At 29.9% G+C, this 57671-nt stretch carries 53 protein-coding genes (1 of these 53 cut by a window edge); 16 read left to right on the forward strand and 37 right to left on the reverse strand.

Annotated elements, in window-relative coordinates; translation table 11 throughout:
- Positions 1-160 carry the 5' portion of a GNAT family N-acetyltransferase gene (locus HNV10_RS09490; RefSeq protein ID WP_173301113.1) on the reverse strand. 305 nt of this gene lie to the left of the window's left edge, so the window shows 160 of its 465 coding nt (coding positions 1-160); the start codon lies at positions 158-160; its stop codon lies off the left edge, out of view.
- Entirely contained in the window at positions 150-1169 is a 1020-nt protein-coding gene (locus HNV10_RS09495) for a formimidoylglutamase (protein WP_173301114.1), read from the reverse strand. The genes HNV10_RS09490 and HNV10_RS09495 overlap by 11 nt, the downstream gene beginning before the upstream one ends.
- A gap of 110 nt (positions 1170-1279) precedes the next feature.
- Here HNV10_RS09495 and HNV10_RS09500 point away from each other — a divergent pair, with 110 nt between their 5' ends.
- A complete protein-coding gene (locus HNV10_RS09500; RefSeq protein WP_173301115.1) occupies positions 1280-2167 on the forward strand; it encodes a chromosome partitioning protein ParA in 888 nt (295 codons plus the stop codon).
- Positions 2168-2245: 78 nt separating this feature from the next.
- Here the strand turns inward: HNV10_RS09500 and hutI are convergent, their stop codons facing one another.
- The 3 genes from hutI to fumC all read right to left on the reverse strand — a co-directional run bounded on the left by hutI (position 2246) and on the right by fumC (position 6405).
- Positions 2246-3481: an imidazolonepropionase gene (gene hutI / locus HNV10_RS09505; RefSeq protein WP_173301116.1), complete on the reverse strand. Its 1236-nt coding sequence runs from the start codon at positions 3479-3481 to the stop codon at positions 2246-2248.
- Positions 3482-3580: 99 nt separating this feature from the next.
- Positions 3581-4975, reverse strand: a complete 1395-nt coding sequence (locus tag HNV10_RS09510; protein ID WP_173301117.1) for a T9SS type A sorting domain-containing protein — start codon at positions 4973-4975, stop codon at positions 3581-3583.
- 32 nt (positions 4976-5007) lie between these two features.
- Positions 5008-6405: a class II fumarate hydratase gene (gene fumC, locus HNV10_RS09515; RefSeq protein WP_173301118.1), complete on the reverse strand. Its 1398-nt coding sequence runs from the start codon at positions 6403-6405 to the stop codon at positions 5008-5010.
- 580 nt (positions 6406-6985) lie between these two features.
- On the opposite strand from fumC, the gene HNV10_RS09520 reads away from it, so the two are divergent.
- A complete protein-coding gene (locus HNV10_RS09520) occupies positions 6986-7861 on the forward strand; it encodes a sterol desaturase family protein (RefSeq protein WP_173301119.1) in 876 nt (291 codons plus the stop codon).
- A gap of 77 nt (positions 7862-7938) precedes the next feature.
- Here HNV10_RS09520 and HNV10_RS09525 read toward each other — a convergent pair whose 3' ends face one another.
- From HNV10_RS09525 to HNV10_RS09535, 3 genes are all read right to left on the reverse strand, one after another.
- The gene (locus HNV10_RS09525; RefSeq protein WP_173301120.1) at positions 7939-8973 is read right to left on the reverse strand and encodes a hypothetical protein; all 1035 of its coding nucleotides are present in this window, start codon (positions 8971-8973) and stop codon (positions 7939-7941) included.
- A gap of 110 nt (positions 8974-9083) precedes the next feature.
- The gene (locus HNV10_RS09530; protein ID WP_173301121.1) at positions 9084-9758 is read right to left on the reverse strand and encodes an ABC transporter ATP-binding protein; all 675 of its coding nucleotides are present in this window, start codon (positions 9756-9758) and stop codon (positions 9084-9086) included.
- A gap of 39 nt (positions 9759-9797) precedes the next feature.
- Positions 9798-12341 carry a DUF5916 domain-containing protein gene (locus HNV10_RS09535; RefSeq protein WP_241695491.1) on the reverse strand — a complete coding sequence of 848 codons (2544 nt, stop codon included), beginning with the start codon at positions 12339-12341 and terminating at the stop codon, positions 9798-9800.
- Positions 12342-12511: 170 nt separating this feature from the next.
- Here HNV10_RS09535 and HNV10_RS09540 point away from each other — a divergent pair, with 170 nt between their 5' ends.
- On the forward strand, positions 12512-12775 hold the full coding sequence (locus tag HNV10_RS09540) for a hypothetical protein (RefSeq protein ID WP_173301122.1): 264 nt from the start codon (positions 12512-12514) through the stop codon (positions 12773-12775).
- A gap of 63 nt (positions 12776-12838) precedes the next feature.
- Here HNV10_RS09540 and HNV10_RS09545 read toward each other — a convergent pair whose 3' ends face one another.
- The 9 genes from HNV10_RS09545 to HNV10_RS09585 form a co-directional block, all read right to left on the reverse strand.
- Positions 12839-13405 carry a type 1 periplasmic binding fold superfamily protein gene (locus tag HNV10_RS09545; RefSeq protein ID WP_173301123.1) on the reverse strand — a complete coding sequence of 189 codons (567 nt, stop codon included), beginning with the start codon at positions 13403-13405 and terminating at the stop codon, positions 12839-12841.
- Positions 13406-13420: 15 nt separating this feature from the next.
- Positions 13421-15739, reverse strand: a complete 2319-nt coding sequence (locus HNV10_RS09550) for a TonB-dependent receptor (RefSeq protein ID WP_173301124.1) — start codon at positions 15737-15739, stop codon at positions 13421-13423.
- Between the two features lie 37 nt (positions 15740-15776).
- Entirely contained in the window at positions 15777-16118 is a 342-nt protein-coding gene (locus HNV10_RS09555) for a hypothetical protein (protein WP_173301125.1), read from the reverse strand.
- On the reverse strand, positions 16115-16609 hold the full coding sequence (locus tag HNV10_RS09560; protein ID WP_173301126.1) for a DUF6787 family protein: 495 nt from the start codon (positions 16607-16609) through the stop codon (positions 16115-16117). The genes HNV10_RS09555 and HNV10_RS09560 overlap by 4 nt, the downstream gene beginning before the upstream one ends.
- 49 nt (positions 16610-16658) lie before the next feature.
- Positions 16659-17096 carry a DUF6146 family protein gene (locus HNV10_RS09565; protein ID WP_173301127.1) on the reverse strand — a complete coding sequence of 146 codons (438 nt, stop codon included), beginning with the start codon at positions 17094-17096 and terminating at the stop codon, positions 16659-16661.
- 215 nt (positions 17097-17311) lie between these two features.
- A complete protein-coding gene (locus HNV10_RS09570; RefSeq protein WP_173301128.1) occupies positions 17312-17944 on the reverse strand; it encodes a DUF937 domain-containing protein in 633 nt (210 codons plus the stop codon).
- 107 nt (positions 17945-18051) lie between these two features.
- Entirely contained in the window at positions 18052-19002 is a 951-nt protein-coding gene (locus HNV10_RS09575) for a D-2-hydroxyacid dehydrogenase (RefSeq protein WP_173301129.1), read from the reverse strand.
- Positions 19003-19090: 88 nt separating this feature from the next.
- Positions 19091-20152 carry a 3-phosphoserine/phosphohydroxythreonine transaminase gene (gene serC, locus HNV10_RS09580; protein ID WP_173301130.1) on the reverse strand — a complete coding sequence of 354 codons (1062 nt, stop codon included), beginning with the start codon at positions 20150-20152 and terminating at the stop codon, positions 19091-19093.
- A 117-nt stretch (positions 20153-20269) separates the two neighbouring features.
- Positions 20270-21328 (reverse strand): acyl-CoA reductase, encoded by a 1059-nt coding sequence (locus tag HNV10_RS09585; protein WP_173301131.1) that lies wholly within the window; start codon positions 21326-21328, stop codon positions 20270-20272.
- A gap of 82 nt (positions 21329-21410) precedes the next feature.
- Between HNV10_RS09585 and HNV10_RS09590 the strand changes: the two genes are divergently transcribed.
- Positions 21411-21764, forward strand: a complete 354-nt coding sequence (locus HNV10_RS09590; protein WP_173301132.1) for a 4Fe-4S dicluster domain-containing protein — start codon at positions 21411-21413, stop codon at positions 21762-21764.
- 83 nt (positions 21765-21847) lie between these two features.
- Here HNV10_RS09590 and HNV10_RS09595 read toward each other — a convergent pair whose 3' ends face one another.
- Positions 21848-22984, reverse strand: a complete 1137-nt coding sequence (locus tag HNV10_RS09595; RefSeq protein WP_173301133.1) for a carboxypeptidase-like regulatory domain-containing protein — start codon at positions 22982-22984, stop codon at positions 21848-21850.
- 300 nt (positions 22985-23284) lie between these two features.
- On the opposite strand from HNV10_RS09595, the gene HNV10_RS09600 reads away from it, so the two are divergent.
- The 8 genes from HNV10_RS09600 (at position 23285) to HNV10_RS09635 (ending at position 31371) form a co-directional block, all read left to right on the forward strand.
- Positions 23285-23614 (forward strand): hypothetical protein, encoded by a 330-nt coding sequence (locus HNV10_RS09600; RefSeq protein WP_173301134.1) that lies wholly within the window; start codon positions 23285-23287, stop codon positions 23612-23614.
- Positions 23615-23681: 67 nt separating this feature from the next.
- Entirely contained in the window at positions 23682-24053 is a 372-nt protein-coding gene (locus HNV10_RS09605; protein ID WP_173301135.1) for a hypothetical protein, read from the forward strand.
- 29 nt (positions 24054-24082) lie between these two features.
- Entirely contained in the window at positions 24083-24274 is a 192-nt protein-coding gene (locus tag HNV10_RS09610) for a hypothetical protein (RefSeq protein WP_173301136.1), read from the forward strand.
- Between the two features lie 187 nt (positions 24275-24461).
- Positions 24462-25556, forward strand: coding sequence for a redox-regulated ATPase YchF (gene ychF, locus HNV10_RS09615; protein ID WP_173301137.1), 1095 nt, complete (start codon positions 24462-24464; stop codon positions 25554-25556).
- Positions 25557-25642: 86 nt separating this feature from the next.
- Entirely contained in the window at positions 25643-26104 is a 462-nt protein-coding gene (locus HNV10_RS09620; protein WP_173301138.1) for an SRPBCC family protein, read from the forward strand.
- 250 nt (positions 26105-26354) lie between these two features.
- Positions 26355-28214, forward strand: coding sequence for a DNA topoisomerase IV subunit B (locus HNV10_RS09625; RefSeq protein ID WP_173301139.1), 1860 nt, complete (start codon positions 26355-26357; stop codon positions 28212-28214).
- Positions 28211-28684 (forward strand): hypothetical protein, encoded by a 474-nt coding sequence (locus tag HNV10_RS09630; RefSeq protein ID WP_173301140.1) that lies wholly within the window; start codon positions 28211-28213, stop codon positions 28682-28684. The genes HNV10_RS09625 and HNV10_RS09630 overlap by 4 nt, the downstream gene beginning before the upstream one ends.
- Complete coding sequence (locus tag HNV10_RS09635; RefSeq protein WP_173301141.1) at positions 28684-31371, forward strand: DNA gyrase/topoisomerase IV subunit A; 2688 nt, start codon at positions 28684-28686, stop codon at positions 31369-31371. The genes HNV10_RS09630 and HNV10_RS09635 overlap by 1 nt, the downstream gene beginning before the upstream one ends.
- Before the next feature lie 2 nt (positions 31372-31373).
- On the opposite strand, the gene HNV10_RS09640 is transcribed toward HNV10_RS09635, so the two are convergent.
- From HNV10_RS09640 to HNV10_RS09675, 8 genes are all read right to left on the reverse strand, one after another.
- Positions 31374-32321 carry a hypothetical protein gene (locus HNV10_RS09640; RefSeq protein ID WP_173301142.1) on the reverse strand — a complete coding sequence of 316 codons (948 nt, stop codon included), beginning with the start codon at positions 32319-32321 and terminating at the stop codon, positions 31374-31376.
- 3 nt (positions 32322-32324) lie between these two features.
- A complete protein-coding gene (locus HNV10_RS09645) occupies positions 32325-33731 on the reverse strand; it encodes an MBOAT family O-acyltransferase (protein ID WP_173301143.1) in 1407 nt (468 codons plus the stop codon).
- A 16-nt stretch (positions 33732-33747) separates the two neighbouring features.
- Entirely contained in the window at positions 33748-34665 is a 918-nt protein-coding gene (locus HNV10_RS09650; RefSeq protein ID WP_173301144.1) for a hypothetical protein, read from the reverse strand.
- A gap of 33 nt (positions 34666-34698) precedes the next feature.
- Positions 34699-36147, reverse strand: a complete 1449-nt coding sequence (locus HNV10_RS09655; RefSeq protein ID WP_173301145.1) for an MBOAT family O-acyltransferase — start codon at positions 36145-36147, stop codon at positions 34699-34701.
- A 162-nt stretch (positions 36148-36309) separates the two neighbouring features.
- Positions 36310-37146 (reverse strand): sialate O-acetylesterase, encoded by an 837-nt coding sequence (locus HNV10_RS09660; RefSeq protein WP_173301146.1) that lies wholly within the window; start codon positions 37144-37146, stop codon positions 36310-36312.
- Positions 37147-37926 carry a TerC family protein gene (locus HNV10_RS09665; RefSeq protein WP_173301147.1) on the reverse strand — a complete coding sequence of 260 codons (780 nt, stop codon included), beginning with the start codon at positions 37924-37926 and terminating at the stop codon, positions 37147-37149.
- A 4-nt stretch (positions 37927-37930) separates the two neighbouring features.
- A complete protein-coding gene (locus HNV10_RS09670; RefSeq protein WP_173301148.1) occupies positions 37931-38317 on the reverse strand; it encodes a hypothetical protein in 387 nt (128 codons plus the stop codon).
- Between the two features lie 41 nt (positions 38318-38358).
- Positions 38359-38742, reverse strand: a complete 384-nt coding sequence (locus tag HNV10_RS09675) for a helix-turn-helix domain-containing protein (protein ID WP_173301149.1) — start codon at positions 38740-38742, stop codon at positions 38359-38361.
- Positions 38743-39046: 304 nt separating this feature from the next.
- Here HNV10_RS09675 and HNV10_RS09680 point away from each other — a divergent pair, with 304 nt between their 5' ends.
- The 3 genes from HNV10_RS09680 to HNV10_RS09690 all read left to right on the forward strand — a co-directional run bounded on the left by HNV10_RS09680 (position 39047) and on the right by HNV10_RS09690 (position 41331).
- Positions 39047-40192, forward strand: a complete 1146-nt coding sequence (locus HNV10_RS09680; protein WP_173301150.1) for a M14 family metallopeptidase — start codon at positions 39047-39049, stop codon at positions 40190-40192.
- Positions 40193-40266: 74 nt separating this feature from the next.
- Positions 40267-40746 (forward strand): Lrp/AsnC family transcriptional regulator, encoded by a 480-nt coding sequence (locus HNV10_RS09685; protein ID WP_173301151.1) that lies wholly within the window; start codon positions 40267-40269, stop codon positions 40744-40746.
- 78 nt (positions 40747-40824) lie between these two features.
- Positions 40825-41331, forward strand: a complete 507-nt coding sequence (locus HNV10_RS09690) for a DinB family protein (RefSeq protein ID WP_173301152.1) — start codon at positions 40825-40827, stop codon at positions 41329-41331.
- On the opposite strand, the gene aroB is transcribed toward HNV10_RS09690, so the two are convergent.
- Positions 41328-42398 (reverse strand): 3-dehydroquinate synthase, encoded by a 1071-nt coding sequence (gene aroB / locus HNV10_RS09695; protein ID WP_173301153.1) that lies wholly within the window; start codon positions 42396-42398, stop codon positions 41328-41330. The two genes, HNV10_RS09690 and aroB, sit on opposite strands and share 4 nt — an antisense overlap.
- Positions 42399-42493: 95 nt before the next feature.
- Between aroB and HNV10_RS09700 the strand changes: the two genes are divergently transcribed.
- Complete coding sequence (locus tag HNV10_RS09700) at positions 42494-43666, forward strand: proline dehydrogenase family protein (RefSeq protein WP_173301154.1); 1173 nt, start codon at positions 42494-42496, stop codon at positions 43664-43666.
- An 85-nt stretch (positions 43667-43751) separates the two neighbouring features.
- Here HNV10_RS09700 and HNV10_RS09705 read toward each other — a convergent pair whose 3' ends face one another.
- The 10 genes from HNV10_RS09705 to HNV10_RS09750 all read right to left on the reverse strand — a co-directional run bounded on the left by HNV10_RS09705 (position 43752) and on the right by HNV10_RS09750 (position 57228).
- On the reverse strand, positions 43752-46112 hold the full coding sequence (locus HNV10_RS09705; protein ID WP_173301155.1) for a GumC family protein: 2361 nt from the start codon (positions 46110-46112) through the stop codon (positions 43752-43754).
- A 13-nt stretch (positions 46113-46125) separates the two neighbouring features.
- On the reverse strand, positions 46126-46908 hold the full coding sequence (locus HNV10_RS09710; RefSeq protein ID WP_173301156.1) for a polysaccharide biosynthesis/export family protein: 783 nt from the start codon (positions 46906-46908) through the stop codon (positions 46126-46128).
- Positions 46909-46943: 35 nt separating this feature from the next.
- Positions 46944-48839, reverse strand: a complete 1896-nt coding sequence (locus HNV10_RS09715) for a polysaccharide biosynthesis protein (protein ID WP_173301157.1) — start codon at positions 48837-48839, stop codon at positions 46944-46946.
- Positions 48833-49960 carry a DegT/DnrJ/EryC1/StrS family aminotransferase gene (locus HNV10_RS09720; protein ID WP_173301158.1) on the reverse strand — a complete coding sequence of 376 codons (1128 nt, stop codon included), beginning with the start codon at positions 49958-49960 and terminating at the stop codon, positions 48833-48835. The genes HNV10_RS09715 and HNV10_RS09720 overlap by 7 nt, the downstream gene beginning before the upstream one ends.
- A gap of 305 nt (positions 49961-50265) precedes the next feature.
- Complete coding sequence (locus tag HNV10_RS09725) at positions 50266-50886, reverse strand: sugar transferase (protein ID WP_173301159.1); 621 nt, start codon at positions 50884-50886, stop codon at positions 50266-50268.
- On the reverse strand, positions 50886-52031 hold the full coding sequence (locus HNV10_RS09730) for a glycosyltransferase family 4 protein (protein WP_173301160.1): 1146 nt from the start codon (positions 52029-52031) through the stop codon (positions 50886-50888). The genes HNV10_RS09725 and HNV10_RS09730 overlap by 1 nt, the downstream gene beginning before the upstream one ends.
- A 197-nt stretch (positions 52032-52228) precedes the next feature.
- The gene (locus HNV10_RS09735; protein WP_173301161.1) at positions 52229-53329 is read right to left on the reverse strand and encodes a glycosyltransferase; all 1101 of its coding nucleotides are present in this window, start codon (positions 53327-53329) and stop codon (positions 52229-52231) included.
- A gap of 2 nt (positions 53330-53331) precedes the next feature.
- Positions 53332-54420, reverse strand: a complete 1089-nt coding sequence (locus HNV10_RS09740; protein ID WP_173301162.1) for a glycosyltransferase — start codon at positions 54418-54420, stop codon at positions 53332-53334.
- The gene (locus HNV10_RS09745) at positions 54413-55498 is read right to left on the reverse strand and encodes an O-antigen ligase family protein (RefSeq protein ID WP_173301163.1); all 1086 of its coding nucleotides are present in this window, start codon (positions 55496-55498) and stop codon (positions 54413-54415) included. Before HNV10_RS09745 ends, HNV10_RS09740 begins: the two co-directional genes overlap by 8 nt.
- Positions 55499-55719: 221 nt before the next feature.
- Positions 55720-57228, reverse strand: a complete 1509-nt coding sequence (locus HNV10_RS09750) for a lipopolysaccharide biosynthesis protein (RefSeq protein ID WP_173301164.1) — start codon at positions 57226-57228, stop codon at positions 55720-55722.
- Positions 57229-57671: the final 443 nt, after the last annotated feature.

The following is a 57671-nucleotide window of genomic DNA, read 5'->3' on the forward strand; positions in this document are numbered from 1 at the left end:
AGAAAATAAAACCACCTTTTTTAATAATGTATTTATCTGGATGGCTTAAAACATCTTCATCATAAGATTCAACATAAAAAAAAGTTTTTAACCACTCAATATTTAAATTGTAAAAGTCTTTGGCGTACTGAGGTTGGTAGTTAATTATTTTAATTGTCATTGGCTCTAATAAAATCTGTAATGAGGTAAGTAATTAGTTTTCCTACTTTGGTCATTGTTTTTTTTGTTGGTGCAGCTTCGCAGATATGTAAATAAGAAGCATTTTTATGCTTACCAAAATAACTTACAAACTGTCTGGCTTGTGTTACATTAAAACCGCTTGGTGTCATTGCACTACTCGGAATATCTGCTATGGCATCGCAATCTATTTCAATCCCAAATAATTTTTCAGATACATGATCTAATGCAGCTTTCATTTCTGGTTTAAAATCTACTTCATTTCTAACCTCAATAGATTCATAAGTATTGTATTTAAGATTTTTAATCTTTTTAATTGTATTTAATAATTTAATTGAAGTATAATTTTCATGCAAGCCAAAAATGAAATAATTTCTCAAAAAACCTTCAGCAAAAGCATAGCTAAATCCGTTACCACTATGTCTGCCTTCGTCTTCCCTAAAATCTGAATGTGCGTCAAAATTAACCACATTCATTCTTTTATTATTGGCTAAAGAGCAACCTTTTATATTTCCGTAGGCATTATTATGTCCACCTCCAACAATGATTGGTGTTTTTCCTGCTCTAACAATAGAAGATACTACGTTGGTTACATCTTTATCTATAGTTTCAACAAATTGTCGGACCTTAGAGAGTTCCTTCTTTTTAGAAATATCTAAAGAAAGTAGCGATTTACGTTCTTCTAGATAATCTAATTGACCTAAAATAAGCACACGTTTTGCAGATGTAAAAGAGTTACTTTGTATATTTAACAAAACTTTTAGAGTTGCTTCCCAAGCCTTGTAAGTGCCTGTTTGTCCGAAGTTTCCGAATACACCAATATCTTCATTTATTCCAAATAAAACATAGTCAACATCTAAATTAACAATATCATCGTATATGTTAGTGAGGTTAGGTATTAACTGAATATGTTCTCCAAATTTTGATTCGCCTTTACGTTTCTTTAAAAGCTTTTGTTTTTCTTTTTCAGTAAATAAGACAAGATGATTCATTTTGGATAAATAATTAAAATAATAGAATAAAAGTACAGTTTTATTTAATTACTTTGATCTCAAATAAAAATTAAAAACAACAATTAACAATACTTAAAACCAAACAATTTATGGAAGGTTCACAAAAATCAAACACAGGATTAAAAGTAGGCTTAGCGATATTAGCTGTATTGTTCTTAGGAACAGCATTTTTTACTTCTAAGTTATACAATGAAAAGCAAGAAAATGAAAAATTATTAGTTAGCGAGAAGCAACAAGTAATGACTGACCTTAGTAATTTAGCAAAGGATTATGATGAAGCTATTGCTGAAAGTGAAGTAAAAAATCAAGATTTAATTGCTGCAAGAGAACGTATTCAAGGTTTAATGGATTCTTTAAAAATATCTCAAAATAGTGTAAATAGTTTATGGAGATATAAAAAGAAATACCAAGCTTTAGAAGAAGAAATGGAGATTTTATTAACTGAGAACGATCGTTTAAAAGTTGAGAATGAATATTTAGCAACGTCGTTAGATAGTACGCAAGTACAATTAGCAGAACGTACTATGTTTACAGATTCTCTTTTAGTACAAAACACTCAGCTTTCTACGGTTGTTAAAGATGCAGCAGCACTACAAACTGTGGGCTTAGTAGGAATGGGAGTAATTGAAAGAAGTAGTGGTAAACAAATTCCAACAGAACGTGCAGGAAGAAGTGATAAACTTAAAGTTTGTTTTACAGTAGCTAAAAACATGTTAACTGAAGCTGGTGATAAAGAATTATATGTGCAGGTAATAGACCCTTTAAACAATGTATTAGGTTCTAACGATCAAATAAACTTTGATGATCAAGTATTAAACTACAGCTTAATCAGTAGATTTAATTACGAAAATAGAAATTTAAATATTTGCGAATATATAGACGAGTTGGAAGATTCTAAATTTGAAAAAGGTCGTTATAAAGTAAATGTATTTAATGATAAGGCATTAATATCTTCTTCAGAGTTTACTTTGAAGTAAGGGTTGATTAATTGATTAATAGCAAAAAATCCAGAAGTTTACTTCTGGATTTTTTTTGTTTTAATGTCTTTATAGAAATTATAGTAATTGACCATTTATTATAACTTGCTCAATAGGATTATGAGCAAATGCATAAGGAATTTCACTATAATGATTCATAGGCTTTGTAATTAATAGGTTAGCCTTTTTGCCTCTTGTTATGCTACCATACATATTACTTATTCCCATAGCATATGCTCCATTAACAGTAGCTGCATTAATGGCTTCTTCTGGTGTCATTTTTAATTTTACGCAAGCGGAACTTACAACAAAATTCATATTACCACTTGGTGAAGAACCAGGATTGTAATCTGAAGCAATTGCTAACGGTAAACCTGCATCAATAAGTTTTCTAGCAGGTGTATAAGGAATACTTAAAAAATAAGAGCAACCAGGAAGCGCAACTGGCATAGTGTCACTGCCTTTTAAGGCTTCAATATCTTTTTCGTTTAATTCTTCTAAATGGTCAACTGATAGCGCATTGTGTTTTACACCAAGCGCAATACCTCCTAAAATATTAAACTGATTTACATGAATTTTTGGTCTTAAATCATAAGATTTAGCAGCTTCTAAGATGGTATTGGTTTCTTTTATATCAAAATAGCCTTCCTCACAAAACACGTCTATAAAGTGTGCAATGTTTAATTCAGATGCTTTTGGTATTAGTTCTTCTGTTATTAATTTAATGTAGTCCTTCTTTTTAGATTTGAATTCGGAAGGAATTGCATGAGCAGCTAAAAGAGTAGGTATAATAACAGCTAAGCTTTCTTGTTTTATTCGTTTAATAACACTTAGCATTTTCATTTCTGCATCAACGGTAAGTCCATAACCTGTTTTAATTTCAATAGCACCTGTTCCCATTGCTATTAATTCATTTACACGCTTTATGGATTGATTGTATAAATCATCTTCTGAAGTGTCTTGTAAAACTTTAGCCGAATTTAATATGCCACCACCTTTGTTAGCAATTTCTTCATAAGATAATCCATTAATTCTGTCTACAAATTCAGAGGTTCTGTCACCAGCATAAACGACATGCGTATGAGAATCGCACCATGAAGGTAAAACTATTTTGCCTGTAGCATCAATAATTGTATCTGCTTCAATTGTTCTATAATCTTCCATTTTTCCATATTCAATAATGGTATCGTGGTCAATATAGATGTAAGCATTTTCTAGCATACTAAGTTCTTTCATCTCTTTACCCTTTATAATAGTAACATTAGACTCATGAACCTGAAGCAATTGTTTTATGTTTAAAATGAGGACAGACATAATAAATGATGTTTTTGTAAAGATTGTTAAAATTTTGAACAAAAAAAAACGCTAATGATAATTTAATAGCGTTTTTTTTATAACATTTTATGATATTCTTTATTCCTTAATAAATTTTGTAGAAAACTTATCATTCAATTTAACAGTATATATACCAGAAACTAATGACGAAACATCTAATTTTTCACCAACAGATAAATCTTTAGTTAAAACTTGTTTTCCTAAAACATCAAAAACCGTCACGTTAATTTCGGTATTTTGCCCTTCAAAATTTAAAAAATCTTTAGTGGGATTAGGAAATATAGAAACTGTTTGCAAATCTAAATTAGGTATGCTAAGTACAATTTTTTGATTTTCAAAATAATTTAGATTATCTAGATTATATTCACAGCTAGCAATATCTAAATCGCCATCTGCGTCAAAATCTTCAATAGAATATACAAAAGCTTGACTTTGGGTTGCATCTATAATTTCTTCGGTAGCAAAAGTACCAGAGCCATTATTTTTAAACCATACTAAATCATTTCCAGCATTTGCTTTTCCACTACTTAATATAATATCATTTAAACCATCATTATCTAGGTCTTTAAAAAGTGCCAGAGCAGGATTGCTAATAGTAGTAGAGAAAATAGTTTCTGTATATCCAGAACCGTTATCTTCATACCAATATAAGTTTCCTGTTGGTCCTCCACCATAAGATACTTCAGTTGCCAATATATCTAAATTGGTATCACCATCAATATCCTCAAAAGTAGCATTAAACATACCAACTTTACCTGTGGCAACAGAAATAGCATCTTTTGTAAATGAAACTGTACCAGAAGGCACCAAATTATTTCTAAATATTTCAACAACATCATTAGAATAAACTGCGGTTGCAATTAATGCATCTAAATCGCCATCTCCATCTATATCTTTTAGGTTTACAACACCTGGAGCACTTAATGTATCATCAATTTTAGCGCTTTCTAATGTAAAAGTACCAGTACCATTATTAGAAAACCATATAACTTCATTACTGTCGTAAGCGGTTACAGCAACATCTATAAATGTATCGTTGTTAATATCACCTACAGCGATTCCAGAAGCACCCATTATAGTATTAGAAATTACATTTTGAACCACAAAATTTCCTAATCCATCATTTGGAAACCATACAAGACGGTCATTATTATAAGCTGTTGCTAAAATATCTAAATAACCATCACTATTTAAATCAATAAGTTTTAAACCTCCTATACCATCTAGAACATTAGAAACTAAGGTTTGTAATGTAAAGGTATTGTCGCCATTGTTTTTATACCATTCTATAGTATTACCTAAATTGGTGCCTACTAAAATATCTATAAAAGAATCACCGTCAATTAAGCCTGTGTCAATAGAATAAGGTGCATCACCTGTTGCTGAATTTATGACTACTTTTGGTAAAAATGTAGTTTGGCCAAAAGAAAAAGCACTTATAAAAGCAATAGCGAAAAGAAGTTTGTGTTTCATATTAAATAATTTTTATGGTTAATTAAGAGATTCTATTTTAAGCTTCCAACCATATCTTCTGGTTTTACCCATTCGTCATAATCTTCTGCAGAAACATATCCTAAGTTAATAGCTTCTTCTTTTAAGGTTGTTCCGTTTTTATGAGCAGTATTTGCAATTTCAGCAGCTTTATAGTATCCTATTTTTGTGTTTAAAGCAGTAACCAACATTAATGAATTATTTAATAACTCTTTTATAACCTGATGGTTTGGTTCTATACCACTTGCACAATGCTCTTCGAAACTCACACAAGCATCACCTATTAATTGAGCAGATTGCAAAATGTTTGCAGCCATCATTGGTTTAAATACATTTAACTCGTAATGTCCTTGTGTACCACCAACAGAAATAGCAACATCATTACCAATTACTTGTGCACAAACCATCGTTAAGGCTTCACATTGCGTAGGATTTACTTTTCCTGGCATAATTGAACTTCCTGGTTCATTTGCTGGTATTATAATTTCACCAATACCAGAACGTGGACCAGAAGCCATCATTCTTATATCATTGGCAATTTTGTTTAATGAAACCGCTAATTGTTTTAAAGCGCCATGTGTTTCTACAATAGCATCATGTGCTGCTAATGCTTCAAATTTATTTTCTGCCGTTATAAATGGTAATCCGGTAAATTCAGCTATGTATTTAGCCACTAATACGTCATATCCTTTAGGCGTGTTCATACCAGTTCCTACTGCTGTACCACCTAAGGCTAATTCACTTAAATGGTGTAATGTGTTTTCTAGTGCTTTTAGACCATGGTCTAATTGAGAAACATATCCAGAAAATTCTTGACCCAAAGTTAATGGTGTTGCATCCATTAAGTGCGTACGACCAATTTTTACAACCGTTTTAAATTCTATAGATTTTTTATGTAATGTATTTCTCAATTGTATAACACCAGGAATCGTAGTTTCAACTACTTTTTTATAAGCAGCAATGTGCATTCCGGTAGGGAAAGTATCATTAGAAGATTGTGATTTGTTTACATCATCATTTGGTTGTATTGTTTTTTCACCTTCTCCAATAACTTTTCCTGCAATTTGATGTGCTCTATTAGCTACAACCTCATTAACATTCATGTTACTTTGTGTACCAGAACCTGTCTGCCAAATTACCAACGGAAATTGATCATTATGTTTACCTTCTAAAATTTCATCACAAACATTTGAAATTAAATCGCGTTTTTCTTTAGATAAAACTTCTAATTCGCAGTTTGCATGTGCAGCAGCTTTTTTTAGATAAGCAAAACCATTTACAATCTCTAATGGCATTGATGCAGAAGGTCCAATTTTAAAATTATTACGAGAACGCTCTGTTTGTGCTCCCCAAAGTTTGTCGGCAGGTACTTTTACCTCGCCCATTGTGTCTTTTTCTATTCGGAAATTCATATGTATTATATTTTATAATCTTACACAAAATTAAGTTTTTTTGTGAGTTTTATATGATAAATATTAAGGTTTATTTGAATATTTTTTGATGTAAATAGTTAATAAGTTTCTAGGTTATAATAATCAGATTTTTAACCATTTAACTTTTGTTGAATTGCTAAAATTTAGTCTTTAATTTTATATGATTTTAGAAATGGTTTTTACTCAGCAATTTTAGCTCTAGAATAATCTATAGAATAGTATTTTTGGGATGTGTATTATCATTTGGAATAAATACTAAAATCTTAAATCTAAAGTTAAGATGAACTATAATTTTAAGTTGAATACTGTTGAAATATTAAAGATTTTAATTTGAATGAGGAAAAAACTATTTCAAAAATCTCTACAGTTTAGATATCTAAACACCTATTAACAAATAGTTATATAAAATAAAGGCTTTGATTGATTAAATTTGTCAAAGACCAAAATGGTTGTGCGTATTTATTATATTTTTTTAAAGGAAAAATATATAATGATATTTGTACATGTTAGAGTTTTTTTACTGATATAAAAATGGTAAAGTTAATAGAAGAAGTAAATAATGGATAAGTATATAGATGCGTTTGTAAATGCCTTTTTAGGAACGGTTGATTGGACATGGAAATCAATTATATTTGAAGTGCCTTGGTATACCAATTACTTTTGGGGACTTACGGTTATTTCTTTAATTGTTTGGTGCTTAGAGATAATATTTCCTTGGCGAAAAGAACAATCAATTTTTAGAAAAGATTTCTGGTTAGATGGATTTTATATGTATTTCAACTTTTTCATATTTGCCATTGTAATAAGTGGTGTATACGAGATGTTGGGCGTGCTATTTGGAGATTTAAATATAACAGCAAAAAGTTTAGCTATAGTAGATGTCTCTAATTGGCCAATGTGGTTGCAATTATTGGTTTTCTTCATTGTTTTAGATTTTGTACAATGGTTTACGCATGTGTTATTGCACAGATATCATTTTTTATGGAATTTCCATAAAGTACATCATAGTGTAAAAGAAATGGGGTTTGCAGCACATTTAAGATACCATTGGATGGAGAATATATTATATAAACCTTTAAAAACATTTGGAGTAATGCTTTTAGGTGGTTTTGAGCCAGAACAAGCTTATATTGTCCACTTTATTGCAATTTCAATAGGTCATCTTAACCATTCTAACATTAAAATTACTTGGGGATTTTTAAAGTATATTTTTAATAATCCTGTAATGCATTTATACCATCATGCCTATGTTTTACCAAAAGGGAGTAATGGTGTTAATTATGGTATTAGTTTAAGTCTGTGGGATTATATTTTTAAAACAGACTACATCCCAGAAGATAGTGGTACAGTAGAAATTGGTTTTAAAGGAGATGAAAAATTTCCAAAAGATTTTATTCACCAAAACTTATATGGGTTTAAAAAAGGAGAGGATTAAGCTAAATTTATTTTAAAGGGGAAGAACTGTGTTATGATATTCTCACGCAATATTTTGACCAAATATGCCTCAATTGGCTATAGTTTTATCCCAAATTTAAAGCCTAGAGAAAAATTGAATAATTTTTGGTTATCAACACCTTCTAAATATCTTTTTCTTCCAAAGAAAAGATGACTATCACTTTCTAAAATATAATCAGTTTCAGGATTATAAAAGCTATTTGGATTTTTAAATGTTTTATTTCTAAAGCCAAATCCCGAATAAACATCGAGATACATGCGTTTGCCTACTGGAAAATTTAGCCCATATTTTATATTAAAGATATCTAAAAATTTGTGTACCGTAATTGGCTCTCTTATGTAATAATTAATATCGTTATTAATTCTTCTTATACTAATCACTTTATTAAATTGATGTCTTAAAAAACGCGCTTCTAACGCAATATATTCGTTAACTTTAGGATTGTTAGTTATGCTAATTAGGTTATAGTATTTTAATTCATATCTCGAAGTAAAGCCTTTGTTTTCAGAATAATTAGGTTTAGAATTGTCTTTGCTACTTTTTATATACATTGTACCATATTCTGCACTAATACTAAAATTGTCTAATGGGAAATATTCAACTCCAAGTGTTACCATTGGTTGCGAAAAAAAATCCATAAAATGTAATGGTGATGTATAAATAAACGTTGTATGTTGTTTAAAAGGCTGTTTTTTGCCCTCAAATTGTTTAAAAGTGTTTGTGGTAGAATCTATTTCTAAATAAATATTTCGTTTATAAGTAAATCGTCTTTGATTGGTGAAATCTATTATAAACCCAGCACCAAAAATTTGTGGCGTAAAGAGATTTGCATATAAAAGTCCTGATGTTTTTCTTTTAAAGGCAAAATCGGTAGAAATGCTATCTTTAGTAATAGTAAATTTTAAAGAATCTCTTGAGCGTTTTGGGTATAAACTTGTTTCACCTTCGTATACAATTGAAGTTTGTTTGTTGTAATGTACCGTAGCGTTTTCTGGAGCATATATATTTACTCGTGTTGTTTTTCCATTAAAAATTGTGGCACAAGAGTTTAGTACCAAAGCTAGGCAGATAAGGAATATTGTTTTTCTCAAGTTAATATAACAATTGGTACTTGTAGATGTATAAAGTGTAAAAAGGTTGCGTTTAAAAATCACTTATTTATGGGATAAAATAAATCTCATAATTGGTTGTATTTTTATTTCTATCCTACAATTTTACCATCTACCATAGTTAGCTTTCTATCTGCCATAGCAGCTAATTCTTGGTTATGAGTTACAATAACAAAGGTTTGATTAAACTCATCTCTTAATTTAAAAAATAAGTTGTGTAATTGATCAGCAGATTCACTGTCTAAGTTTCCAGATGGTTCGTCTGCAAAAATTATGTTTGGACTATTAATTAAAGCTCTAGCCACAGCGACACGTTGTTGTTCTCCACCAGACATACTGTTTGGTTTGTGATGAATTCTATCTTTAAGTCCTAAATAATCTAAAAGCTCTTTGGCACGTTTTTCTGCATCTGCTTTAGGCGTATTATTTATAAAAGCAGGTATACAAACGTTCTCTAATGCTGTAAATTCTGGTAATAATTGGTGAAACTGAAATATAAAGCCAATATTTTTATTTCTAAATTTAGCTAATGCTTTATCGTTTAATGATTTTATAGATTGATTATTTATAACTAATTCTGTATCAGAGTTATAATCTGGTTTATCTAATGTTCCTAAAATTTGAAGCAACGTTGTTTTACCAGCGCCAGAAGCGCCAACAATAGATATTACTTCACCCTCTAAAATGGTTAAATCTACACCTTTTAAGACTTGAAGATTTTTATAGGCTTTCTTAATTTGTTTAGCGGAAATAACTGTTTTACTCATATGCTGTGAAAGTAATACTTAATCAATTAATTCACAATATTAGGATGTAGATTTGTTTTTTGAAAATACAGATTTTAGATTATTGTAATCTAAAAAGTATTGTAATCTAAGAGAAAATGTGTGCTGAATAGGTTCTTTAAATAAAGTATTAATACTTTCAAAGTAGTCATCTTCTGCATTATTGTCTCTATTAAATAATTGGTTTCTATATAAACCTGTAACAAAACTACCAGGTGCAATTTGCCATGTGTAGCTTAAGTCTAAATTCCACGTATTAAAATTTACATTTGGATTATCTACGTCTGCAACGGTATAGCCATCTTCGGTAGACAAAGTTCCGTTATCATTTAATACAAATAATTTATTATCGTAATTTACTGTTGTCCAAAAATTCCTAAAAGTTAAAGCCAATGAATGCATAGGATTAAAGGTGTAATTGCCAGAAATACTGTTTTCTGCCGAAAAAATATTACGCTCTCCAAAAATTATTTGGTTATCAATTTTGTTTACATAACCACGACTTCCGTTGTTATTTCTTAACGTAAAATCGTAATTTAATCTAAACTTATCATTAAAACGTACCGAAGGTTCTATACCAAAACCATAACCTGCTAAATCTCTTTCACTATCAAAAGCATGAAAGGCGTATGCAAAAAACTCAAGAGATAGTGTTTTGTTCTCATTGGTTTCAAACCAGCCTTCTATATTTCCTATGTTTTTGTATATAAAGTAGCGTTTGTTTTCAAAATCTCTAGGTTCAAAATAATCGTATTGCTTTCCTGGTTCTACATTTATACTTGCTCCAAACCACATTAATTTTTTAGTTTGGGCATTCATATTAAATCCAAAATTTGTTCCTGTAAAGGTGTCTGGTTTGTATAAGCGTCTATAATTAACCCATGTATTAATGCTAAAGTTGTTTAATTTCTTTGTAGGTTCAAAAATCTGATAAGATGCATCTACACCAAAGTTACTGTAGTTATTTCTATATATTAATCCAAGATCATTAATATCGTATCTGGTGTTTGCTAAACTATGGTCAAAACTATATCTAAATTTTCCATGAATTTTTCTAACCATAAAGAAGGTGCTTAAACCAGTTTCTAAATTATCTTTTTCTGGTTTATTAACATTACTCATCTTAACCTCACCAAGAATATTGTATGTGTTTTTTTTATTAGAAATATCGGCAAGCAAGCCAGAAACATTTGCGTCTCTAAATTGGCCATTTCGTGTAACATTTGTATTTATAACACTTACCGAAGAATTACCATTAAACTGTTGGTCTACCACCAAAATATTGTAATTACTGAGTGGCTCTATAGTTTCCTTTCTGCTTGTAACAATAGTTTCTATTACTTGTGTATCTGGGTTTAATACGTCTTCTGTTGATTTTATGGTAACGTCTGTTTTCTCGGTTATTGCATTAAAGAAACCAATGCCTAATCCTTTTTTTGTTCTACCTGAAAACTTTACAGCATTTAATACTTTAATTTCTTCAGGATAATTTATAATTTCTTCATTATCTTCAAGATTAATACTGCCAGAAGGACCACCACCAACTCTTCTAGAAAAGAATAAGTCGCCTTTGCTGAATAAGTCTACACCTTCTTTAAAAAATTGTCGTTGTTCTCCAAAGGTTTGTTCAAAAGGTCCAAGATTTAAACTTAAATCATCAAAAGCAGCTTGACTAAAATCTGGAATAAGAGTAGCATCTAGCGTAAAGTTTTCTGTAACACCATATTTAACATCTAAGCCAATTTTTAAGTCGGTATCGGTTTCACCATCGTAAGTATTTGAAATTCCTGTTACAAAAGGGTAGAGGCTTAAGCGAGTAGGAGGTTCTATATTTTTAATTCCTGTAAGTTCACCGTGGTACAAACTTGAATTTCCTTTAGTTCGGTCTATAGGATTCCATGAGTATTGTGAGTTGTCTAATCTAAAACGTCTATGAAATTGAATTCCCCATGTTTGAATGTTATCATTAGAAAAACGTAATGCTCGGTATGGAATTTCCATCTCCACAATCCAGCCATCATCAACTATTTTTACAGCACTATCCCAAACTGCGCTCCAACCAAAGTCTTCACCATTACTTGGAGTTGCTGTAGCATCTGCTTGTGTACCAGAACTGAAAACGAAAAATTCTGTATCGTTTTGAGCATCATTATTTGGGTTAAGTATAATGCCGAAAAAATCTGATTGTCCAAAATTATCTCTACTTGTAAGTTGTTTTTGTATGTCTTCTGGTTTATCTTTTAAATAGGCCGAAACGTAAATTGCTTTATCATCATAAGCCATTTTTACAATGGTTTTTTGATGGTCCTTGGATACCACTCCCATTTCTGGTTTAAATTGAGTGAAATCTGATGCAATTTCTGCATTTTTCCATACGTCATCATCTAAAACACCATCAATTTTAGGTGAATTTTCAGTACGATGAATGTTTAAAGATTTTTTTTCTTGTGACTGTATTGTATTAGAAAAACACAATAAAGCAACAATAGAAATGATGAGATTAAAGCGCATATTTGATTGATTGATGATTGCTAATAATGTATTAAAGATGTAATGAAGAAGCATTTGTTACACTTTAATACGCACAAATTTAATATCTCATAAAGAGCAATGGTCTTAATTAAACGTTAAAAAGAAGATATACACCTTTAAAACATTTTTAGGAGTTAATGGTTAAATGCATTAAAATGGAACACTTATTGCTTTGTAAGAAGTAATAAATATTAATACTTTAAATGAATAAATACAAAATACTTGGATTAGGTATTCTTTTTGATGCCTTGGGCTTAATCTCTTTTATAATACCTGGCATTGGAGAATTCTCGGATATTATTTGGGCACCAGTTTCGGCTTGGTTAATGACAAAGTTATATAAGGGCAAAGCAGGACAAATAGCAGGAATCATTACTTTTATAGAAGAAGCCTTACCTGGCTTTGATGTAATACCGACATTTACCTTAATGTGGGTTTACACTTTTGTAATAAAAAAGGAACGTTAATAGCATTAAAATAAAAAAAGCACTCAAATGAGTGCTTTTTTTTACTGTATTGCAAACAATAAATTACTGTACGGCTATGTTAAAAGTAACTTCAACATCTGTACTACCACCAGCATCAGCAGATGTACCATCGTTTGGTTTTGTAGGTTCGTGCTTTAAGATTATAGTTAAAGTGCCAGAACCTGGGTCTCCTGTTACCAATGTAGACTCTATGCCAATTGGGTTTCCATCTTCATCAGAATCTGTTTTTGTAACTATAATATCACTAATTGAAGATGTAATAAAAAATTCATGTTCGTCTCCTTCATCTTCAACCTCTTCTGTGATATCCTCAGCAGGACTTTCCGTTTCGTTTAATAACTCAATACTACCAGTATATATAGTATTAGCAGTTAATGGACCAGAAACTGTATACGTAGGAGCTGCGCTTCCATCACCATCTATATCTTGAAACTCTAGAGTAACAATGTCCATACCACTGGAGAGTTGGTAAGTAACAGTAGTGATTAATTCTTCTTCATGATCGTGATCATGGTCGTCATCATCATTAGAACAGCTTGCTATTGTTAAACCTAAGACAAATAATAAGGCTAATAATTTGATAGTTTTTATTGATTTATAGTTTTCCATGTTTTTATTTTTGTATTAATAATTGATTTTTATTTTTAAATTAAAGTTTCTACCCAATTCATCTGCGAAATAACGAAGCCTGTTTAAATGCTCTCTATAGGATGTATTGAATAGATTTTCTATGTTAAATTCTAATTTTATATTCCCTTTTTTAAAAGCTTTAAATTGCATAGAGCTATTAAAGCTAAATAAAGAATACGAAGATGGTGTAGAGCTAATATCTACATAAACATCTTCTTGTAAAGTGGCATTATAGGTGTAAAAATTGTAATCTGGATATCTTTTTTGTTGCAATACAGTTTTGTGATTTAAGCTAATTGTTAATTGGTTTAAATCATCGTTTTTATAAGATATACTATTAGAAAAATTAGTTGCAGGCATGTGAATTAGGGCAATATTCTCTGTTTTATTATCTCCTTTAAGAAGACTAATACTACCATTATAATCAAAGCATTCATTAATTTTTTTATTTACATCAATATCTACACCAAATATTTGCGCATTTACTTGGTTGTATTCCCAAACCGGAAAAGCACCACGTACGGTAGTGGTTATTCCTGTGGGAATAAGTTGTATATAATCATTTATATAATTATAATATGGACTTATTGAAAATCCGAAATTCTCGTTATTTTTTTCTAATGAAACTATTAATTTATTAGCAATTTCTTTATTGAGTGTTAAAGATCCAATTTCAATTCTAGCTGCACCATGATGTAATCCGCTACTAAATAATTCCGATGGATTTGGAACTCTAGATGCTAACCCATAGTTAAGATATAAAGATAATTCATCATTAAATTGTTTTGAATAACTTAAATTAGAAGAAACATAATTATAAGCTTCTTCCCAATTTGTATTATCCTCTCTGCCATCTGCTTTAAAACTCGTAAAATCGTATCGTAGACCTGCACTAATTTCGGAAGTTTCATTTAAATTGTAACTTCCAATAACATATATACCAGCATCATACTTATCAAAATCTGGAATTAATGGACTTACGCCTGTGCCAGAAATTGCGTCATTTTGTTGATAGCGTAATAATAAACCAGTATCAATCTTGAGGTTATTAAAATAATCTATTCTTAAATTAGATTGCAAAGAATTGGTAAATAAACGCAAATCAATAACAGGTGTATCGGATAAATCTCCACGTCTTAAGTCAAACTCTTTACGTCGGTTTATTTGTAAATCGTACTGAAGGGTTAATTTTCCAAAACCTTTAAAACGTTTATGGGCTTCAACCTTACCTAAGTGATGCAATATTTCTTGCCTTGGGTAATCTATATTATATGAAAAATCTTCAACAATTCTAGGCTCTTCATTATTTATAGCAGCTACTAAATCGTTAACGTTACCGATATGCGATGATTGTAAGATTGCTAATTCGTTACTAACAACACTATAGTATGCGTCAAAACCTTTTTCAAACCTGTTTAATCCAAAATTTAAAGACATATTTATATTCTTCAAACCAGAATTGGTTAAGTAGTAATTAGGTGCTTTAAAATCACCAAACTGCTTGTAACTAGTCTGAAATTTTCCATAATAACCAGACTTATATGTTTTAACCAACTCTGTATTTACATTTCCTCCGCGACCATTTGAATTAATGGATAGGAGAGAGCTACCAAATAGGCTATCTTTATCCATATATTTTTTAGGTCTTACTAATATTAAGCCACCAATTGCATCGCTACCATATTTTAAAGTATTAGCACCTTTAATAACTTCAATTCTGTTACCAGAATTAATATCAATATTAGGTGCATGTTCATCTCCCCATTCTTGGTCAAACATGCGTACGTTATTGTTAACAATCAAAAGTCTACTACTGTGTAGTCCATGAATCATTGGTTTTGTAATTGTATTTCCAGTATTTAAAGAAGAAACACCACTAATTGTGTTTAGAGCATCTCCTAGAGATTTATCAGAAAAGTTTTCAATTACAGCTTTATTAATAGACTTCTCAATACTTGTCTCTTCTGTTTTTAGGTTAGAATTTACCACCACTTCATTGAGTTCTTCTAGGTGATGTTCTAAATATATGGTCTTAAACACATCATTATTTATCTCATAAGAAACTGTTTTGGTTTCGCAACCAATATGAGAAATAGTAAGTGTTAAGATGCCTGAACAAAGGTTTTCAATTTTGAATTTACCATCTAAATCTGAAACTATATATTTATCCTTTTCTTTAATGTAAATAGTAGCAGATTCAATGGATGAGCCATCATGAAAATCCTTTAACTCACCTAAAAAAGTAAAGTTACAGGTTTGACCATAGCTAAAACCATAAATGGTTAAAACTAAGCCAATAATTAGTCGTTTCATTTAAATAAATTTATTAGAGTATTAGAAAATTTGAATTCTAACTTAACGTTGGAGGACCTCTAACAAACCTTGTTTGTTGCTGATAATTATTTGAAGAAATATAATAAGAAGATGGCTGAAATGAAGCCAACTTTTTAGTAGTTATTTCATAGCTGTTAATTACTAGAAATAAATTATTTGATAGTTTAAATTTATAAAAATCACAATCAAAATCAGATACGTGAAAATGTGTATCTGTAGAATTATCATTTTTACAAACTTTATGAGTATGATGCGAAAAAACGTGATTAAATTTTACAGCAGTAGGCAATAATACAGCCAGTACAAGCGTAATTGCGAGTACTTTAAATGTTAATGCTATTGCTGTTTTTAAATTCAATCTAAAAAACGTTTAAGTCCAAATCGTCTAAGCATTTTCTTTTCAAATTCCCAAAAAAACTTGAATTGCCCAAAAAGCCATCCAAAGCTTACTAAAAGTATCTGATAGAAAATAAGCCCAATGATAATGAATAATATCCAATAAATAAGAGGGTTTAAGTTTTCTTTAGTAATTCCGATCATTTTAATTATGGGTCTACCAATAAACAAAGATGATGAACCTGTAATAGCAAAGACCATAAAAACTCTGATCATTTCCCATTTATAATCTAGAATCCATTTTTTTTCTAATTTTTTAAAAAGAAATAGAGTAATCTTTAATAAAAAGTACAAAATAACAATTGAAGCTACAATTTTTAATATAAGATTATAATCACCAAGAATAGCCTTAGAAATTTTATACGCAGAATACCCTAAGATGATAACACCAAAAAAGGGAAATAACAACTGCCAGTTATGTTGTATTTCCCAATATTTTTTAAATTTTTCCATAGCACAATTTTCGTGCTGTAAAACTAATAAAATAAGATGTATTTATATCCTAAATTCTGGGCCTAAAAGCAGATAATCGTTGATTATATTTTAATTGAAAATAAAGAAAGTAATTATATAATTTATAGTTAACCTCATAACCATAATCTGTGTTAGTGTCATAATCTATACGAAGTTCATATAAATTAGGGTCGTACGTTTGAGGTTGAAGATTTCTTTGATTCCATGTTTGCACCATAATTGCATTTCTAGATTCTAACCAAGACTGTGAGTGGAAACCTTCTGGTCTTGCGGTTGTCATTAACCACGAATTAAAACCAGGTTCAATAATTATAATTTCATAATCGTTTTCGTCACTACTGATAGAAACTGTATCGCTCTCTACTAAACTATTTTCGTTTTCGTTATTAATAGTTTGATTTTTGTTGTAAGATTTACAACTCGCTAATAAAAAGAGGATAATAGTAATTGAAATAAGCTTTCTCATGGTATTAAAGGTATTAAATATTATTTAGAGTTAATTATATTTTACTTTGATTTAACACTACAAAATAAAGGTTTATTTACGATGAATACTATAAGAATTAAGTAAGAGAAGCTTTTGAATTAGTAAACCTGTAGATTTTAAAAGTCTAATGCACTTAAACAAAAAAGCAGTTCTAACTATAGAACTGCCAAATTGTAAATATGTATAAAGGAATTTTATTTTCCGAATAAGCCACCTAAAAGGCCACCAATACCGCCTTTTTTACTTCCTCCTAAAACCATACCAGCTACATCATCGATAACACTACCGTCACCATCTGCGTCTAATATTTTTTCTAAGAAGCTTTGTTCATTTGCAGTATCATTACCACCTAATAAACCTCCTAAAAGACCTGTAATTCCACTTTGATCACTAACATTGTTTTGGCTAGCTTGTTTACCTAGAACTCCCATTAAAATTGGAGCAGCTACTTTTAAGATATTACCAACAGCACCAGAATCTAATCCAGCTTTTTGACCAATAACTTGCTCAACACCTTGTTGTTTGCTGCCAAGTACATGTCCAAGAATTTTAGAACCATCATTAGTTACTTCTTCATCAACACCACCACCAAATAAACCACCTAGGTTATCTAATATGCTACCATTATGCTTTCCACTTAATGCACTCATAAGACCTTGAGCACCTTCTGGTGTTGAAGCGTTACGCTCCATTGCTTTCATTAATACTGGTAACGCCATTGTTAAAACGCTACTAGTTTTTCCTTGATCTGTTCCGGTAGAACCTGAAACACCACTAATTATAGTTTTTCCTAAGTCGCTGTTTAATAAATCTAAAATTCCTGCCATTTTGTTATATTATAGTTTAAGTTAATAAAATTAAGCATTGTAAGGTACAAAAAAAGTCCCACATTAAGTAGGACTCATTTTTTATGCATTGGTCACATTTTTATTTTTTAACCAAGAATACTAATAATTTGTTCAGCTAATTCTACACCAATTCTATCTTGTGCTTCATTTGTTGCTGCTCCCGTGTGAGGTGTTAGTGATAAAGCAGAATTCATTAATAATTGAATTTCTGGTTTTGGTTCTTTTTCAAAAACATCTAGAGCTGCTCTTGCTACTTTTCCACTTTCTATAGCTTTTACAAGTGCAACTTCGTTAACTACACCACCACGTGCTGCATTAGCTATTATTACACCATCTTTCATTTGTTTAAATTCAGCCTCATCAATTACGTAGTCTTTTTGAGCTGGTACATGCAATGTTAAAAAGTCTGCTTGTTTTAAAACATCCTCTTTAGAAATAGTTTTAATTTCAAAATTCACTTTTTGTCCATCAAAGAAATCTAATTGTAAATCTGCTTTTTCTAGAAAAGGATCAAAGGCAACAACTTTCATTCCTGCTCCTAAAGCCACTTTTGCAGTAGCTTGGCCAATACGTCCAAATCCTAGAACACCTAAAGTTTTACCTTTTAATTCTGTTCCTTTTGCATAGGCTTTCTTTAAACCTTTGAAATTTGCGTCGCCTTCTAGTGGCATATCTCTGTTAGAGTTATGCAAGAAACGTGCTAGTCCGTAAAAGTGACCAAACACTAATTCTGCAACAGAATGAGATGATGCAGCAGGTGTATTAATTACACTCAATCCTTTGCTACGTGCATAGTCTACATCGATATTATCCATACCAACACCACCACGACCAATAATTTTTAGGCTAGGGCAGTTATCAATTAAATCTTTTCTTACTGTTGTAGCGCTTCTTACTAACAATACTGAAATTTCATTAGTGTTAATGTAGTTTTCTAATTGTTCTTGGGCAACTGTAGTTGTTATAACTTCGTAACCAGCAGCTTCTAAGGCATCAATACCACTTTGTGAAACTCCGTCGTTTGCTAATACTTTCATGTTAATGTTTAAAAGTTTAAAAGTTTCTCAACTTTAAATTTGATTTTTTTTCTGAATAAATAAAAGGGACAATACCCATTTTTATATGTTATGCTTTACTTTCTAATTCACTCATAATTTCTACAAGTGCCTTCACGCTATCTAAAGATAGAGCATTGTACATTGATGCTCTATAACCACCAACGCTTCTATGACCGTTTATTCCATTAATACCTGCTTCAACACACATGGCATCAAAAGTTTCTTTAAGATTTTCGTTCTCTAATGTAAATGTTGCATTCATATTAGAGCGATCTTCTTTTGCTGCGTATCCTTTGAATAAGGGATTTAAATCAATTTCAGAATAAATTAAACTTGCTTTCTTTTCGTTAATTTCTTCTATAGCTTTAATACCTCCTAAATCTTTTAACCACTGCATTGTTAGCATAGAAACGTAAACTGCAAATACAGGAGGTGTATTAAACATACTGCCTTTGCTTATGTGCACCTTATAATCCATCATTGATGGAATTTTACGAGATACTTTACCTAAAATATCTTCTTTAATCACTACCAGAGTTGTACCTGCTGGTCCCATATTTTTTTGAGCACCAGCATAGATTAAATCAAATTGAGAAAAATCTAACTGACGAGAAAAAATATCACTACTCATATCACATACCATAGGTATCGGTGAGTTTGGAAAACTCTTCATTTGTGTTCCAAAAATAGTGTTGTTGGATGTACAGTGAAAATAATCGTAATCTTCTGGAATATCGTATCCTTTAGGGATGTAATTGAAATTGGCACTTTTAGAAGAGCCTACTTCATATATGTCATCATAAATTTTAGCTTCTTTTATAGCTTTGTCTGCCCAAGTTCCAGAATTTAAATATCCAGCTCTTTTTTCTAAAAGGTTTAATGCAACCATTAAAAACTGTGTACTTGCGCCTCCTTGTAAAAATAAGGCTTTGTAGCCTTTGCCTTCTAAACCTAATAATTCTAATGCTAAGGATCTAGCATTTTCCATAACATCTACAAAAGGTTTGCTACGATGTGATATTTCTAAAAGGGATAAACCTTCGTCAAAGTTTAAAACTGCTGCTGCTGCTTGTTCCATTACCGATTTTGGTAATACACATGGTCCTGCACTAAAATTATGTTTTTTCATTAATTCTAAATTTATATTTTAGAGGATATCAATTCCTCTAAGTTTTTAAATATTTAATTAACTACAAAGGTGCTAATTAAATGCTTAAATTGTGTTATTAAATTGATAATTTTTAAGTCATATTTCTAATAAAAATTTAACGGTATCTACGTTATCTGCATAATCATACAACTCAGGATTTTGAGTTTTACCAAACGGGATTTCATCTTCTAAAATACCTTCAGCAACTATACATTGAATTTTATCTGATTCTAAATCAATTTTTTGTTTTAGGTTTTCTATGTTAGTATAATGTTCGTAGAACAATGTAGCGATAGGCGAAGCGTAACTTTTATCTTCTTTTATCATAAGAAATCCGTTTTCTAACATATCAAATTCACTCATTAAATAAACGGCTTTATTATAATCGTAATTATTGGCGTATTTAGACTCTTCAATAATAGGATGCCATTTATAGACGGCTTTAAAAAGTGCTTGAAAATCGTAATCTTTTGGCACAAATAGTTTTGAAACATTTCTGCAACCTAAACCATAATATCTAAAAATATCATCGGCTAAAGCTTCTAGCTGTTTAGAGGTTTCTGCACCTGTTAAAATCGCAACCGAATTTCTGTTTTTTCTAATTATTGAAGGTTTGTTTTTAAAATAATATTCAAAATAGCGCGCTGTATTATCGCTTCCAGTTGCTATAACAGCATCAAATTTTTCTAACTTTTCTTCAGTAAATTTTATTTTTCCTTTAAAGCCTGGTTCTATAACTTCTAAATATTTAGCTAAAAAGGGAAGTAAATGTTTATCGTTAGAAGACTGTTTTACCAATACATTATGATTGCAAATTAATACAGATAAAAAATCATGAAAACCAACTAATGGTATATTACCTGCCATTATTATAGCAATGGTTTTAGGTTTTGTGTTGTTAAAGTTATACTTTTTGGTCCACTCATTAATGTTTTTGTATGTCAATGCATTAGACCAATTTTTTAAAGCAAACGTGATATTTTTTTCTGTAAACCATCCGTTGTTTTCTTTAGCTATTTTTATTTGATGCTTAAAGCCATCAAAGAATAAATCGTTAGCTTCGATAGTATCATTTTTAACGAATTCATTATTCTGAAATTGTTGTAAAAAAGCACCTAATTTTATAAATGCGTTAATTCTTTGTTGTAATTCCATATATGGTTTGGTTATACGATGTTTTGGCTTTATTTTCGCATTTGCAAAATTACGTAAAGTAAAAAGAAAAAGATAAAATACTATGGCAATAATAATCACCGACGAATGTATAAATTGTGGAGCATGCGAGCCAGAATGTCCAAATACAGCTATTTATGAAGGCGCAGATGATTGGCGTTATTCTGACGGAACTAGTTTATCTGGAAAGATAGTTTTACCTAATGGAAAGGAAGTTGATGCAGATGAGACGCAACAACCAATAGATGACGAAGTATATTACATTGCGCCAGATAAGTGTACGGAATGTATGGGCTTCCATGAAGAGCCTCAATGTGCAGCAGTTTGCCCTGTGGATTGTTGTATACCAGACGATGCACATGTAGAAACGGAAGAAGAGCTTTTAGCAAAACAACGTTTTATGCATCCTGACGAATAGTTTACAACGACATTTTATATAAAAAACCCAAAGTTTAAAACTTTGGGTTTTTTATGTTTTATAGATAAGTAATAATTACTTTTTTACTCTGTCTTTAAGCTCGCCAATTCAAAAACTAAATATTGAATTGATCGTTCTACAGCTTCAGATTGTGTAGCGCTATTCTTAGTGTGAAATGAAGAATATAAAACACCACCATCTCCATGATTAAAAGTATAAGCTAAATGAATGTCTTCTGCGGTGCCGTCTGTGTATTCAACTGGTCCATGTAACCAAGGTATAACAGTATCTTCATTATAAGAAGCAACGGGTTGCCAACTATCTAAAAACTGATCTATAGTTACAGTATTATCTGTGGTAGAAATATTAAAATTTAAGGTCATCCAATTTAATAAATCTGTGTTCAGCACTTCTGCAACGGTAGATAATGATTGTCCTGAACGATTTGGTTCTCTAAAACTTATATAATCTGTACCATAATTGGTAATATCATTTAAATATACAAATGCATAATCGGTAGCGTAAAGTAATCCTCCATTTGCAACAAAATCTGTAAGGTTACTACTGTAATCTGTTTTGTATTCTGATAAGCCACAGTTTAAAAAAATAATATCATAATTGGCTAATAAAGTAGGTGACTCAATTAAACTTCCAAAACCAAAGTCTACATTAGGTGCTAATTGATTGTTGGTGGTTTTGCTATGACTAGCGTTAGCATGGCTGTGAGTATGTTGAGTCCCACTTGGTCTTCCTACTAAATCCTGTCCGTCAATAATATCAAACAAAGGCTCAAGAGTTACAGGGTTAACGAGACCTATGTTATACAAAACAGTTTCAATATTGTCATAATTACCTGTAACTACTGCAATATTTGGAAACTCAGTTATTTCAATTGTACTTAAATCTATATCAAAAATATCATCTTCATTAGATACGGTAGTATTGAGTGTAGTTGAAAATAAACCCTTAGATAATTTTATTTCAAAATCTCCAGGAAACACATTGTTAATAATAAAATTACCTTCACTATCAGTTAGCGTTTCAGAAATTACAATATTGTCCTCATATAACATTACTTTGGCTTTAGATATAGGATCAAGACCGTTAGGAACAACAAATTTCCCAGAAAGCGTGTAATCTCCTGTGAGATTATCTGAGTTTTTTTCTGAGCAAGAAAAGGCAAGACATAGTAACAGAATAAAAGCGATTGATTTTTTCATTATATGAGATTTTAATGGATTAGTTATATAATAAAGATGCACAATATGTAAAATGGTTGCGTCTAATGTTGGTATTAATATAACATGTTAGGTTTGGTTTTCCCTACTTTTAATAATGTATGGGAGAAATAGAAGTAGTATTAGATTAAAAACCTTAAGTCTTTGACTTTAGATTTTTTTTGGAAATTAAAGCACATCAATCTATTGCTATTATATAAGTAAAACCTAATTTCGCAGCTTATAACTAAAATTATTTAGTAGATAAAGAATAATAAATAAGACGCAGTAATTTACTTTAATATGGAACAATCAGAATTTTTAGAGAAAAATGTATTTACAGGTTTAACTAATATTAATGACGGATTCGATTCTGAGAATATTTATTATTTCTCTGAAGCAGATTTTGAAATAGTACTGCAACGTGCAGAGCACTTTGGACTTAGTATATACGGAATAGAACCTTGGTTAAACGGCGAAATGTTTGATGTTTTAAGTCATGATTCATTCAGAAAAAAAGCTACTGATCCAAAATGGTATAATAAAGCATTTTCTGAGTTTAAAAAAAGACAAGAAGGCTTAGCTTATGCTGCATCATATAAGGTTTCTAAAAAACTTTTAGAGCGCGAGTAATACAATTTGAAATCATTTAGTTTATTCAGATTTTTTATTTGAGAATTTGTTTATTACCTTATAAATTATGACATACCAAGAGGATTTTATTGTGTTTTGGCAACAAGTAAAACAAAGTATTAAAGAAGAAGCTTTTGCAAAGCTAACCATGGCTAAAACCATTGGTAAGCCAGAATTAAAAAATATATTCCTCAGGCCTATTTATGCTGATGGTGAGTTTAAGGTGATTCTTAAATACAGCTTTAGACCAAGAGAAACAGAAGATATAGAGGAGGAGATGACCTTAGAAGAAGCATTAATCATTATAAAAGAACATTTAAAGACATCTTTTCTATCTGTTTTATTATTTTCTACAGCAAAAGATGTTACTTTTAAAATAAATAAAAAAGGCATAGGTACAATTACAGAAAATTATCCAACATTTAAAAATGTTAGTTAAATAGCCTTTTGTTTTAAATACCTTAAAAGATGAAAATAATATTTGCTCTTTTACTACTATTTAATCTTTCTCTTAGTTATTCTCAAATAGACAGTATTGCGAGAAAGAAGTTGATTGATAAGGCACTTCTTTCAGAAAATGATAATGAAGAATTAAAATTTATAAATACTTTTGAATTAGACAGTTCGTTAGTTAAAATTCATAAAAGAGTAATGGATTAATTTGTGATTTTTAATGGAGTGATTTTATTATTTTTAAAAAATGACTTCTTTTTATCTAAAATCTATAGTGTTGTTTTAACAACAATCCACAGAAATTTAAATTTTTAGGCTTAATAATTATTCCAAAAACTTTTATCTTAACTATTCCACGAATTAACTACATTTGCACTCGCAAAAATATTATCAAATGAAAGCTGGAATTGTAGGATTACCAAACGTAGGAAAATCAACCTTATTTAACTGTTTATCTAACGCTAAAGCGCAAAGTGCTAACTTTCCGTTTTGTACCATAGAACCTAATATTGGTGTGGTAAATGTACCAGACCCAAGATTACAGAAATTAGAAGAATTGGTAAAGCCAGAGCGTGTATTGCCAGCAACCGTTGAGATTGTTGATATTGCAGGTTTAGTAAAAGGTGCTTCTAAAGGTGAAGGTTTAGGAAATCAATTCTTAGCTAATATTAGAGAAACTGATGCTATTTTGCATGTTTTACGTTGTTTTGATAATGAAAATATAGTTCATGTTGATGGCTCTGTAGATCCAATTAGGGACAAGGAAACTATTGATATGGAATTGCAGTTAAAAGATTTAGAAACTGTAGAAAAGAAGTTAGATAAAGTAAAGCGTGCTGCCAAAACTGGTAATAAAGAAGCTCAAAAAGAAGAAGCGATACTTTTAAAAATAAAAGAAAATCTAGAAGCTGGTATTTCTGTTAGAGCACTAGAATTTACTGAAGAGGATTACGAAGAGTTTGTAAAGCCATCTCAATTTATTACAGACAAACCAGTAATGTATGTTTGTAATGTAGATGAAGGTGCTGCAACTACTGGTAACGCTTATGTAGAAAAAGTAAAAGAAGCGGTTAAAGACGAAAACGCAGAAGTTTTAGTATTAGCTGTTGGTACAGAAGCAGATATTAACGAGTTAGACGACTACGAAGAGCGCCAAATGTTCTTAGCAGATATTGGGTTAGATGAACCTGGTTCTGCAAAATTAATTCGTTCGGCTTACAAACTTTTAAATCAACAAACATATTTCACAGCAGGTGTAAAAGAGGTTAGAGCTTGGACAGTAAATATTGGAGCAACTGGTCCGCAAGCCGCTGGTGTTATTCACACGGATTTCGAAAAAGGATTTATTAGAGCAGAAGTTATAGCTTATAATGACTATGTAGAATACGGAAGCGAAGCCAAAGTAAAAGAAGCCGGAAAAATGCGCGTAGAAGGGAAGAATTACATTGTTAAAGATGGCGATGTAATGCATTTCTTGTTTAACGTGTAATTAGAATTCTTCATAAATAAATAGTTTAGATTGTTAGATTGGTTTTATTTTGTTAATATAAAAAGTCAAAACTGTCTAATTATATAATGGCAACAATAGAAATCAAAACCTTTATAAAAGCAGATTTAAAAACCTGTTTTGATTTGGCGCGGAATATTGATTTTCATAAAGCTTCAATGGCAGATTCAAAGGAAAGAGCAGTAGCTGGTAAAACCTCTGGATTAATTGAGTTAGGAGAATCCGTTACATGGGAAGCTATTCATTTTGGATTTAAGCAAAAATTAACTTCAAAAATTACTGAATTTGAAACTCCTACGTATTTTGTAGACGAAATGGTTTCAGGAGCTTTTAAATCGTTTAAACACGAGCATATTTTTGAAAATAAGAATGAAAACACTTTAATGATTGATAAATTTCATTTTCAATCGCCAATAGGAATTCTAGGTAAATTGGCCAACGTACTTTTTCTAAAACAATACATGATAAATTTGTTAGAAACTAGAAATAAACTACTAAAAACAGAAGCTGAAGCTATAACTAAGCAATAAGATTGTAATTATTAAATGTTATATCTTTCTAGATTAAGATTGTTATAATTTTAGCAAATCAAATACTTTCAAAAAGTAAGGATATTAGCGGATTTATTCAAAAATAATGCTTTCTAAACTCAATACTAGTGTATATCTAGGTTCTCAACAGGTTTTTGTGCATTATTGTTAATTACTTTACCTATTCCATATTTCATTTTTTGTGGTATAGTATTATATTAGCATTCCATCTATAATTTTGCCTATCTCTATGTCAGAACAATCTAATTATACCGAAGATAACATACGCTCACTCGATTGGAAAGAACACATCCGAATGCGACCAGGTATGTATATCGGAAAATTAGGTGATGGTTCTTCTCCAGATGATGGTATTTATATTCTATTAAAGGAAGTTTTGGATAACTCTATTGATGAGTTTGTGATGGGAGCAGGTAAGACCATTGAGATTTCTATACAAGGTGAACGTGTTATTGTTAGAGATTATGGTCGTGGGATTCCTCTTGGAAAGGTTGTAGACGTTGTTTCTAAAATGAATACTGGTGGAAAGTATGATTCTAAAGCCTTTAAAAAATCAGTTGGTTTAAATGGTGTTGGTACAAAGGCGGTAAATGCGTTATCATCTTATTTTAGAGTTGAATCTACTAGAGATAGCAAATCAGCTTCCGCAGAGTTTGCACAAGGAAATCTTACCAACCAAGAGCTTTTAGAAGAAACAAGTAGAAGGAAAGGAACTAAAGTTAGTTTTATACCTGATGAAATCATCTTTAAAAATTATAAGTATCGCAATGAGTATGTTGTTAAGATGCTTAAAAACTATGTATATCTAAATCCAGGATTAACCATAGTTTTTAATGGTGAAAAATATTTTAGTGAAAACGGATTAAAGGATTTGTTATCAGAAAACATTAATGAATCCGATATGCTATATCCAATTATTCATCTTAGAGGTGATGATATTGAAATAGCAATTACACATAGTAAAACTCAGTATAGTGAAGAATATCATTCTTTCGTTAATGGACAGAATACCACTCAAGGTGGAACTCATTTAGCGGCATTTAGAGAGTCAATTGTTAAAACCATTAGAGAGTTTTACGGAAAAAATTACGAAGCATCAGATATTAGAAAATCCGTAGTAAGTGCCATTGCTATAAAAGTAATGGAACCTGTTTTTGAGAGCCAGACTAAAACAAAGTTAGGTTCTACAGATATGGGAGGCGATTTGCCAACAGTAAGAACTTATATTAATGACTTTGTAAAGAGATATCTCGATAATTTTTTGCATAAGAATCCAGATACTGCAGAAAAAATACAACGTAAAATACTTCAGGCAGAACGCGAGCGTAAAGAATTGTCTGGTATTAGAAAATTAGCAAAAGATAGAGCTAAAAAGGCAAGTCTACATAATAAGAAATTACGCGACTGTCGTGTGCATTTTGGAGATACCAAAAACGAAAGAAATTTAGAAACCACCTTGTTCATTACAGAGGGAGATTCTGCATCTGGTAGTATTACAAAATCGAGAGATGTTAATACGCAAGCGGTTTTTAGCTTAAAAGGGAAACCCTTAAATTGTTATGGTTTAAGTAAGAAGATTGTTTATGAGAACGAAGAATTTAACTTGCTTCAAGCTGCTTTAAATATTGAAGATTCTCTTGAGGATTTACGTTATAATAATGTAGTAATAGCAACAGATGCTGATGTCGACGGAATGCATATTAGATTGTTGTTGATTACGTTTTTCCTACAATTTTTCCCAGAAGTTATAAAAGAAGGACATTTATATATACTGCAAACACCATTGTTTAGAGTACGAAATAAAAAGGAAACCATTTATTGTTACTCTGAGGACGAAAGAAGAAATGCAATGGAAAAACTAAAGCCGAAGCCCGAAATAACTCGATTTAAAGGATTAGGTGAAATTTCACCAGATGAATTTGTGCATTTTATTGGTGAAGATATGAGATTAGACCCTGTAATGTTGGATAAAGATATGTCTATTGAAGAGCTATTATCCTTCTACATGGGGAAAAATACACCAACACGTCAAGAGTTTATTATAGATAATCTTAAGGTTGAACTTGACGTTGTTGAGGACACAATATGAGAACAGATAACAGAAATATAAAAAACAAAATTATTTCCATCTATTTTATATTAGTGGTTTGTGCTATTTTATTTGCCACAGTATTTAAGTCACTTAATCTTTTTCAGATAAATACACTGTACATAATAATAGGGTTGTTCTTAGCTGTCCTTTTTGTTCATTTTATTGCAAGATTTTTTGAATATGATAGCGATGGGACTAATCTTATAATTAAAAATAAAGGACTAATCCTCGCAGATTTTGTTAATTACAGAGAGCACAAAATAGAAATTCCAAAGTATAAGATTGAAGGATTTCATATATGTAATTATTTAGTATTTAAATCTTTAGTATTGGTTGTAAAATACAGTGATGGCAGTATAGTAAAGGAGCGATTTAATATTACACTTTTAAAGAAAAAGAAAATTAAATACGTTAGGCAGTCTTTAAAAAAGATTATAAAACAAAATAAAAAAGTTAAACAAGGGTAATGGCAGAAGAGCATGACGAGTTATTAAATGAAGACAATGGTAGCCAAGAAACAATAAAGAAGGTTACCGGAATGTATAAAGACTGGTTTCTAGATTACGCATCTTATGTAATTTTAGAGCGAGCTGTACCAGCAATTGAAGATGGTTTTAAACCAGTACAGCGTCGTATAATGCACTCTATGAAAGACTTAGATGACGGACGCTATAACAAAGTAGCTAATATTGTTGGTCACACCATGCAATACCATCCACATGGAGACGCTAGTATTGCTGATGCAATGGTACAGATTGGTCAGAAAGATTTACTCATAGATACTCAAGGAAACTGGGGAAATATATTAACAGGTGACCGTGCTGCCGCTTCACGTTATATTGAAGCAAGGCTATCTAAATTTGCCTTAGATGTAGTTTATAATCCCAAAATAACAGAATGGCAAGCCTCGTATGATGGCAGAAGAAAAGAACCAATAAATCTTCCGGTAATGTTTCCGTTATTGTTGGCGCAAGGAGGTGAAGGTATAGCCGTAGGTTTGTCAACTAAAATTTTGCCACATAATTTTATTGAGTTAATAGATGCATCAGTAAAACATTTAAAAGGTAAACGCTTTACAATATTACCGGATTTTCCAACAGCAGGAATTGCAGATTTTTCTAATTATAATGATGGTTTAAGAGGAGGAAAGGTTAGGGTTAGAGCAAAAATTTCTCAACGCGATAAAAATTCATTAGTTATTACAGAGATTCCTTTTAGCACTACAACATCATCTTTAATAGATTCAATTTTAAAAGCCAATGATAAAGGGAAAATAAAAATTAAGAAGATTGAAGATAATACAGCAGCTGAAGTTGAAATATTAATTCATTTGCCATCTGGTTTGTCTCCAGATAAAACGATTGATGCTCTTTACGCTTTTACAAATTGTGAAACATCTATATCACCTCTAGGTTGTGTAATTGAAGATAACAAGCCTTATTTTGTAGGTGTTACAGAAATGTTACGTCGATCTACGGATAATACAGTAGAGTTATTAAAGAGTGAATTAGAGATAAAGCTTGGTGAGTTTGAAGAGCAATGGCATTTTGCCTCTCTAGAGCGCATTTTTATTGAAAATAGAATTTATAGAGATATTGAAGAAGAGGAGACTTGGGATGGTGTAATTAATGCCATTGATAAAGGACTTCAACCGCATATAAAGCATTTAAAACGAAAAATTACTGTAGAGGATATTACGCGTCTAACAGAAATTAGAATTAAGCGTATTTCTAAATTTGATATAGATAAAGCTCAACAAAAAATAGATGCTTTAGAAGATCAGATAGCTGAAGTAAAACATCATCTAGCCAATTTAATTGACTATGCAATAGCATATTTCGAAAGATTGAAAAAGGAATATGGAGAAGGTAAAGAGCGAAAAACAGAAATTAGAATTTTTGATGACGTAGATGCGACAAAAGTGGTAATTAGAAACACAAAGCTCTATGTGAATAGAGAAGAAGGTTTTGTTGGTACATCTTTAAAACGAGACGAGTATGTTTGTGATTGTAGTGATATAGATGATATTATTTGTTTTACTAAAGAAGGTAAAATGATGGTGACAAAAGTGGATTCTAAAACTTTTATTGGTAAAAACATTATCCATGTAGCGGTATTCAAGAAAAAGGATAAACGCACCATTTATAACTTGATTTATCGCGATGGTAAAGGTGGTCCATCTTATGTAAAACGATTTGCAGTAACCAGTATGACAAGGGATCGTGAGTACGACCTAACTAATGGTAATAAAGGCTCTGTTTTATGGTATTTTTCTGCTAACCCAAATGGTGAAGCAGAGGTAGTTTCAATCTCACTAAGGCAAGTAGGTAGCATAAAGAAGTTGAAATGGGATTTAGATTTTGCAGATGTACTTATAAAAGGTAGAACATCAAAAGGAAATACGGTAACAAAATATGCAATAAAGCGTGTAGAACTCAAAGAAAAAGGCGTTTCTACCCTAAAACCAAGAAGGATTTGGTTTGATGATACAGTGCAGCGTTTAAATGTTGACGAAAGAGGAGAACTGATTGGAGAATTTAGAGGAGAAGATCGTTTGTTAATTATTAGTCAATCAGGTGTTGCAAAAACTATAATCCCAGAATTAACGGCTCATTTTGATAGCGACATGATTGTTATGGAGAAATGGATTCCTAGTAAGCCAATTTCAGCAATTTATTATGATGGTGAAAAAGAACGTTATTATGTTAAGCGATTTTTAATTGACCAAGAAGGAAAAGAAGAATCTTTTATTTCGGACCATCCAGATTCTCAATTAGAAATAGTTTCAACAGACTGGAGACCTATGGCAGATGTAGAATTCACTAAAGAACGAGGTAAAGATCGTAAGCCAAACATGGAGGTTAATCTTGAAGAGTTTATTTCGGTTAAAGGCATTAATGCTCTTGGTAATCAATTAACTAAAGACAAGGTGAATCAGATTAATTTGTTAGAGCCATTACCGTATAATGCTCCAGAGGAAGTGCATGCAGATGAATTGGAAGTAGTAGATGAGGAAACTATAAATACGGACACAAAGAACAATTCTGACACAGTTAAATCATCGAAATCTGAAGATGAGTTTTCTAAGAAAAATGATAATGAAAATGACGATGATTTAGGTACAGATGAACAAGGCCAGGTGACACTTTTTTAAATTTACATGAAGGGTTTTAATTTTTCTGATAAATATGCAGAGAATTTTTCAGCACCAATTACAGACATGTGCGTTGCGTCTTTCCAATAGGAGTTATCCTTAGTATCTTTGTAAAGATTTGTGAAATCTAAATATTTCAATCCTAAATCTTGCATTAAAGTTGAAAGCAATTTATTGTCTTCATTACAAGTATCATTGTAAATAGGTGTCGTCACAAATATAAATTTCTTATTTGGTGAATTGTCAATAAATGATTTTATTGATTTTAAATAATTAACAGCAGTAGTATTCATTTTAGTTTTACCCATACAATCTTCTGTTATGCTGGTATTGGCTTTAGCTAGAATAATATCTCTCATTTCTTGTTGAGAATTACTTACAGTTAGTGGGTCGTATCCAGAATAGGTTTTGTAATTATAGCTAGGTTTGAAGTAATTTTTTAAAATCCCTATTGAGTTTCCGTTATAATTCATGCTATAATAAAAACGTTGCAATACAGAAAGGCTTTTTGATTTGTTAAGCGAATTAGTAATGTTCTTTTCTCTGTGATATTTTGTTTTTAAACCTCTAATGTCAGAGCCATCATAGTTTGGGTCAAAAAAGTTTTTAGTATCAATATGTATTAATATAAGCTGTTTTTTGTCATTTTTCAAGGTGTTTATTAGAGTGCTGTTGTATGCAATACCAACTCCGTCAACGCCAATATTGAATCCGTTTTTACTAAATAAGTCAACATCTATGTGATGATTTGCTCTTGAGTTTCCAAAGACTATAAAGTCTGTACTGTCTTTAATGGATAAAAACTGATTTAGTTTACCAATTGCTTGTCCAGTCATAACTTCGTCACTTATTTTATTTAAACTAAAGAAGACGAGTTTGTCTAATCCGAAACTAATTATTAAAATTAATCCAATAAGTTTTAAAAGCTTTTTTGTGATTTCTGAGTTCATAATCTAGAATTGAAAATAAATAAAGTTTTCAGCTGTTGAATAGAAGAGACAAAGCAATAGAATAATTAAAGAAACTATAATAGATAATTTTAACATGCTAAACTTAACTCCATAATCTTCCAAAGGAATATTGGTTCTAAAGATTTTTAAATCAATTACAAACCCTAGGGCAAGTAAAAGTATAGCGTTTATAAATGTGTTTATGTTTCCTATAAATAGAGAGCCATAATTAAAACTAATTATTTCTGACAAAATTGTTGATGCAGAGTGAAAGTCTGGAGCCCTAAAAAAGACCCATGCAATGAGAACAACTATAAAGGTGTAAATATATCCTAAAGCGTTGAATGTTTTAATTTTAAGCGCAGAAAAAGTGTACTTTTCTAAACTTAAAAATAGACCGTGAATTCCTCCCCAAATAACAAAATTCCAGGAGCTGCCATGCCATAAGCCACCAATTAGCATTGTTAAAAGTAGGTTTCTGTACGTTATTACAATACCTTTTCTATTTCCACCTAAAGAAATATATAAATAATCTCTTAACCAAAACGATAAAGACATGTGCCATCGCCTCCAAAATTCAGTTAATGTCCTTGAGAAATATGGAAAATTGAAGTTTCTGTTAAAATTAAATCCAAATAGTTTAGCGCTACCAATGGCTATGTCAGAATAACCAGAAAAGTCAAAATAAATCTGAAATGCATAAAAAATGGTGGCAACTAAAAGAGTAGAGCCATTGTGTATTTCATAATTTCCATAAACAGAATCTACATATATCCCTAAATTGTCTGCAATTGCGACTTTTCTAAATAATCCAATAAAAATTTGAAAAATCCCAGTCTTAATTAATGTAACGTTAAGATTTCTCTTCTTTTCAATTTGTGGTATTAAGTTAGAAGCTCTTTCAATTGGGCCTGCAACTAACTGAGGAAACAAGCTTACAAACGTAAAAAAGGCTACAATGTCTCTGCTTGCTTTTATTTCTTTTCTATATATGTCTATACTATAGCTTAGTGTTTGAAATGTGTAGAAACTAATTCCAACCGGCAAAATGATGTTTAGTGTTAAACTGTTGACCTCCCAACCTATTGTAGACATTGTTGTTGCAAATGAATCTGCAAAAAAGTTATAGTATTTAAAAACCCCTAATAACCCTAGATTTGAAAGGAGACTAACGTATAGCCATCGTTTTTTGTTTTTGTCTAAAGCATCTTCGATTTTTTGACCAACAAAGTAATCTAAAAAAGAACTAAAAATTATAAGTGATATGAATCTGTAGTCCCACCAGCCATAAAAAACGTAACTAGAAATAAGTAATAAGATGTTCTGATTCTTATAATTGTTTTTTAATAACCAATAGATAATGAATACTATAGGTAAAAAGATTAAATATTCAATTGAATTGAAAAGCATATTTTTTAATTTTTATCTATTTACTTAAGCTGTAAGTTGCAATAGCTTCATTTATTTTTGATTTTGAGTCTTTGCTTTTTAATAAATCATTAATTAAAAGATTATTAAACATTTTAGAGAATCTATTAGCTCCTAATGAATTTAGGTGGTCTAAATCTACATAAAAAGTATTAGGTAATTTAAATGAATTAAAATCGAGTAATGTTACATTTTTAAAATGTTTTTTCTTTATATCTTGGTAATAGTTTTCATTTTTTAATACAGGAAGATCTTTATGCTGTGGACTTCTAATAAGGAAAACATCTTTGTTATGTGCTTTACAAAACGTAATTATTTTTTTTAAATAATTTATGTTTGATTCTGATATTTTATAATTAATTCCATAATTAGTTGTGTCTGACTTTGCTTCTTCTAGCATTTCATCTAATTTGTTAATTTTTGTTGATTTGTAGCCATCAATACTATTTATAATGTTAAAATCGTTATTGATTGTTCTGTAAATATTTTTCTTAGCTGCAATAGATAAACAGGAGGTTAAATCTTCTCTATTATTGTCATATAATAAGCTAAAGTCTTCCTTGTTAATAAATGTCAAATAAGTAGGAAGGAAGTAAGACATTTTTTCAAATCCCCAAATCCATTCATTTATTTTAGAATCAATCTGATTGTTTGTAAATTCAATAAACACAGTTTGTATTTGAGGGTTATTTGGAATAATATTTTTTACTTTTTGATAAGTATAAAAATATGATTCTCCGGCATCTGCTAAATTTTTGAAATTCTTAATTATTGAGTCGTTATAAGCGTAACTTGGATGTGAATGTCCAAATACAACATATGTTGAGTTTTCGTCAATTTTGAATTTTGATTGATTTTTAATAATAGTTATAGGGATTATAGCTATCGCAACTACAGTTAGTATTGCAATAATCAAAAAAACGAGTATTTTTTTTATAAATGCTTTCATTTAAAACTGGAAATAAATAAATTCTTGCTCTTTTCCTATAAATAAAAAGATTAGACAAATTAATAGTATGTAGAACCCTAATCTCAAACTTCTTGGCCATTTGAAACCAAATTTTTCAATTCCGTATTGAGTTTCTCTACCAAGCCATTCTATAACCACTAAAAAGACAATTAAAACTAGAGTTTCAATTGCTAGTTGTCTATTTGAAAACTCTGGTATAGAAAAAAGGCTTTTAGAAAAAATGGTACTTAAATAATTAATAGCATGTGAAATATTGTCTGCTCTAAAAAATACCCAAGCAATTACAGTAAGTAAAAATGTTACACTAATATTTAAAATGTCTTTAAGTGGAGCAAAAAGTTTGCCTTCTGCAGAGATTCCAATATTATTTCTATTTCTATTCATAAGAAGTAATGGTAAAAAATAAATAGCATTTAAAAGGCCCCATACAATAAAGGTCCAGTTTGAGCCATGCCAAAATCCACTAACAATGAATATTATAAAAGTATTTCTAACTTTCATTGAGGTTCCTCCTCGACTACCGCCTAAAGGAATATACAGATAATCTCTAAACCAAGTAGATAAAGATATGTGCCAGCGTCTCCAAAATTCAGCTATATCTCTAGAGAAATAAGGAAAAGCAAAGTTTTGTTTTAAATTAAAACCAAATAGACGAGATGTACCTATGGCTATATCTGAATAACCTGAAAAATCACCGTAAATCTGAAATGTGAAGAATATTGCGCCAAGCAATAAACCACTTCCTCCATAATCATTATAATTATTAAAAAATTCGTTTGCAAATCGAGCCGAGTTATCGGCAATCACTATTTTTTTGAATAATCCCCAAAGAATTTGACGTAATCCATCTACTGCTTTTGAATATTCAAATTTGCGCTTTGTATAAAATTGAGGAAGTAAATTTGTTGCACGTTCAATCGGACCCGCTACTAATTGTGGAAAGAAACTTACAAAGGCTGAAAATGCAATAAAATCCTTAGTAGGCGTTAATTTCTTTTTATAAACATCGATTGTGTAACTTAATGTTTGGAATGTGTAGAAACTAATACCAACAGGTAAAATTATTTTTAATGAAGAAACGTTTAATTCTTGACCAAATAGGGTAAAGGCGGTTATGAGATTATCTAAGAAAAAGTTGTAGTATTTGAAAAAACCTAAGAATCCTAAATTAACAATAATACTGCACCAAAGTAGTATTATTCGTTTTCTGTTATTTTCTTCTTTGGAAAGTAAAATACCTATAGAGTAATCAACAATGGTACTGAAAACAATTAACGATAAAAATCGCCAATCCCACCAGCCATAAAAGACGTAGCTTGCTAGTACAATTAGAAAATTTTGATATTTAAGATTTTTCTGGGTAACAAACCAGTATAGTATAAATACGATCGGTAAGAAAACAGCAAAATCAATTGAGTTAAAAAGCATTAACGTTGAATTTTATAGATTTGGGTTCTTAAAAAGAATAGTTAAATTTTTTGGAAATATAGCTAAAGCTAGTATTTAGCACATTAAAAATTCTAGATTTTAGTTAAGAGGATTAAAAATATCGTTCTACAACCGAATTCAATTTCTTAGTATTAAAAATTTCTATTTTTGCGTTTCTAATTCCTTGTTTTTTAGAAGTAAAGCAACAATTTCTCCATATTTATCACCTAATCTTAATAGTCCAGATGCATCATAGTGCAGATTATCAGGTTGTTTGCTAAGTTGGTCTGTGTTAATATAAAAAGTATTGGGAACAGATAGGCTTATTGCGGATTGTGCTTTTTGAATATTTGAGACGAATTTATGTTCATTTGTTTTTGGGTTTACCTTTCCGTATATAACAGGTAGGTCTGGATTTTTGAAATCTTTTCGTACTTTATTAATAAGTAATTTAAAATTTTCTTCATAAGATTCTGAGTTGAATTTGTATCTAGCGTCAGTTTCTCCTTGCATCCATAAAAAAGCAATTGGTTTTGTTTTGTATTTAAAGGTTAAGCTGTCGGTCATTTTTATGAATTTGCCGTACAAATTTCCAAAATCAACACTTCTCTTGATATTAGAATCAACTTCGGGTAGCCAATCAGTAATTGAGGAGCCTCCAACAGCATACTTAATGATTAAAAAGTTTAAAGCAGGAAAGGAGTCATTTAACACTCTAGATAGGCCTACTTCTGGCCCAAAAGAATAATTTAATAATCTTTTTAATCGTGTATTAGCACTGTAATTGTGGTAAGTTATATTGTTAGGTAAATAAAAAGAACTTAACTCAGAAACCTCGCCTAAGCCTACCATGTTAGATTGGCCAGCCATTAAGATAACTTGATAATTTTTATTGACATCAAGATTCGAGTTGTAATTAAGTCGCTGTTTGTTTTCGTTACAGCTTGATAGTATAATTAAGGATTTTAAAGCATAAATTATTTTATTTCTAAAGGACATTTATTTTTTAGTTTTAAAATTCAAAAATTCAACAAAAAGGGAGAATGCAATGGCAAAGTATAAGTAGCCTTTAGGAATAGCTCCTACGGTTTTACCAAATAACTCAGTATGTGAGAGATGAGCCGCTTCTGTGATAAGCATAAAACCAATTAAGATTAAAAATGCAAGTCCTAAAATTTGAATACTTGGATGAGTGTCTATGAATTTACGAATTGGATTTGCAAATCCTATCATTATGCCTATTGAAATCATAACTGCAATTATCATTAATACTAATGTGTAATTGTGGTTTTCATGTAACCCATTAGTCATTCCTACAGCTGTAAGTATAGAATCGATTGAAAATATAAAGTCTATAATTACAATTTGTACAATGGCATTACTTAGGGATTTTATGACCTTAGATTTTGCTTCTTTTTCGTCATGTGAAGGGTCTTCAACTTTTTCTCTTATTTCAGTAGTACTTTTGTAGATTAAGAAAAGTCCTCCAGCAAATAGTATGAGTGCTTGCCAGCTTATGCCAACAGAGAGCCATGCTGTTTCAATAGAATAAAAAGGTTTGCTAAGCCCAACTAAAAAGGATACAAAAAACAATAGAATAATTCGCTGTACCATTGCTAATATCAGCCCTATATTCGTTGCTTTATTTCTTTGTTCTTCAGGTAGTTTATTTGCTGCGATAGAAATAAACACTATATTATCTATACCTAAAATAATCTCTAAGAAAGTCAAGGTTAATAATGCCATTATAGCATCAGATGTTAATAGAAAATCAAGCATAATTCTAGTCTATTTTTTTAGCAATTCCTTGCTCGGTATTTAATGGCTTATTGGGTCTTTTTACCGCAAGTTTGTATTCAAACGTATATGAGTCTGCTGTAGTTGTTAAAATTTTCATATGGATTGCATCTTTTTCAGAATTACTGGTAGGATGCAGTTTTTTAAGAATAAACTCGCAATCGTTAATCCATCGAATAGAAGAAGAGTCTGCTTTTCCTTCATGGTAATCAATGTTAAAGTCTTTGGTGCGCTTAAATCTTGATGTCTGTTTTACACCATTGAGCATATAGGTAAACTCAAATGTACCTGTTTTAAAGTCCGAACATTTTCGTTCAACAGAGTAGCAACTTGTTAATAATGATAATAGCAGTATAGCTAAAAACACTTTCATAATTTGTCTTTTTACAAAGATAATAAATAGCTAATCGAAAATTATGGTTTGTAACTTTTAAAAGTTCCATCTTTAAAAAAGATAACTATTTTCTCAATTTCTGAGTTCTCATTTGAAATAGGCTTTATGGAATCTGACTTTTTGGTTTCGAGATTAGCCGCTGTAAGATTCGGGTCTGGTAAAGTTGAAGTTTTAGAGATATTAGGAAATTGTCCTTTGCCATTCATTAGCCAATACAAATCTACTTCTGGATAGGTGTGAAGTATCTTCATTACAAAGTCTAAACTGGGTTTATTTCTTCCTGATAAAATATGCGAAATACTAGAACGTTGCACTCCGATTTTTTCAGCAAAACTCGAGGCTGTTTCGCTGTAGTAATCTATGACTTTTTGAAGACGTTTAGTAAAATCGATAGAGTTTATCATTGTAAACTATAGAGTTTTGTATTTGGTTATACAAATGTAAACAATCGTAATTGATTTTTAATAAAAACTGTAATTAATCTTTACTTGTATTTAAATAAATAATTTAACAAAAAACACATAAGTACCTGATTAAAAAATAAATATATTTAAATTATAATAATATCATTGATTTTATTTTTAAATGAGTTGATTTGTTGTTTTTCTTATTGCTATTCTGTTTACCAATGTAACATATTTAGTGTTTTTACTTGTTTACAATTGTAAAATTTCAAATGATTACATTTGTAACCAATATTTTAACCTCATGAATTTAGACCTTTTAAATACGGCATTTAATTCTGTTAGAACTTCAGAGTTGCATGGTCGATATATTACCAATTTTCATATTGAAAAATGCTTTAATTTATTTTCGAAATTTAGAATTTCTACCATTGGAGAATCTGTAGAAAAGCGACCAATTTATAGTTTTAAATTTGGGAGTGGACCTATAAAAATATTATTGTGGTCGCAAATGCATGGTAATGAATCAACATCTACAAAAGCACTTTTTGATTGTTTTAAATTGTTTGAAGCAGAAAATAGTCTTGTAGCTACTATTTTGAAAAATTGTACATTGTTGGTGATTCCAATATTAAATCCTGATGGTGCAGAGAGGTATACACGTCTAAATGCAAATCTTATTGATTTAAATAGAGATGCTCAAAATCTAAGTCAGCCTGAAAGTAAAGTTTTAAGAGCTGCTTATAACGATTTTAGGCCAAATTATTGTTTTAATCTTCATGGTCAACGTACAATTTTTAGTGCAGGAGAAACAAATAATGTGGCAACACTTTCGTTTTTGTCACCTGCAGAAAATGAAGAGCGTACGCTTACTCAGAACAGGAAGGTGGCTATGACTATTATTTCTGATATAAACGATTTACTTCAGCAAGAGATACCAAATGCAGTTGGGCGATACGATGATGGCTTTAATATTAATTGTGTGGGTGATACATTTCAAAATTTTGGCGTTCCTACAATATTATATGAAGCGGGTCATTATGCAAATGATTATAGTAGGGAAATTGTGAGGCGCTTTATGTTTATTGCTTTGTTAAAAGGGTTGAATGTTATTGCTAACGGAATAAGTTATGATAAACACAAGGCATATTTTAAAATTCCAGAAAACGCAAAATGCTTTTATGATGTAATTATTAGAAATGCTAAATGTAAAATCTCAGATAATGAAGTTGTTGATATTGCATTTCAATTCCAAGAAGTTTTAATTGATGGAGTTGTTGACTTTATACCTAAAGTTGAAGCAATTTCTAAAATGAACTTAAAATTTGGGCATAAAGAAATTGACGCCAAAGGTAAAATGGTAACAACTACAGAAAATTCTGAGTTAAATGTAGGTAGCGAAATCGATTTCGTATTGTTAAATAAGGAAAGAATCTCTCTATATTCTTAAAATAATTCAATTTTAATGCGTTATCGTTAGAATAAATGTCTTATTTTTGCGTTTAATCTAAAGATTATTAAATAATGGCAAAGTTTAAATTAGATGAAGTTGATCATCAAATTCTCGATATGCTTATCGACAACACACGTATTCCTTTTACAGATATTGCAAAGAAATTATTGATTTCTGCAGGAACCGTTCACGTTAGAGTTAAGAAAATGGAAGAAGCAGGAATTATAAGAGGTTCTTCATTAACATTAGATTACCACAAGTTAGATTATTCATTTATTGCATATGTGGGTGTGTTTTTGCAAAATACGTCTCAAACTAAGTTTGTTTTAGAACGTATTAATGAAATCCCATACGTAACTGTTGCGCACATAACAACTGGGAAGTTTAATATTTTCTGCAAGATTAGAGCAAAAGACACTATGCATGCTAAAGAGGTGATTTTTATGTTGGATGATATTGATGGTGTTTATAGAACAGAAACTATGATTTCATTAGAAGAAAGTCTTAACGATAAAAAACGTTTAATGCATACTATTTTTAATGAATTGTAATCAATCTTTTAAATAATACAAAAGCCCTATGTTTAGTTACTTAGGGCTTTTTTGTTAAACTAATATATTAAGTAATTAATGAAATTAAATGTTAATGAATATAATTCGTATTACGAGTCTTATATTGAGAAATCTAATCAAAAACCAATTGTAGAAGGTTTAAGTGATAATTTAGAAAGAATAGTGTTGTTTTTTAGAGCAATACCTAAAGGGAAGCAAGACTATTCTTATGCTGAAGGCAAATGGACAATAAAAGATATTTTACTTCATATTATTGATACAGAGCGTATTTTTTCATATCGAGCTTTGCGTATATCGAGAAACGATAAAACACCTTTGCCTGGTTTTGAGCACAATGATTATGTGTTTAATGCTTCTGCAAGCAATCGCTCATTAGAAAGTCTTTTAGAAGAGTATACAGCAGTAAGAAAAGCTACAATAGCATTGTATAATAGTTTGAATCCACCAGTTTTATTAGAAATAGGTGAGGCGAGTGGTTTTCCTATATCAGTTAGAGCTATTGGTTATATAATTACTGGTCATGAGAATCATCATTGTGAAATAATTAAACAGCGTTATCTCTAATTATTATAATTAATAAAAGCTTCTGTAATGAGTTCATTGCTAACCACGCAATCTATTTTAGGTTGCCCTATAGCTTCAAGAAGTACAAATTTAACAACACCATGACTATTCTTTTTATCGTATTTCAATAAGTTTATAATGGCTTTTTGGTCGTTTTCTGTTATTTTAACTTTTGTAAATGTTTTTAAGATTCCGTTGGTAATAATTTCTAACTCTTCATTAGATAATCCACAAGTTTTTGTAGATAAATAAGCTTCTAAAAGCATTCCTATAGCAATAGCTTCGCCATGTAGTAAAGGAGTTTTATCAGCATTTTCTAAAAAATAACTCTCAATTGCATGGCCTAAAGTGTGACCAAAATTTAATATTTTTCTTAAGCCTTGTTCTGTTGGGTCAGATGTCACTACTTTGTTTTTTATTACAACAGAATCGTATATTAATTGATCTAAATCAGAAATATCTAAAGCTTCTAAGTGAGTTAATGTATTCCAGTAATTTTTATCAAAAATTAAACCATGTTTAAGCATTTCGGCAAAACCAGAGACCATTTCTTTTGAAGGAAGTGTATCTAGAAAAGATGTATCTATGGCTACCATTTCTCCTTCATTTATAACGCCAATTTGATTTTTTAGTGCACCTAAATCAACTCCAGTTTTCCCACCAACTGAGGCATCAACCATTGCTAATAGCGAAGTTGGTACATTTATATAAGAAATACCACGCATATATGTACTAGCCACAAAACCACCTAAATCCGTAACAACACCACCTCCTAAGTTTATTAATAAACTTTTACGGTCGGCATTATATTCTGATAGTGCTTCCCAAACACCTGTGCAAATATCAATTGTTTTATGTTCTTCACCGTTAGGCATTTCCATTACTTCTATTTCTATATTACCAGATTCTATTTGCCCCAAAAAATTAGGTAAACATGCATCGTGCGTGTTAGTATCAACGAGTATAAATATTTTAGAGGGTTTAGTCGTTTCTATGTACTTATTTATTTCGGTATAGACTTCGGAATTAAAATAAACAATTGCGTTTTTAGTTGAAATAGAATTCATTTTATTTTATCTAATTTAATGACGTGAAAATACTTCCTTTTTCATAAAAAAAGAACCTAATAATAAATATATTTGTTTTTATAAAATATTTTTTAATGATAAATCGATCTCTTTTTGAAAATACAGAAACGGCTTTTGTTCTTAAGTCGGATTCAGCTCTAGAACGTGCTTATTTTTTATTTAAAATGATTTCTTCGCAACCTTTAGTACGTATAGGTACTGCAGCAACAAATTTTGCGCTAAAAGCGCATTTACCCGTTGAAGGGTTGATTAGATCTACAGTGTTTGACCATTTTTGTGGTGGTGTAAATGAGGATGATTGCTTAACTGTTATTGATAATTTATATACAAAAGGCGTTAGTTCTGTCTTAGATTATTCTGTGGAAGGAAAAGCAGAAGAATCACAATTTGATAATGCTTTAAATAAAATTTTAAAAATTATTGACTTTTGTGATGAGAAGGAAGCTATGCCCATTGTTGTTTTTAAGCCTACCGGTTTTGGGCGTTTATTTTTATATCAAAAGAAGACAGAAGGTATTGAGTTAACAAAAGACGAGCAGGCAGAATGGAATAGAATAGAAGAACGTTTTGATGCGGTTTGCAAACTTGCTAAAGCAAAAGATGTAGAAGTATTAATTGATGCCGAAGAAAGTTGGATGCAAGATGCTGCCGATGTTTTGGTTGAAAAAATGATGCAACGTTATAATAAAGATGTCACTATAGTTTATAACACATTGCAACTCTATCGTTGGGATCGTTTTGACTATTTGAAAAGCTTACACCAAAGAGCAAAAAATAAAGGTTTTAAAATAGGAGTAAAGATTGTTAGAGGAGCATATATGGAGAAGGAGCGTGAGAGAGCCGTTGAAAAAGGTTATGAGTCTCCAATTTGTGAAAACAAAAAAGCAACTGATGATAATTTTGACGACACATTAAGTTATATTATTCAAAATTTAAATGATATTTCTGTTTTTATTGGTACACATAATGAATTGAGTTGTTATTTGGCCATGGAGCTAATGGAAAGGCATAATATTTCTAAACGAGATAATAATGTTTGGTTTGGTCAATTGTATGGTATGAGTGACCATATAAGCTTTAATTTAGCGGCAGAAGGTTATAATGTAGCTAAATATATTCCTTTTGGCCCTGTAAAAGATGTTATGCCTTATTTAATTAGAAGGGCTGAAGAAAACACATCGGTTGCAGGACAAACTAGTAGAGAATTAACTCTAATAAAAACAGAGAAAAAAAGACGCAAGTTGTAATTTTAAATTGAACTTTTATAAAACAAAAAAGCCACTTTCGTTAAAAGTGGCTTTTTTGTTTAAATACAATATAGTATACAGTAAATTAAGATTTTTTAAACTGGTACCATTTTTTCTTTCTATTTGGGTTATTACCATAGCCGTAACCGTAGCCTCTTTTTGTTTTAGTTGTACCGTTTAATAAGACAGTCATATTTGGTAATCGTTTCTCTTCATATAAAGTCTGGGCATTTTCTAATGCTCTTTTATCTATATTCTCGGCACTAACTACATAAATAAACATATCAGCAAAATCACTAATTAGAAAGGTGTCTGTAACTAGACCTACTGCTGCTGTATCAACTACAATATAGTCATATTTATCTTTAACGAATTTAAATAATTCATGCATACGATCACTCATTAAAAGTTCCGCTGGGTTAGGAGGTATTGAGCCTGAATGAATGATACTTAGATATTCATTATCCTTTAAAGTGGAAATAACGTCCTTAATTTCAATGGATTCATCAGAAATATAATCCGTAAGGCCATTTTTACTCCCTTCTAATTCTAAATATTCTTTAACTTTTGGAACTCTAATGTCAGCCTCAATTAGTAATGTAGATTTTTTTGAAAATGATAATGAAGATGCTAAATTAATCGAAGTATGAGATTTCCCTTCCTGAGCACGGGTTGATGTAACAAACATTGTTTTAGATTCGTGCTTTCTAGATTTTAACATAAAATCGATATTTGATCTAATTATCCTAAAAGCTTCCGCCTTAGGAGAGTAGTCTATTTTTTTAATAACACGTTTCTTTCTTTCTGATCTAGGTATATCTCCAATAAAAGGTATACTTAAAACTTTCATTAAATCCTTTTTCGTATGTATCTTAGTGTCTAATAAATTTGATAAATAAACAAATATAATAGGTAGCATTGTGCCTAAGACTAATGCAGCCATGTAAATAAAACCTTTTTTAGGACTTATTGGTAAAGATCCGGTATAAGCTCTATCAATAATTTTAGCATTATTCGAAGATAGCCCTTGATTTATTGCTGATTCTTCTCTTTTTTCTAAAAGATAAAGATATAGTGATTCTTTTATGTTCTGCTGTCTTTTAATATCAGTAATCTGTCTTTGCTTTGTAGGTGCACTGTAAATTTGACCTCTAATTCTATTTCCTTCTTGATTTAATGCACTAAGAGTAATCTCATTTGTAGATTTCATAGTGTTTAAAGTACCTTTTAAAGTTTGTTTTAAGGAATTTATTTCATTAGCTAGTCTAATTACAATTGGGTTTTTATCACTAGAATTTTTTAACATTCTATTGCGTTGTTGAACTAAATCATTATGAGCTTTAATTATTTGAGAGGTACCATTATCAGAAATACCTATGTCGGCAGGGAGGACGTCTTCATTAGAACTTTTATCTTTTAGTTCTTGTTGTAAATACTTTATTAATTGAATATTATTAGTAGTATTTACAACTTTGTTCTCGTTTTCTTTTTCACTTGCTAAGTAAATATTAGTTTGTGAACCAAGAGCAGTTAATCTATTCTGCTTTTGTAATGACTCCGCAGAAAAATCAACTTGTTCCAATTCTTGAGAAACTAAATTAAGTCTATCATTTATAAAATCAGAGGTTGCTTTTACAATTTCTGCTTTATCGTTTGCTACATCTTCATTGTATTTTTCTACAAGTTTGTTTAATATTAAACTTGCCCTTTCTTTTAAATTGTCATTAACATTGAGGGTTACAATATCAGAACCCATTGAATTTACAATACTTATTTTAGTTTTATAAAAGTCTACCATCCTATCAACAGAAATAAGATTTAACTTTATATTAGTACCTACTTTTAAAGAATCAGCTTTTAAAGAGTTAGGTGTTATTACAATATTTCCAAATCCTGTAGCAATTTTATCTCCAAACGAATATGTTTTAGCAGTTTCATCTTCTAAATCCAATATCTTGTTTTTTTCAACACTTGATAAACTAAATTTTGTTTTAGAATTGATTTTTATATATAGTGTAGTGTCTATTTGATTAATTATTGAGTCACCTTCATAAAAACTAATATTAATTGGAGGGTTTTTGTATAATTCTGTTTCTTTAATTCTTCCAAGTTCAAAATATTGAATATTTAAATCCAATTCATCAATAACTTTTCTTAAAATTGTTCGAGATTTCATTATCTCTATTTCATCACTTATATTAGTAAAGTCAGATGAGAATAAGCCGTAATTTTGAACAGCAGATAATTCAGGTAATTGACTACTCGAATCATTGTTTGAATTAATTTTTATAGATGCTGTTGCTTGATATTCATAGGTCGCATATCGTAAATAAGCAAAAGCTAATCCGATTGCTATTATTATACAAAAAAGAATCAATTTCCATTTACCTACGATTAATTCAAAAGTATCTCTGAAATCGTCATTTATGTTATGTTTAGAACTCATTTGTATGTAATAATTATTTTTGATTAGAAAGAACAATTGCTGTAATTGTTGCTAGGGTTGAGATTGCTGAGATTATAACACCATTATTTTGATTATATGATGATGATCTAATCTTTGCTCTATTTGGTTCTACATATATAACATCATTTTGTTGTAAGTAGTATAAATGAGAATTTACAGTGTTTATCGAAGTTAAGTCTATATATGCAAATTTCTTTTTACCATCAATTTCTCTTATTAATTTAACATTTTTTCGTCTACCAAATATTGTTAAATCATTAGCATAACCAAGTGCTTCTAATAATGTTACTCTTTCATCTTGCATTGTGAATGTACCAGGTCTGTTAACTTCTCCAATTACAGTAATTGTGAAATTTGCCAATCTTATATTAACAATTGGGTCATTAGCCATTACTTTGATTTTATCTACAAGTAATGAGGTCAGTTCAGTACGAGTAAGTCCTTCTACTTTAATAGTCCCTAAGACAGGAAATTCAATATTACCATTATAATCAACTAGATAAGATTGTTGCTGCATTGTACCTTGCGCACTTGTAATATCAAAAGTATTATTGGAAACAACAGGAAGATTAAAGGGTCTAACAGTGTCTGGATCTAATGCGGAAACATTAATTGTTAAAATATCGTCTGGCTTATATTTTAGCTCAGTTGGTTCGGTTGAAAGTTGCCCTTCTTCAAGTTGTTGATCTTGTAAGTATATAACATCCTTACGCGAAGCACAAGAAGTAGAAATAAAAATGGATAATAATGAAATAACAATTATATGTGGTCTCATATGGGTAATATTATTGATTAAGTTTAAAGATAAGTTTATTTTTTGTTATCCAACACTTCGTAAGTAGAGTTATTAGAAATATACTCCGGAATTAATTCTTTAATGAAAGATACAATTTCGAGAGGCTGTGTTAATGTATTAACTGAAGTTAATTCATTTATTTGGTTTTCGACACTAACGATATCTACTTTTCTGGATTTTGCAATCATAATTTTTTCATGATAGGTTTTTTTAGTGTTTTCTCCATCCGCTAAGAGTTCTTCGTATATTTTCTCACCTGGTCTTAGTCCTGTGATTTTAATGTCGATATCTTCTGGATAACGCAAACCTGATAAAATAATCATATTTGTTGCTAGGTTAAATATTTTAATTGGTTCGCCCATATCAAATACAAAAATCTCTCCACCATTACCCATTGCAGCAGCTTCTAATACAAGCTGACATGCCTCAGGTATTGTCATAAAATATCTTGTAATTTCTTTATGTGTTACTGTTAATGGACCACCTTTTTCTATTTGCTTTTTAAAAAGTGGTATTACGGAACCATTAGATCCTAAAACGTTACCAAATCTTGTAGTTATAAACTTTGTATTGCCTTTTCCTTTTAAACATGAGACATAAAGTTCTGCAATACGTTTAGTTGCACCCATTACATTAGTTGGGTTCACCGCTTTATCTGTAGAAATTAACACGAACTTATCGACGCTGTGTTTGACTGCAATATCAGCGACATTTTTTGTTCCGCCTATATTAACACTAACAGCTTCAAAAGGATTGTTTTCCATTAGTGGAACATGTTTGTATGCTGCCGCATGAAAAACCATTTGTGGTTTATATTGATTAAATATTTGGTCAATTCTAGTTTTATTTCTAACGTCTGCAACAATAGCTTCAATATTACTTAATCCTTGTTGTCTAAACTCTTGTTGAATGTCGTATAAAGCAGATTCTGCATTATCAACTAATATTAGTTTTTTAAAGTTATATAAACTTGCTTTTCTGGCGATTTCGCTTCCGATTGATCCAGCTGCACCAGTAATTAAAATAACTTTATTGTCGTATTGATCTTCTAATTCTGGATTTTTAATGTTTATTGGGTCTCTGCCTAATAAATCTTCAATTTTTACCTCTTTTATTTGACCAACACTTAAATCACCATCAATCCAATTTTGAACAGGAGGAACAATTTTTACTTTAAGGCCTAAAGAAAAAAGGCTGCCGGTAATTTGGAGTAATCTTGATGGGTCTATATTCTGAATTGAGATGATAACATCTTCAACATTGTGCTTTTTTATAAAGTTTTCAGTAATACTATCAATATTGTAAACTTTTAATAAGTTTATTTTCTTACCGACTTTTTGGGCATCATCATCTATAAATCCAACAACTTCAAATCCATTTTTAGTATCATTTTCTATGGCATCATAGGTTAACATACCTGAGTTACCTGCACCAAATATTAAAACTTTAGAAATTGACTGAAAATCTTGGGTTATGTAATTATATATAGATTTTATAAATAATTTAGAACCAACTAAAAATAAAATATTCAATAATAAATGAATATAAACAATTGACCCAGAGATACTAAATACGCTATCTTCTCCGACTATTTTTCTACTTAAAAAAGTAATACAGATGAGTAAAGTGGCTAAGATATTTGCACCAATAATAACATTAACAATATCTTTAAAGCCCGTAAATCTAACAACGCCTTTATATGTACCTACAGCAATTAAGCTAATAGCAGCTATAATTGCAACGTAAGGGATTTGATTGATTAATTTTCCAAAGTCAAAATCTAAGGTGAAATTGTACCTAATTAGATAAGCAATAAAAAACATTGCAACCACTATTACTATATCAAATAGTAAAACCAACCATTTGGATGCGTATTTTTTTGATATTTTATTTAAATATTTGACTAACATTTTTCAAAATAAGTATTTACAGCAGAAACAACTCTGTTTAATTCAATATCAGTAAGATTAGAACCACTTGGTAGACATAATCCTTTTTCAAATAACTCATCAGATACACCGTTAAGATAACTAGGAGAATCTTTAAATATTGGTTGTTGATGCATTGGTTTCCACAATGGCCTAGATTCAATATTTTCTTTTTCTAATGCCAGTCTCAACCCTTCTCTTGTGGAGTAAGAATCTAGTAATATACAAGTTAACCAACGGTTAGAAAAGTAACCTTCTGGTTCTCTTAAAAAAGTGATTTCACCTATGGCTTTAAACGCATTTTTATAGAATTCATGGTTAGATCGTCGTTTTGATACGTGGCTATCTAAAACAGTCATTTGGCCTCTTCCTATTCCGGCTACAATATTAGACATTCTATAATTATAACCAATCTTTGAATGTAAATAATGAGGTGCATTATCTCGCGCTTGTGTTGCCAAAAACACTGCTTTTTCTTTAAACTCTGCCGTTGGTGAAACCAAAGCACCTCCACCAGATGTTGTTATTATTTTGTTACCATTAAATGACAATATTGATAAGTCACCAAATGTTCCACAATTTCTACCATTATATCTACTACCTAATGATTCTGCACTATCTTCAATAATGGGAATATTATATTGTTTTGCTACTTTGTTAAGTTCGTCTACTTTATACGGCATTCCATATAAATGAACCGCAATTATAGCTTTTGGTTTTTTTCCTTTAGCTATTCTGTCTTTTATAGCTATATCTAACTGAATAGGGCACATATTCCATGTCTCTCTCTCACTATCTACAAATATTGGTGTTGCACCTTGATATATAATAGGATTTGCTGAAGCGGAAAATGTCTTACTTTGACAAATCACTTCATCTCCATGCTTTACATCTAACAAAATGAGACTTAAATGTAGGGCAGAAGTACCAGATGCCAATGCCGCGACATGGCTATTTTCTTTTAAATAAGTTTGTAAGTCATTTTCAAAGCCATTAACATTTGGGCCTAAAGGTGCTACCCAGTTAGTATCAAAAGCTTCTTTTACATAAGATTGCTCATTACCACTCATGTGTGGTGATGATAGCCATATTTTTTCATTCATAGGTTAATTCTTTAAGTTAGTACCTAAAGTTTTTAATTAAAGGTGTTTGGGACCCATATAATTAATAGCATTTATTGTGCTAATATAAGTCCTTAAATTTTAAACAAAGAAACAAAAATAATAATTTACGATAAACTGTTTGGTTTACACGTTATATCAAAATTATTTATAAGTTAAATGTATAATTATCAGACCAAAAGAACCTCTTTTTACTTAATATCAATATTTATAATTGAAAACTAAAAAAGAGAAAAAAATAATGGAATATTATATCTTATTAGTAATATAAGATTGAAAATATTTGTTTATGAGTTTTTTGTTCCAGTAAAAGCAGGCATATCTACAGTTTCGGAGCTATTTATATCACTTTTCTTAATTACTTTATAAAAAGTTAACCATAAGATTCTAAGGTCTAACACAAAAGATTGATTATCGACATAATATACATCGTGCTCAAATTTTTCTTCCCATGAGATTGTATTTCTTCCGTTAATTTGCGCCCATCCTGTAATACCTGGCATTACCTCATGTCTTCTATTCTGTTTTTCATTGTATAATTTTAAATATTGTGGTAAAAGTGGGCGAGGACCTACTAAACTCATATCACCTTTTAAGATATTTAATAATTGGGGAATTTCATCTAAAGAATATTTTCTACAAATATTACCTGTTTTGGTTACACGCTGCAGTGCAGGTAATAATTCTCCATTTTCATCGGTCTTATCAGTCATGGTTTTTAACTTAATAATGGTGAAGATTTTCCCATTTTTGCCTGTTCTTTTTTGATAAAAGAATGGTTTACCTTTATTTAAAATGCTTAAAATAATTATAAGTGTTATAAATATTGGTGATATTAAAACTAAACCAATAAAAGCTGCGAGAAAATCTAAAGCACGTTTAACAATATTTCTATATGTTTTTTTCATTATTCTAAAGTTTTATATAATTTTAATAATTCTTCCCAAATATATTCTCGTCTATAATTATCTAATATATTTTGTCTAGTGTTTTTTGCTAAGTCCTCTCTTAAATTTGGGTTTTCTAACAATTGTCTCATAGCGTTTTCTAACGCTTTTGAATCCTTTGGAGGAATGATAATGCCATTAAATCCATCTGTTATTATTTCGTTACAACCATTAATATCAGAAACAATACATGGTAAGCCCATAGAGTTAGCTTGTAAAACAACATTTGGAAACCCTTCTCTATAACTTGGAAAAGTCAATACATTGCTAATTGCTACATATGGTCTAATGTCCTTTATTAAGCCAACAGAATGAATATTTTTATTTTTTTCTATTAAATCCTCGGTTTTAGAATCAATAGGATCTAGTTCCTTTTCACTTGGACCTACAATAACAAGTTTTGCTGTAGAATTTAATTTACTTATCTCTGAAAATGCAGAAACAAGTTCATTTATTCCTTTGTCTTTTACCACTCTACCTATGAAAATAAAAACAGTATCTTGTTGTTGTATATCTAATTGTTGTCTTAACTTATTTGCTTCTTCTATACTTACTTTATCTTGACTATAGTGCTCAACATCTATACCGTTCGAACTTCCTTTTCCAATAATCTTTAGTTTGTTTTCTGAACAGAATTTTTCTTTTAAAATTATCTCTTTCATTCCGAATGAATTTGGAAGAATTAGAGTAGAACATTTATAGGTAAACTTTTCTACAATATTTAATAATATTCTTTTATTTCCTGTTGCTTCCAACAATGGTAAACCTGCGATGGTATGCAATCTGTGAGGAACACCTGCTAATTTTGCAGCAAGCATACCAACGGTGCCTGCTTTTGGAGTATGTGTGTGGACAATTAAAGGTTTCTCTTTTTTAAATACCTTATAAAGACGATAAACAGAAACTAAATCTTTAAGTGGTGTTATAGATCTTGTCATAGGTACATCTATAGTTCTTATGCCTTCAATTTCTTCAACTTCTTTTAAGTCTTTTCCTCCACCAGAGACACCTATTATTTCAAAGTACTTATTCATGAAACTTAACTGTCCTTTAAGTAATATTTTTAAGGACATTGCAATAGTTGTAATTCTAATTATTTTTTTCATAATACTTCTATCATACATCTTCTGTTTCAGCAATATTTCATAATAAAATATGACATATTTACATTGGGATTAATTTTTATTATTTTAACAGGATGTAAGAATTATTTTTTGATATTGATTAATTCTGATAAATAATTTTTAAATTGATTATGTAACCGAAATTAATAATTTTTAGTTTTAATGCTGTTTTTTTCTAATTAATTCGTTATATCAACTTTTTCAGGGGTTATTATTTCGTTTATGCGTTTGATAAAACTACTAATATCTCGCTTGTTAAGAAACTCCTTATGAATATTTTGAGTACTGTTGATAGGATTTTCTAGTACTTTAAGAATACCATTATATAGTTTTTCTGCATTATCTACTTCAACCGTAGTAATATTTGGTATCTTATCAATTCCTCCTGCACATGTTGTTGAGATTACGTTGTTGTTTTGCGACATCATTTGCAAAAGAACATTAGGAAACCCTTCTATACGAGAGGATACAACACAAGCTTGAGCATTTTTGAAATAAGGATAAACATTACTTACATGTCCCACAAAAACCACATCGTTTTTAAGACCTAAAGATTCTGCTTGTAATTTTAAGGTTTCCTTAAGATTACCTTTTCCTAATATTAAAAGTTTTAAATCTGGGTAGCTAGCTTTTAATTTAGCCAATGAATTTATTAATAGGTCAAATCCTTTAAGTTGAATTAATCTGCCGGCAGAAACTAAATATTCTTTAGGAAGTTTTATTTTTGCTTCTCCTTTTGACATGAACTCAATTTGGGATTTGTCAATAGGATTTGGTATCTCCTCAACAATTGTCCTTTTATTTATTTTTGGAAAGTACTCTATAAGTTGATTTTTCATTAACTCTGTTTGGCAAATTAATAAGTCGATTTTTCTATATCCAAACTCATATAAAAACTCATATTTTGCCAATTTTATACCAGTAAACCTTGTAAAAACTGTTGTAGATTCCCTTGCTATAAATTTTTGTGTTTTTAGAATATTTAAACTCAACATTATCCCAACAAAAGCATTGACTGATACATGTGAAGTAAAAATGTAATCATAGGAGTTCCGCTTAAATAATATTTTAAAAAAATATTTAAGGATACCTATAGTTTCATTTTTAGAGCTCATATACTTTTGATTAGTATATGTATTTAAATTCTCCCAAAGTGAAGATTCTAATTTTCTAAAAAAAACAATTTCAACATCTTCAGATTTATAATGTTCTGCAACCATTTTGAGATATTGTTCAGCTCCTCCTAGAATATTATTTGGTAATAAAAAAAGAATTTTCATATTTATTTAATTGGCCTATTGTTCATTAAGTTGTCAAATAGACACTCATATTTTGACAATATAATTTCGCTACTATATCTACTTGTTACAGAAAGATTAATTGTTTTAGAATCAAATAGTTTAGTTTTATTATTTTTATTTAAATAGTTAATAAAATCTGTTTCGTTATCAACAATATATCCATTAATTCCATTTTGTATAATTTCATCTATACCTCCAGGAGCTGCAAATGTAATTACTGGTGTTCCCGTAGCACAACTTTCTATCATAACATTAGGAAACCCTTCTACAAAAGAACCATTTAAAAATACATCACTTTCTCTTAAATATTTTGGAACTTCTTTTGTGTATGGAATATGTATCACTTTGTCTGATAAATTCAATTTATTGATTTGCTCAGTTATTTCATTTAATTTTGACCCATTTCCAATTATTGTGTATCGGAAATCATGGTCTAATTTTGATAGTAAATTAAGTAATCTTTTGTGTCCTTTTCTTTCATGTAATGCTCCAACTGTAATATATTTAACTATGGAGTTTTGTTTTTTTCTGTCTTTTAAAGTAAATCCTTTAGTAATTGGGTTATTTATAGTAATAAGTCTGTTGGTGTCGATATTGTTTTCTGATATTATATCTTTAAGCATATCGTTAGATTGACATATTATTACATCTAAAACTTTTAAACTTTTTTTGTGAATAATAGAAAAAATTGTATTGTTTTTAGAATTCATTTTGTTGCGCACACTACCTACATTTGCTTCTCTACCAATAAATTTTATTTTTTTAAATAATGGAGACACTAACGCTAATAAACTATTTACATGACCTATAGAGCAGATAACAATATTGGGCTTTTCATTTTTAAAAACATTTATAATTGTAAAAATACCTTGAGTAATTTTAGTTTTATTTAAATAAATGATTCTAATACCTTCTGTATTATAAACAACATCTTTTTCAAAACCAAAAATCACCATAAAAGGCTCAAACTTTGATTTATCTATGTTTTGGGCTATATATGTCATAACACGTTCCGCTCCACCAGCTTTTAGAGAGGGTAAAACAAAACATATTTTTGTTTTTTTATTCATACATCATTAATTTTTTTCGAATAAAAGATTCATTATCATTTTTATCAATATATGAGTATATTGGGATTAACATTATAACCATATAAACATCATAATCTGAGTAAAATAAGAAGTTGTTATGAAACATAGAGTGTATAATATAACCTGTTACATAAAGAGTAAACAATATTTTATAAGTAGAAATATGCATTTTTATATGCTTAAAAAGAAAAATAAAAAATAGTATTATTACAGGGTATCCAAATATTGTATAGTTAAATCCAACATTTACAAAACCGTTATGAGAAGGTAATACTAGTACTGCTTCTTTTCCAAATTTATAAAACATCTCACGTCGAACTTCAGCATATTCCTCACTAGTTATTCCAAGAGGATGAGTAGCTACTGCGTATAAACCTGTTAGCCATAATAAGTCCCTATGAGAACCTTCATCATCTAGTTTAGTAAGACGAGAATCTTTATTTCCTGTAAAAAAGGATTCAATTTTATTAATAAAAACCAATGAAGCGATTAGTCCAATTAATGTAAAAATGACTTTGTAAGAATTTAGTTTTTCGTTATGAATAAATACAAATACACCTAATAGAATAAAAAATTCGGCTAAAATTAATGATCTTGTCTGGGTTAAAAATGAACAAACTAAAATTAGGCTAATTATACCTAAATAAACACCTTTTTTTTGTCTAAAATACATATAAATATTCAAGAAAAAAGTACTCAATAAAAAATATGAAAAGGTAATAGCGGAAGGAAATGGACCAGATGCTCTAAACCTAATGCCAATACCTAATTTTATATATTCTTCCTGATTATTTAATTTTTTAGCGATTCCTTCACTCGCCTCTATACTTGCAAAAAGAGTCTTTTTTATAGCCATCATCGATGAAGAAATAGGTGACAATGGATGTTGTAGAATAGCAAAAACACAAATTAAAACATGAACTCCAATAATGATATTAACAAATTTAATATTTTCTTTGGCTATAAGGTAGAATAGAAATGAAAAAACTATGTATGAAAAGCATTTTACTAAACCTATAAGTATAAATTCAGAGTCATAATTAAGTATTGCTACCATCCTCAGATTCATTAATAATTGTAATAAAGTTAGTATAAATAAAAACAGATTATATCGTCTAAAAAAAGTATTAGTTTGAAAAGCAAATAGATATTCTTTAAAGAATACGAAGAAAAATATAAATTCTAATAATCTATCATAACTAATACCACCGACTTTAAAATTTATAAAAACATTGTTTACTCCTAATAGAACGGCAATAATAATAAACCCAAGAGTTCTCATTTAATTAGTTTAATTTTACGTGCAATTTTTTTTGCACCGTTTGGTAAATTTTCAATAATTTGTTTAAGCATGTCTAAATTATGTTTATTATAATAGATACTTTTTTTGTGTCTTATTGCAATAATAAACAAAGGAAGAATAACTATCGCAGAAAAAATTAACGCGAATATCATTGAATAATAATCAGATAAAAGAAATATTAATATAATTAGAATAATCGGAGAGAATATAATAAACATTCTAAAGTGTAAATTTAAGAAATCTATAAACTTAAACTTTAATATTTTATGAATTCTGTAAGAAACCTGAATATAATTAATCACTGTTGCAAAAAGCACTCCTAATGCTACTCCATTCAATTCCCAAAAATTAAGCCCAACATAAGTACTGATAGCCATTATTGCGGCAAATATAATTTGGTATTTTGCACTTTTATATACATAGCCTAAAGATTTTAAAAAAGATTTATTTATTCTTGTGCCAAATCTAAAACAAAAACCAATTATGAGAATTTGAAATGGCAAAATAACGGAAGTCCATTGATTTCCTAATAAAACATTAACGAGAAGTTCTGCATTAAACATTAAAAATACAGAAACAGGCAGGAGGATAATTAAACAAAAAGATATACTGAAAAAATAAAATGAGGTAAGTTTTTTTACATCATTTTGTATACTAGATAAAACGGGAAATAATACTTTATCATATAATTGTCCAAAAAAGCTTGCAGGAATTGATAAAAACTGAAAAGCTTTTGAATACACACCCAAACTAGCTTCTCCTAAAAATTTACCGACAATAATATTATCTGAATTTTCAGCAATAAAATTAAAACTAGAATCTAAAGTAAAACCTGAACCAAAAACCAATATATCTTTGTACGTTTTTTTATTTGCTATCAACGTAAAAGAAGGCTTTACAAGAAACATTACTAGAATAAAATTTATTAGAAGCATTGCTAATTGACCATATATTAGTGCCCAAAGACCCATTCCCATATAAGCCAAAATTATTGAAACTAAACCATAACCTAAGAAATAAGATATTGACCTACATTTTACTATTATGGAAAATTTAAGTTCACGTTGTAAAATAGAGAAAGCTACACCAGTAAAACTCTTTAATGGAAAGAAAAATGAGAAAAACTGAATAGGTTCATCAAGGTTTTCTAAATTAAAAAAAATGGCAATTAAAGGGGCAATAAAATAAAATAGAGTACCAATAATACTTCCTAAAATAAAAGAAATTGCAAAACTTAGAGAAATATGCTTTTTTGTCAATTTTTCCAATTGAACAATGGCACTACCAATACCCATTTGGGTAAAAATATCGGAAAAATTTACAAATATTAATATAATGCTCATCACACCAAATTCCGCAGGAGTTAATAAGCGGGATAGGACGGCAATAATTAATAATTGAATTACAGTATTGAAAATATTTCCAAAGAACATCCAAATAAGACCAGTAATTCCGGATTTAGTTTTAGAAATATTATTGTTCATAAAATGATTGCAATTAGCGGATAAAAGTGCAACAATTATTTCTAAACTTATAATATTTTCGATTAAAGATCATTGTAAAGGTTTAATTGGTTTTTGAGGTATTTCTTTTAATTGACCTATGGTAATGTACTATCTTTTCTATAATTAAAGGCTTTTTTTTAGTATCATATCAATGACAAAATAGATTTTAGTTGAAGTCTTACATGGGTTTTTGTATTAAATTTCTTCATTCTTCTGATTGTTAATATTTTGTATATAAAATAATTTTTATTTTTTATGTGGGCATCTATATAGTCATATTTTTGAGAAGAGTTAATAATTTTAATTAAATATTTTTCTAAGCGTAAATAATAATAATAAATAATCGCTTAATTTTTATTATCTAATATAAGTTACTGTAATTTAAAGTGTTGTTTTTGTTAAAGTTTGTAAATAATTAAATT

The organism is Winogradskyella litoriviva (assembly GCF_013249065.1).
Lineage (GTDB): Bacteria > Bacteroidota > Bacteroidia > Flavobacteriales > Flavobacteriaceae > Winogradskyella > Winogradskyella litoriviva.

Bases quoted from the DNA above. Each gene is read 5' to 3' on its own strand.
- HNV10_RS09495 (WP_173301114.1), bottom strand. From the start codon at position 1,169: ATGAATCATCTTGTCTTATTTACTGAAAAAGAAAAACAAAAGCTTTTA.
- HNV10_RS09500 (WP_173301115.1), top strand. From the start codon at position 1,280: ATGGAAGGTTCACAAAAATCAAACACAGGATTAAAAGTAGGCTTAGCG.
- hutI (WP_173301116.1), bottom strand. From the start codon at position 3,481: ATGTCTGTCCTCATTTTAAACATAAAACAATTGCTTCAGGTTCATGAG.
- HNV10_RS09510 (WP_173301117.1), bottom strand. From the start codon at position 4,975: ATGAAACACAAACTTCTTTTCGCTATTGCTTTTATAAGTGCTTTTTCT.
- fumC (WP_173301118.1), bottom strand. From the start codon at position 6,405: ATGAATTTCCGAATAGAAAAAGACACAATGGGCGAGGTAAAAGTACCT.
- HNV10_RS09520 (WP_173301119.1), top strand. From the start codon at position 6,986: ATGGATAAGTATATAGATGCGTTTGTAAATGCCTTTTTAGGAACGGTT.
- HNV10_RS09530 (WP_173301121.1), bottom strand. From the start codon at position 9,758: ATGAGTAAAACAGTTATTTCCGCTAAACAAATTAAGAAAGCCTATAAA.
- HNV10_RS09535 (WP_241695491.1), bottom strand. From the start codon at position 12,341: ATGCTTCTTCATTACATCTTTAATACATTATTAGCAATCATCAATCAA.
- HNV10_RS09540 (WP_173301122.1), top strand. From the start codon at position 12,512: ATGAATAAATACAAAATACTTGGATTAGGTATTCTTTTTGATGCCTTG.
- HNV10_RS09545 (WP_173301123.1), bottom strand. From the start codon at position 13,405: ATGGAAAACTATAAATCAATAAAAACTATCAAATTATTAGCCTTATTA.
- HNV10_RS09550 (WP_173301124.1), bottom strand. From the start codon at position 15,739: ATGAAACGACTAATTATTGGCTTAGTTTTAACCATTTATGGTTTTAGC.
- HNV10_RS09560 (WP_173301126.1), bottom strand. From the start codon at position 16,609: ATGGAAAAATTTAAAAAATATTGGGAAATACAACATAACTGGCAGTTG.
- HNV10_RS09565 (WP_173301127.1), bottom strand. From the start codon at position 17,096: ATGAGAAAGCTTATTTCAATTACTATTATCCTCTTTTTATTAGCGAGT.
- HNV10_RS09570 (WP_173301128.1), bottom strand. From the start codon at position 17,944: ATGGCAGGAATTTTAGATTTATTAAACAGCGACTTAGGAAAAACTATA.
- HNV10_RS09575 (WP_173301129.1), bottom strand. From the start codon at position 19,002: ATGAAAGTATTAGCAAACGACGGAGTTTCACAAAGTGGTATTGATGCC.
- serC (WP_173301130.1), bottom strand. From the start codon at position 20,152: ATGAAAAAACATAATTTTAGTGCAGGACCATGTGTATTACCAAAATCG.
- HNV10_RS09585 (WP_173301131.1), bottom strand. From the start codon at position 21,328: ATGGAATTACAACAAAGAATTAACGCATTTATAAAATTAGGTGCTTTT.
- HNV10_RS09590 (WP_173301132.1), top strand. From the start codon at position 21,411: ATGGCAATAATAATCACCGACGAATGTATAAATTGTGGAGCATGCGAG.
- HNV10_RS09595 (WP_173301133.1), bottom strand. From the start codon at position 22,984: ATGAAAAAATCAATCGCTTTTATTCTGTTACTATGTCTTGCCTTTTCT.
- HNV10_RS09600 (WP_173301134.1), top strand. From the start codon at position 23,285: ATGGAACAATCAGAATTTTTAGAGAAAAATGTATTTACAGGTTTAACT.
- HNV10_RS09605 (WP_173301135.1), top strand. From the start codon at position 23,682: ATGACATACCAAGAGGATTTTATTGTGTTTTGGCAACAAGTAAAACAA.
- HNV10_RS09610 (WP_173301136.1), top strand. From the start codon at position 24,083: ATGAAAATAATATTTGCTCTTTTACTACTATTTAATCTTTCTCTTAGT.
- ychF (WP_173301137.1), top strand. From the start codon at position 24,462: ATGAAAGCTGGAATTGTAGGATTACCAAACGTAGGAAAATCAACCTTA.
- HNV10_RS09620 (WP_173301138.1), top strand. From the start codon at position 25,643: ATGGCAACAATAGAAATCAAAACCTTTATAAAAGCAGATTTAAAAACC.
- HNV10_RS09625 (WP_173301139.1), top strand. From the start codon at position 26,355: ATGTCAGAACAATCTAATTATACCGAAGATAACATACGCTCACTCGAT.
- HNV10_RS09630 (WP_173301140.1), top strand. From the start codon at position 28,211: ATGAGAACAGATAACAGAAATATAAAAAACAAAATTATTTCCATCTAT.
- HNV10_RS09635 (WP_173301141.1), top strand. From the start codon at position 28,684: ATGGCAGAAGAGCATGACGAGTTATTAAATGAAGACAATGGTAGCCAA.
- HNV10_RS09640 (WP_173301142.1), bottom strand. From the start codon at position 32,321: ATGAACTCAGAAATCACAAAAAAGCTTTTAAAACTTATTGGATTAATT.
- HNV10_RS09645 (WP_173301143.1), bottom strand. From the start codon at position 33,731: ATGCTTTTCAATTCAATTGAATATTTAATCTTTTTACCTATAGTATTC.
- HNV10_RS09655 (WP_173301145.1), bottom strand. From the start codon at position 36,147: ATGCTTTTTAACTCAATTGATTTTGCTGTTTTCTTACCGATCGTATTT.
- HNV10_RS09660 (WP_173301146.1), bottom strand. From the start codon at position 37,146: ATGTCCTTTAGAAATAAAATAATTTATGCTTTAAAATCCTTAATTATA.
- HNV10_RS09665 (WP_173301147.1), bottom strand. From the start codon at position 37,926: ATGCTTGATTTTCTATTAACATCTGATGCTATAATGGCATTATTAACC.
- HNV10_RS09670 (WP_173301148.1), bottom strand. From the start codon at position 38,317: ATGAAAGTGTTTTTAGCTATACTGCTATTATCATTATTAACAAGTTGC.
- HNV10_RS09675 (WP_173301149.1), bottom strand. From the start codon at position 38,742: ATGATAAACTCTATCGATTTTACTAAACGTCTTCAAAAAGTCATAGAT.
- HNV10_RS09680 (WP_173301150.1), top strand. From the start codon at position 39,047: ATGAATTTAGACCTTTTAAATACGGCATTTAATTCTGTTAGAACTTCA.
- HNV10_RS09685 (WP_173301151.1), top strand. From the start codon at position 40,267: ATGGCAAAGTTTAAATTAGATGAAGTTGATCATCAAATTCTCGATATG.
- HNV10_RS09690 (WP_173301152.1), top strand. From the start codon at position 40,825: ATGAAATTAAATGTTAATGAATATAATTCGTATTACGAGTCTTATATT.
- aroB (WP_173301153.1), bottom strand. From the start codon at position 42,398: ATGAATTCTATTTCAACTAAAAACGCAATTGTTTATTTTAATTCCGAA.
- HNV10_RS09700 (WP_173301154.1), top strand. From the start codon at position 42,494: ATGATAAATCGATCTCTTTTTGAAAATACAGAAACGGCTTTTGTTCTT.
- HNV10_RS09705 (WP_173301155.1), bottom strand. From the start codon at position 46,112: ATGAGTTCTAAACATAACATAAATGACGATTTCAGAGATACTTTTGAA.
- HNV10_RS09710 (WP_173301156.1), bottom strand. From the start codon at position 46,908: ATGAGACCACATATAATTGTTATTTCATTATTATCCATTTTTATTTCT.
- HNV10_RS09715 (WP_173301157.1), bottom strand. From the start codon at position 48,839: ATGTTAGTCAAATATTTAAATAAAATATCAAAAAAATACGCATCCAAA.
- HNV10_RS09720 (WP_173301158.1), bottom strand. From the start codon at position 49,960: ATGAATGAAAAAATATGGCTATCATCACCACACATGAGTGGTAATGAG.
- HNV10_RS09725 (WP_173301159.1), bottom strand. From the start codon at position 50,886: ATGAAAAAAACATATAGAAATATTGTTAAACGTGCTTTAGATTTTCTC.
- HNV10_RS09730 (WP_173301160.1), bottom strand. From the start codon at position 52,031: ATGAAAAAAATAATTAGAATTACAACTATTGCAATGTCCTTAAAAATA.
- HNV10_RS09735 (WP_173301161.1), bottom strand. From the start codon at position 53,329: ATGAAAATTCTTTTTTTATTACCAAATAATATTCTAGGAGGAGCTGAA.
- HNV10_RS09740 (WP_173301162.1), bottom strand. From the start codon at position 54,420: ATGAATAAAAAAACAAAAATATGTTTTGTTTTACCCTCTCTAAAAGCT.
- HNV10_RS09745 (WP_173301163.1), bottom strand. From the start codon at position 55,498: ATGGTAGCAATACTTAATTATGACTCTGAATTTATACTTATAGGTTTA.
- HNV10_RS09750 (WP_173301164.1), bottom strand. From the start codon at position 57,228: ATGAACAATAATATTTCTAAAACTAAATCCGGAATTACTGGTCTTATT.